The sequence below is a fragment of the uncultured Methanobrevibacter sp. genome (assembly GCF_902784195.1).
Lineage (GTDB): Archaea > Methanobacteriota > Methanobacteria > Methanobacteriales > Methanobacteriaceae > Methanobrevibacter.
Map to the genome: position 1 here is coordinate 1 of NZ_CACZTX010000004.1, position 57671 is coordinate 57671.

Below are 57671 nucleotides of genomic sequence, written 5' to 3' on the forward strand. Positions count from 1 at the left end.
TGTCAGACCTCCTAGTGTGACTGTTATCTTGTATGCTGATGGCACTGAGATCAACCGTACTGTTTTGTCTGAGGAGAACAATTGGAAATGGACTTTCCCTGAATTGGACAAATACAGCAACGGAGCATTAATCGTTTATACTGTTAATGAGACTGCTGTAGCTAACTATACTGTCAACATTACTCAAGTGGGCAATGATTTCATCTTGAACAACACTCATATTCCTGTTGTTACTGAATTGAATGTGACCAAGGTTTGGAATGACTCAGATAATCGTGATGGTCTTAGGCCTAACAATGTAACTGTTTACTTGTTTGCTAATGGTGTAAAGATTAATGAAACCAACTTGACTGAAGCTAATGGTTGGAAGTTTACTTTCCCTGACTTAGACGTTTATGAAAATGGTGAACTAATCAACTATACTATTCGTGAAGTTTCCGTTGATAATTATACTGTAGTTATCACTAACGGCACTGCTTATAATTGGACAGTTACCAATACTCATATAAGTATTCCTAATATGACTGTTCAAAAAATTGCTAACGATGAAATCGTTTACGTTGGTAATGTGACTAGCTTCACTATTGTAGTTACTAATGAAGGTCTTTGTAATTTAAGTGGCGTTTATGTAGTTGATACTGACTATAGCGCTGGCTTAGAGTATATCAGGTATGAAAATGGTTCTCGTGATTGGACTTATGATGGTACTAAATGGACTTTAGTAGGTGATCTTAATACAGATAATCCTACTGCTGACTTCACTGTTTACTTTAATGTACTCTCTAACGGTACTTTAGTGAACAATGTTACCGCTAAGTCTAATTTAACCAACGAAACCAACGGAACTAATAAAACTAAAGCGTATAATCCTAACATGACAGTCATTAAGGTAACTCTTGACAAGGAAGTTTATGTCGGAAATACTACTAGATTTACTATCGTAGTTGAAAACACAGGGGACTGTGTATTAGATAAAGTTTATGTTGTTGATACTGATTATGATCACACAGCATTAGCTTATATCAAATATGAAAATGGTAGTCGTAACTGGAATTATGATGATGAGGGTAAGTGGACCTTAATCGGTACTCTTGCTGTAGGTGAAAAAGCTAACTTTACAGTATGGTTTGAAGTATTAACCAATGGTACTTTTGTAAACAATGTTACCGCTGGTTCCAATTTAACCAACGAAACAAACAATACCAACAATACCACTGGTAAACCTATTTGTGATTTAGCTATAACCAAAATTGTTAACACTACACATTGTTATGTAGATGACTTGGTAGAATGGAATATCACTGTTGTCAATCACGGCCCAAGCACTGCTTTAGACGTTATTGTAAAAGATGTTTTACCTGAAGGTCTTAAATTAGTGGATGTAAGAGGCGGAACTTATAATAATGATACCCATGAATGGATTATAGGTACTTTAGATAAGGATCAATCTGTATCCATTGTCTTAGTTACCCAAGTTCTCATTAATGGAACTATCAGAAACAATGCTTCCGTAAATACAACTATTAATGAAACTAACTATACAAATAATAATGCAACCAATGTAACTGAAGCTGAATACATTTGTGATTTAGTCATTACAAAAGCAGTCAATTGCACAAGCTGTTATGTTTCAGATGTTGTGGAATGGAACATTACAGTTGTAAATGTCGGTCCGCATAACGCAACTAATGTCATTGTAAAAGATATCCTTCCAGAAGGAATGGAATTAATTAGTTATAGAGTTAGTGTTGGTAATTTTAATGAGGTTATTAGTGAGTGGTCTATTGGTACTTTAGAAAAGGATACTCCAGTATCTCTTGTCTTAGTTACTAAAGTCCTTATTAATGGTACTTTTATTAATATTGCTACTGTTAATACTACTACTCCAGAATCAGATTATACAAATAATGAAGCAAATAACACTACAAGAGTTGATCCGATTTGTGATTTAGTCATAATAAAGGTTGTTGATTCTAAGAAAGTTTATTTAGGTGAAATAGTCTCATGGACTATAAAAATAACTAATAACGGCCCAAGTGAAGCTTTAGATGTTAAAGTTGAAGATATTTTACCTGATGGCCTTGTATTACTCAATTACAAAGCATCCAAAGGTAAATATGTAGATGGTGTATGGACTGTTGGCACATTAGCTAACGGTGCTAGTGAAACCATTACTTTAAAAACTAATACTTCAGGTGTAGGAAACATTACAAACCCTGCTTCTGTAAATACTACTACTCATGAGTCTAATTATACTAATAATAACGACAATGATACTACAGAAGTTCTTCCTTACGTCGATTTAGTATTAATTAAATCATCTGATAAACCTAAGTATAATGTGAATGATACAATGCATTGGATTATAAAAGTCGTTAATAGAGGACCTTGTGATGCGATTGATGCTTACGTACTTGATGTATTGCCTTCAAGTACTAAATTTGTAAGTTACACTTCATCTAAAGGATCTTTCGATGCGGCTGCTGGTGTTTGGTCAATCGGTGACTTAGCGAATGGTGAAGAAGCTGTTTTAGACATAATTTGTAAAGCACTTTCCGCTGGAAACTTTACAAACAATGCGACTGTAAACAATTCTGTTTACGATGTTAACACTTCAAATAACTATGATAACGCTACTATTGAGGTCGTCCAAGAGGATGAACCTGTCCCTGAACCGCCTGAACCTACTCCAGATGAGCCTGTCCCACCTGTTCAAATTTTAAAAACAGGTAACCCATTAGTGGTTCTTTTAATAGCTTTAATGGCTATTTGTGGAAGTGCTCTAAGATGCAGGAAAGAATAATCAAAATACAATATAATAACTAGATTCTTTCTAGTTATTTTTTTATTTTTTTTATTTTTTTTTATTTTATTAAAATCTCAAAGTATTAATCTCAAAGTATTAAAATTGCTGATTAGCTTTTATTGATGATGTCGTCGTATTTTAATAAGTTTTATTTCAAATTTAATAAATTGAATTTTTAAAACATTTCTTATGTTTTTTATTTAAATTATTTTAATTCTTATAAATTTTTTAAAAAATTTTTATTTCCAATCGAATATTTTTAAATATTTTTAATTTTCATTCGAACTAAGGATTTTTTAAAAAATTTATATAATATAAATAATATAACTAATATCATAATGATATATTATTGACAAGTTTGTAACATGCTGCAAGTTTTGTCAATGAATTTTTGTTAATAGGTTACATTCTAGAGGGAATATTATGGATTTCGTAAAAGGTATTGTTAAAAAATATTTTAGGTCTTACAATAGGACATTGAAGGATGGTACTAAAAAGACCTATAAGACAGAACAGGTTCAGGTCACCGTATCTAAATCTGACAATATCTTTGAGGATAAGGAAGAAGTCTTTATCATTTCTGCAGATCAAGCAGAAGAATTCAACGAGTTTGATGAATTGAAATCAGCTTTAGAATTGTTTAACATCATGCTATTGGAAGAAAACAAGAAATTAACCAAAAATTTCACTATTGCTGATGAAGATTTACAGACAACTTCCTCTAAATTGAAAGCACTTTCTGAAAAATTAGATCAAAGAGAAATGGAATTAGCGAAATCCAACGAAAAATTACTTGTTTTAAAAGAAGATTGCTCTGGCTTGAAAGAGCAGCTTGAAGAAAATCAAAACACCATTGCCAGTTTAAGAAAACAATTGGAAGATAAGAACTTCATCATTGCAGATTTAAACGATGATTTGAATTTATTGAACGAAAAATCAAATTCACAAAGTATTGATTCTCTCATAGATTCTGAATTCATAAGCAATGAACAGTTCACATCCAGTTCAAGTTCATATTCCTTTGACGATTATGTGGAATTGCAAAAGGAATACATTGCATTACTCAAAAAATACGAAAGATCTCAAGAAGATTTATATAACGAGAAAGTTAAAGTCATTCACTATAAAAATCTCTTGGATAAATTCAAAAACTTTATTTTAAGAATACAATAAATATCTATTTTTCATATCAATATTCTTAAAAACTCTAAAATTCAATATTTTCAAAATTAGTATTTAATGGTTTATTTTTTCTACTTTTTTTAAAGTTTTTAATAAAAATAGCATCTTTTTATTTTTTAATCAGTTTTAAAGTTTTTAATAAAAATAGTTAAATTATAGAAGTCAAAACTTCAAAAAACTTCTATAAATTTATAAAAATCTTTTTTAATTAGAACATGTCTCTTGCATTTCCTCTGTAACCCATGACAGGTTCCTCATCCTCATCAATCTCATCATCAGGATTAGGATTCCATCTTTTCAAGTTTGGAAGGAAATTGCAGAGTAATCCAGTTGCTTCCTCTTCACGCAAATCCGGATTCCTTTTCATCATTCTTTTTGCATGTCTAATGATCATTTCATTTACGGTAATGTCAGGTTCAGTGAACTCTCCATTTTGGAAACAGTCTTTACAGTAATCCATATTCGGACTTCCGTCTTCATTGCTTCCATAGTCATTTCTTCCCATTGGTCTACCGCAAGAATTGCAAAATGCCATTGTTTCACCTTAATTAATTTCACTTAAAATGATTTAAATCAGTTGAACATTAAAAAATTATTTAAAAAAAATAGCTAATTAGAATTATCTAATTAGCTAATGCATAATAATTTTAATCAATCGATGACTACTTAAATTTGCTCATCGTCTTCCATAACCACTCTCATGTGGTTTGGATCTACAGGCATGTGAGCTAAGAAGTCTTCTGCAGCTCTTCTTGGGTCACCAGAACCAATGATGTATCTTCCTGCGATGATGATATCTGCACCTTTTTCAAATGCTTCTTCTGCTTTTTCTGGGGTGATTCCTCCAGCTACTGCAGCAAGACCGCCAGTGAGTTCTTTAATCTCTTTAATGTTACCCCATGCACTTACGTCATCAAGGTTTTTACCTTCAGCTCTAAGTTTACTTTCAAGGTCAACATTTCTGTGTAAAAGAACAATGTCTGGCATGAACTCTGGGTTGAGTTGTTTGATTTTATCAGTGAAGTTATCTACATTCATCATATCGAGGATAGAGTAAATACCTTGCTTTTGAGTTTCGTGGATTGCTTTTTCAATTGATTCAATGGTACCGAGACCGGAAATAGCAACTGCATCAGCAGTTTCATCCGCTGCCATTTTAACTTCCACTCTTCCCACGTCTAAAGTTTTCAAATCAGCAATGATGAATGCACTTGGTGCCAATTCTCTGATTTTTCCAACAATTCCAACTCCGAATTTTTTAACGAGAGGAGTTCCTGCTTCAAGGAGGATTCTTTCTCTGTTAGGGAGTTGTTTAATGATTCTTGCCATTGCCTCTTCATTGTCAAGGTCAAGAGCAACTTGCAAGTAAGGTGGTTCGTAAAGCTTGATTGCTTTGAATCCCATAATTGCGTGGGTTCCACGATCTTTTTCGTATAATACTTTGTCAATGTCTGGGTAACCTTTCAATGCTCTTTTGATTGCAAGTTTGGTTGCTGCATAGTTGTATTGGTAGATTTTTCTGTAATCTTGAGCAGCTGGGCTGATGAATACGCTTGCATTAATTACCCAATCTTCAGCCTTGTCTTTAGGAATGATTCCTTCTTCTACACAATCAGCTACAGCTCTACCTACAGCAGTTTGAGCTGGTCCAAAGATTTTGCTTGCATCATCTAAGTCACCAACAGTTACTTTAGGAATAATGATTGTAGCTGGTTTGGTAATTAAGTTAGGTCTGATTACACTGAGTAATGGGGTGTGTCCAACAGATAATTGGCTTAATCCATTAGCAAAAGCGTTTCCTACAGGACCGTCTTTTTCACCAATAAGTAAATCAACGTGTGCTAATTCGTCTCCGTCTCCGATAAGAGCTTCTCCTATAAACATTTCATATCCTCCAATTTCAAGAATAATTTTATAATCATGATTTTTAATTTAAATCATTTTTAAGTCATTTTTGTATTATTTAGTTAAATATTACCATTATTACTTTCATAATATAGTAAGTATTTATACAATATAATTTATGATTTTAATACAATATATAGTTAAGTAATTATATTTTGAAAAAGAGTAAGAAAAATTAAAAAATAATTTTAAAAATCAATTCTAAAAAATTTATCTAAGCCTATCTAAAAAAATTTAAAATTAATCTAAAAATAAATTAAAAAATTAGTTAAAAATTAGTTAAAAATAATACGAACAAATGAAAAACTGTTAAAAAAAAAGAAATTATAAGTTGATTTAATCAACTTATTTGAAATTAATTCTTTCAGCAACGTTTCTTGGTAAAGGAAGTCTTCTGAATGGCATTCCTTCAGTTTCTTCCTTAACTGATGCGATAAGTTCATCTGCAGTCATGTCAACTTTCTCACCAGTTTTTCTTACAGTCACATTGTAATTGTTGGTTTCAATTTCCTTGTCACCAATTACAACAATGTAAGGGATCCATTCTTTAGAAGCGTTTCTGATTTTCTTACCTACTCTGTCATCGCTGTTGTCAACATCTACACGAATGTTTTCTGCTGCAATCTTGTCAGCCAATTCATTAGCATAGTCTAAGTGTTTTTCACCTATTGGCAAGATTCTTACTTGAGATGGGCTTAACCAAATTGGTAACATTGGAGCTTTTCCATCTTCTTTTGCAGTGTTTTCAAGTAAGCTGCAGATAACTCTTTCCACACTACCGGTAGGGGAACAGTGTAAGATGATTGGGTTTTGAGCATCTTCATTTTCATCAACATACTCGATGTTGAATCTTCTACCACTTTCAACATCTATTTGTACAGTAGGGTTTTCAATAGGTCTTCCTAAGTAGTCAATAGCTGCAAAGTCAATTTTACAGGACCAGTAATGTTTTCTTTCAGGCAAGATTTCGAGTAATAATGGTTTGCCTATTCTTTTAGCGGTTGCTTCCATCCAGTCCTTGTGTTCATCGTAGAAGTCTTTGGTTGCTCTGAAGATTGCTTCGTAGTTAACGTCAAGGTCTACACCGGTTTGAACACACATGTCCACTTGAGCATCAAACTCTTCAAGTGCTTGTGGCATGTCAGCACAGAAACTGTGCATATCAGGCATGGTAAATGCTCTGAGTCTCTTAAGACCTACAACTTCTCCTCTTTTCTCGAATCTGAAACTGTAAGTGGATAATTCATAAACCTTAGCAGGCAAGTTTTTCCAAGTTAAGAAAGATTCACCAAGAACTCTGAATGCACCGAAACAGCATGCAAATCTAAGCATTAAGTCTTTTTTAGTTGCGGTTTTATATTGTCTTTCACCGAATTTAGCTGCATGTTCCCTGATAGCATCATTTGCAAGGTCATAGAAGATTGGAGTTTCGATAGGCATTGCACCTAAGTCAACTACAAAATTGTAAACGTAATCTGCAAGCAAGTCACGCACTAATCTACCTTTAGGATACCATTTGAGGTTTCCAATGTCGGATGCAAGTTCATAGTCACACAATTCCTTTTCTCGCATGATCTTTACATGTGGTGGCTCTCCTTCATCACTTGCACCTTCACCTAATTCATATGCAACTAATTTTTCCAAATCTTTGCTTTCATAGTTGTATTCCTTAGGGTCAAAGGTTTCACCATCCTTGAATATTAACCAGGTGGATGGTTTTTTCTCTTCCTTTTCTTCCTCTTCTTCGACATCTGCAGTAATGGTTCTTGAAAGTTCGGATAATGGGTGTCCTTTACAAGAAATTTCGAATGCCTTATACCAACCGAATGGTACTCTAAACACATCCAATCCTTCTTCTTTAAGTGCTTCCTCAGCATCTTTCAATATTTGCACAGCTACTTTAGGAGCACCAAGGGATGAAGAAAGGTGAGCATATGGGTATAAGACGATTTTTTCTGCATTAACTTCTTCATTGGTTTTTATAACTTCAGCAACTAAGTTCTTGACGATAGCGCTTGGGTTTTCTTCGTCCTCTTTTTCAATGGATGAGAAAACAACCAAAGCTTCATCAAAAGCTCCATTTTTTTGAGCTTCCTCTATTTCTTCAGCCACTGGAGTTTTGTTTTTTACTTGATATTTTATATAATCAGAGTGAATAAGTAAAACTCTCATATTTTCACCAGTTTTTGTTTTAAAAATAATTTATTGATAAATATTATATACACAATAATATTATAACTTTATTTTTTATATTATTTAATTATTAGTAATAATCGGATAATAATCATGATAATAATTGTGATTTCAAATAAAGTAATTATGAATCTAAAATTTAATCTTGAATTAACGATATTTAATTAAAAATAAAAAAAGAATTTAGATTAATAAGCATTAATCTAAAATTAATTTCAAATCAGGATTTTCTACTGATGCATCCTTAAAAGTAGCTATTAGGTCTTTATCAAGAATTGAACTGTCCTTGATAATGATGATTTTATCAGGCAATTCACAAAGACAATCGTATAATGCATCAAGATTTTCACCGTAATAATCTGGGAAATCCAGTTTTTCCTTAATGTATTCATGAGGATTCTCTTTCATTTCTTCCCCATACAAGACTATTTCATTCATGTTATCTATTATCTTTTTTAGTTTTCTTCTCAGTCTTCTATTTTCCAATAGTTTATTTGTCATAGTATCATTTCTAAGTAATTTGCATATGCAGATTACAAGCAATTCAAGTTAAATGCTCAAAGCTTGCATAATGGTCTCCAGTATAGTAAACTTCAAAGTCATCAGTTGAATAAACTATTCTTTTAGGACCTCTGCTTGATGCACCTAATGTATCAATATCACATTCCCTATACTCATGGGTTATAGGCAAGATTGATTGGCGGTTTGTAAATATGTCCCCTCCAATGCATTTTCCAGGAGCATATTTTTCAACACTTCCACCATGCCATCCAAGAGCCTTTGCCTCTCCTTTGGTAATGTAATTGGAAGGAAGCTTGTGATATGTGCTTATATAGGCTGCAACTTCTTCCTTAGAGTCATAAGTCCCATCTTCTGTAATATTAATGTCATTTAAAGCAAGTGTAGAAGAGCCAGAGTCTGAATCATCTCCAATGCAACCGCTCACTGCAACAACAGCAAGCAAGACGATTAATACCAATCCAATAATTTTCCAATTTTTCATTTTCAATCCCTTTTCATTTTATAAAAATATTGGTTAATCTTAATTTATTTCTTATTTTTAATAAAATTTTTTAAGTTTTTTTAAGGGATATTCTGTTTTTAAATAATTTTTCTAAAAAACTTTCTTAATCCGATTAATTTTTCTTAAAGTATATAAAATATTATGAATATAAATTTAATAGTACAATTATTGGTTTATTAAAATCAAAAATTTCTATTATTTATTTTTATTTGCATATGAGAGGAATCTTTGTGGATAAGAAAAGGATATTGATCATTGTAACAGGAAGAGGTATAGGCGGAGATGCTGGTACAGCATTGAATGTTTACAATGCGCTTGAAAAAAGAGGATATGATTGTGAAATCGCTTTGGATGAGTCCGCTCCAGGATTATTATTCAAAAAGAATAATATAGGATGGAATAAGGTTATTATTCCACAGGCTGGAGGTCACTCTGCAACAATCATGACCACCATTAAAGCAGGTATTCGTGCTATTAGAGGTGTTCTTCAAACAAGAAAGCTTTTGAAATCCAAGAAATTCGATTTGGAATTAGGCATTCTTGGGGGAGGGGCTATTGTTGGCGCTCTTGGTGCAAAATTAGCTGGAATTCCTACTGTAAGTCTTTTGATTACTCCACTAGACACTAAAGTATGCAGTCATATTGGAACTCCAATCATACTTCCTGAAAACAATTTATTTTTAGTTGAAGATGTTCCAGACAATATGGTAAAGTCTTTCTCTCCAGTAAGTGATAACCTTACCCACGGGGATAAGAACAAGGCATTGGAAAAGTTAAAGGAATACTCTAAAGAAGCTAAAGAGAAAAACCCTGATGCAATTGAGTTCGATGAAAACAAGCCAACCATAGTATTTTCATCCGGTTCCTCATTATTTGAAAAGACCGCTCAAGCAATCAATCAATTCTCTAAATACGCTGATAAGTACAATCTTGTTTTATGTGGTGATCCTTTGAATGAATCAGTTCTTGATTATATTGATGAAAGCAAAATGATCAATGTTGGTTTTATTGATTGGGTAAATGACCTATTGTGCCTTGCAGACCTTGCAGTACTCACAAATGACGGATTGATGCTTCACGAAGCCATGGTATGCAATTTGCCTGTTGTAATATTAAAAAGAGTAAAGTGGGGCAGATACCATGACATGGTTTCAATATTCAAAGGTGCAACTGTAGAGTGTGACCTTGAAGACTTGGATGAAAAGATTTTTGAAGTCATGGACAATTATGATGAGTTTGCAAAAAGAACAGATGAGTATAGAACAGCTATTTTAAATGTAGGAGACAACATTTGCGATATAGTTGATGGTTATTTAAAATAAGTTTAATAGCTATTCTATCATTTAACTAATCGTCAACCAACTCATTAATTAACTTTAATTATTCTATTTCTATTTTTTCTCAAATATCTATTTCAATATTAATTATTATTTTCTTATGGTTCCGCCAATTCCTTCAATGAATTCTTCAACATAATCTTTTTCTTGTCTATCGAAGACTGAATAATGGAATGTATAGCTTGTTTGAGAATCATCAATCTGTTCACCATTATAAACATCCACTATTTTCACATCAATGACAGGTTCAATGTTTTTAAACATTTCAATTAAGTATTTCTCATTACAATTTGAAGGAAACAGCACTGATAAATTGAAATACTCCAGTTTAAGGTTATTCTTCTTCCATTCAAAGATTTCATTTTCAGACATTATGTCTACATTGGAAAGCTTGAAGCAAATTTCATCATTGCCCCCAGTATCCAGTATAACATTTTTTGCGCCGACTTCCTTCACGATTCCCATATGCACATTTTCAGAGTGCTGGTGCTTTAAGCCGACTTCCTTGCCTATTGATTTTGACAAGACATTTGATTTCTGGGTTAGCATGCTTATTGCTTTATCTGAACGAGCCAAAGCATCCTCATATCCGTCCAAATGCTTTGCTGATTCAACTACAGATTTGACAAAGTCATCCTCTTTTCCTTCCTCAATCAGATTTGATAGGTATATGCTTTCATTTATCAATGTTTCCCTTGCATTTGATGTTTCCCTGTTATTCTTTTGAATGGAATAGTAAAGATAAGGGTTCTGATAAACTACACGGCTGACCATATCCAGCATTATGGTGTATACAGGGCTTGAAAAGTTTCTGGATTCCTTAACACTGATATTCAGTTTCCTTATGGTTGAAGCTAGGCTAATGTATGAAAAATGAGTCAATCCTTGGACGATGCTCATATACTTGTCATGTTCCTTTGGGGTTGTGATTACAACTTCACAATCGGTTTTATCTAAATAGTCGTTTACACGAGGCAACCACTTAGAGGACCTGTTTTCGATAGGAGTCAATATGATGATTTGCCTTTTTAGTGTAGGGACTCTTGGACCGAACATAGGGTGGCATGGCAATATCTCTGCATTTTCTGGAGCATATTTTTCTAAGGCTTCTGACGGTTCTGTCTTTACGCTTGCAACATCCATCAAGAGTGATCCTTCAGGCGCATGTGGAGCCACTTCCCTTATGGTTTCCACCATATGTTCTATAGGAACGCTGAAGAGGATAATGTCTGCATCTTTTATCGCTTCAATGTTGTTGTTGCTGTATTCAACACCTATTTCCTCTGCAACTGGTTTGCCAGAGCTTTCGTCACGACTTGTGATTCGTATGTTGAAGTCATTGTTCAAGTGTTCCGCAAGCCACCTGCCTAAGCCATGTGTACCTCCAATGATTGTCATATTGCTATTATCATCCTGTGCCATTTTCATTCCCCATATCCTTATGCCATTATTTTTATCAAATAGTTTTATGGCTTGCCAATCATTATTTTTCTTACATTATATATTAATCTAACTTTTTTATAACTTTTTTAACTTTTTTATAATTTTTCATAAGTTAATCCATTTCCTTAATTGCCTTTATTTTTTTACTTTTTTAGATTTCAACTTTTTGAACTGATTCAGGAATCGTTCATCGAAGTTTTGACAAATCTCGTCATATCTGTTATGCACTCCTACACAACTATCCGGAACTATGGATTTCTCATCGCCCGCAGATTTAACAATTGTACGGAACAGCTCTTTCCCATCCCTCATGATTATTTTCACAAATCTAATATCCGCTTCCTCTATCTCGAGATTGTCTAAATTCGCATCTTCAAACAACTTTATGATTTCTATTTTTTTGCCATCAATATAACATTCAGGTGTAGCCATTATTTTTATCGGAATCCCTCTTGGAAGTTCCTTAAACGCTTTGATAAGCTCTTCACCTTCCCCCGCAAGCAAGTATCCTATTCTCATGTTGATTGATTTTCTGGCCCTCTTAACGATTTCTATCTCTTTATTAATGATATTTTCGCTAGTTTTGACTAGCCAAACTGGAGCCTGTATCTCAGATATTTGGTCATTATAGATTTCATCAAGTTTCTCTTGGGAGGATTCAAGTTCCTTAATCAGTTCATCTTTTTTCATTTTGATTATTTCACTTGGAGGGACTACCTTATATTCAAGAGGTCTGGTATGGGTTATTTCAATAAATCCTTTTTTATCCAATGCTTTTAGAGTATTATATATTTTTGATCGGGGGATCTCTGAAGATTTAGCAATCTCTTCAGCCTTGCCTGTAATTAAATTGCACATTCCTATATATGCCTTAGCTTCGTATCGTGTTAATCCGAATTTTTCTAAAGATTCTATAATTTTTTCCATTTTAATCCCTCTTGAAAATGATTTTAAAGATTTAGATTAAGTTTTTTCTTCATATTCTAGTATAAGTGTTGTTTTATAAAAATATTTTGTTACTTTTTACCCTATGCTAGTTACAAAATATTTATAAGTGCTATAAAAAATATGTTTAGTTAATTAAGGATAAAATGGAAAAAAGCGTTTTCATATTAGGATTTGAGAAAAACCAATAAAACGATATTTCTATTTTATATTTAATAAATGACAGAAGAAATTTTTAAAGAAGGATGTGTGTTATATGAGTGATTTCAACATGTTTTGTTATCAATGTTCCCAAACTGCAAGAGGCAGTGCATGTACAAATGTAGGGGTATGCGGTAAAAATGGTACTGTTGCAAGACTTCAAGACAACTTGATCTTTGCAATGAAAGGTATTTCTGCCTACAACTACCACTGCAACGAATTAGGAGTAACTGATGATAGTGTAGACGAATTCTTGACTAAAGGATTATACTCCACTTTAACCAACGTAAACTTTGATGTAGGAGATTTAGTTCAATTAGGACTTGACTCTGGAGAAGCAAACTTTAAGGTCATGAAAATGCTTAAGGAAGCTCATATCAAAAACTTTGGTGAACCAGTGCCAACTGAAGTGAAAGTAGGAGCTCAAGAAGGTCCGGCTATTATAGTAACCGGTCATGACTTAAAGGCTTTAGAAGAATTATTAAAGCAAACTGAAGGAACTGGTGTAAAGGTTTACACACACAGTGAAATGTTGCCTGCACATGGTTACCCAGAGTTAAACAAATATGAATCTTTAGCAGGTCAAATCGGTGGAGCTTGGATTGATCAAAAGAAAATATTCTCCAAGTACAATGCAGCAATCTTAGGTACTACCAACTGTGTATTGTTACCAAAACCTGAGTATGCTGAAAGATTGTTCACTATGGATATCGTAAAAATCCCTGGTGCACAGGTAATTGAGGATTATGACTTCAAGCCATTGATTGATAAAGCTATTGAATTAGGCGGTCTTGAAGCTGAAGAGCTTTCTACTGTAACTACTGGTTTCGGTTTAAGCACTATTTTATCCTTAGCACCTCAAATCAAGGAACTAGTGCTTGCTGGTAAAATAAAAAGATTCTTCCTTGTAGCTGGTTGTGACACTCCAAACCCAAGAATGAGCTATTACAGAGAATTCGTAAAGGAATTGCCAGAAGATACAATTGTATTAACCCTCGCTTGTAATAAGTTCAGATTCAATGACCTTGACTTAGGAGACATTGAAGGAATTCCAAGACTATTGGACTTAGGTCAATGTAACGATGCTATTGTAGCTATTGATCTTGCTGTTGCATTATGTGAATTGTTTGAAATGGAATTGAATGAATTGCCTCTTACCATTGTATTAAGTTGGATGGAACAAAAGGCAGCTGCAATCCTCTGGACCTTGTTATACCTTGGAAAAACAGATATGTTCATTGGACCTGTTCTTCCTGCTTGGGCTAATGAGGACATATTGAATGTTTTAGTTGAAAACTTCAACTTGACTCCAATATCAACTCCAAAAGAAGATATCAAAAAGATTATGGGATAAATCCCATAATTTGTTTTATTTACAAATTCAAAACATTAAAATCATATATAAAACTTAAACTATTAATTAAAAGGAGAAATTACTATGGATTTAAAAGGAAAACCAATCGAATTGGAAAGCTTGATTGAATATCAGGAAGGCTCAGTTGTGAGCATGGAAGTAATCAAAAAGGAACTTGGTACTGTAACTGTATTTGCATTTGACAAGGGACAAGGATTAAGTGAACATAGTGCTCCTTTTGATGCTATGGTTCAAATAATCGATGGTGAAGCGGAAATCACATTGGCTGGTGAACCTCACACAGTCAAGAAAGGGGAATTCCTCATCATGCCTGCAAATGTTCCACATGCTTTGCAAGCAGTTAACGGACCATATAAAATGGTTTTAACAATGATTAAATCAGATTAGATTTAATCAACTTTTTTTCTTTTTTTCCAAAACCTATTTTTATTTTTCAATCTCAACTCTTTTTAATTACTATTTTTAAACTATTTTAAATTAAATTTAATAAAGATTAATTACTAATAAATAATTAGTAAATCATTAAATTCTTGATTTAAATTAAAAAAATTATTTTAATTAATTTACAATTTATTCGGATGATAATTATGAACAGTGATAAAGTAAAAGCAGGAGTCCAAAGAGCACCACACAGATCTCTTTTACGTGCTTGTGGATTGAAGGATGATGATTTTGAAAAACCATTCATTGGTATTGCAAACAGTTACACTGACATTGTACCTGGCCATATTCACCTTAGGGAATTAGTGGAATATGTAAAGGAAGGTATTAGGGTAGCTGGAGGAATTCCATTTGAATTTGATACCATGGCTATCTGTGATGGTATTGCAATGAACCACGAGGGTATGAAATATTCACTTGCTTCACGTGAAATCGTAGTAAGCACTGTAGAGAGCATGACAATGGGGCATTGCTTTGACGGTCTTGTAATGATTCCAAGTTGTGATAAGGTTGTTCCAGGTATGCTTATGGCTGCTGCAAGACTTGATGTTCCATCCATCTTTGTAACCGGTGGACCAATGGAACCTGGAAAATACAATGACAAGAATGCAGACTTGATCACTGTATTTGAAGCAGTCGGTGAATTGTCCTCTGGAAAGATTACTGAAGAGGAACTATATGAATTGGAATGCTGTGCTTGTCCTGGAGCTGGAAGCTGTTCTGGATTATTTACTGCAAACACCATGGCATGTGTCACTGAAACTCTTGGTATGAGCTTGCCTACCTGTGCTACAGCTCTTGCATTAAGTGATAAGAAAAAGGAATTGGCTGTAGCTAGCGGTAAAAGAATTGTAGAAATGGTAAAAGAGGACTTAAAGCCATCTGACATCATGACTCAAGCAGCATTTGAAAACGCTATTGCAATGGATATGGCTCTTGGTGGATCAAGTAACACAGCATTGCATATTCCAGCTATTGCATATGAACTAGAAGAAAAGCAAGTTCATGCAGACTTGGATTTATTTGATGAAATCAGTGATAAGGTAGCTCATATTGCACTTTTATCTCCTGCAGGAGAAGACACCATGGCAGACTTGCATGCTGACGGAGGTATTCCTGCAGTATTGAAAACTATAGAGTCAAAATTAGACACTTCAGTCATGACCTGTACTGGAAAAACATTGGAAGAAAATTTGAAAGATGCAAAAGTCACTGGAAATGGTGTCATTCATACACTTGATGATCCTATTCACGAAGCTGGAGGACTTACTGTACTTAAAGGTAACCTTGCTCCAAACGGTTCAATTGTAAAGTCTGCAGCTGTACCTGAAGACATGATGCAACTAAAAGGCCCTGCTAAAGTCTATAATAGTGAAGAGGATGCTGTTGAAGCTATTTTCAATCATGAGCTTAAGGAAGGGGACATTCTTGTAATCAGATGTGAAGGTCCAAAAGGAGGTCCTGGAATGAGAGAGATGCTAAACCCAACTTCCGCTATTATGGGAATGGGTATCAAGAATGTTGGACTCATTACAGATGGACGTTTCTCTGGAGGAACAAGAGGTCCTTGCATAGGTCACGTATCTCCTGAAGCGATGAGTGGCGGACCAATTGCAGCACTCAAAGATGGAGACATAATTGAAATCGACATCACAAACGGTAACTTGAATGTTGAATTGTCTGATGAGGAAATCAAGGAAAGAATTGCAAATGCAGATCTTCCTGAGAAAAAGGTCAAAGGATGGCTAAACATCTACAGACGTTCAGTATCCTCTGCAGACGAAGGGGCTATCTTAAGATAGCTTCATTATTTTTCTTTTTTTTAATTTTCAAAAGTTATTCTATCATTTCTAGTAGAACTTTTTATCCTTTTAACTTTTTATCCTTTTTTTAAATAAATTTAAATATTTTAGAGTATATAATATTCATATTATAATAGTATTAAAAATTTTTTCTTTGGAAAAAAGAATTTTTAATTTTTATAATTATCTTAATAATTAAAAAAAATATGAAAAGGTGTTATTTTGGATATAGATTTAAAAGAAATAGCAGTTTATATTGTCCTTATCATCCTTGTTCTTATTGCTGCACAACACTTGAATGTAGTTGTATCCGGCAGTATGGAACCTGTTATGTATAGGGGAGATATTGTAGTGCTTGAAAAAGCAAACTTACTTGGATTGCAGGAGTTCAATCCAGATGAAGTTGAAGTTGGAGACATTGTAGTCTACAATGCAGCTTGGCATGATGGGCCGGTTATCCATAGAGTGATTGAAAAAGGTCAAATAAATAGCACTACAGTCTTTAAGATAAAAGGGGATAATAATGATGTTGCAGACCCTTATTGGGTAACTGAAAGTCAGATTACCTCTAGAGTCTTAACTTTTAATGGCCAACCTGTAATTATTCCTAAAATAGGATACATCTCCATATGGATAAGAGGACTTTAATATTTTAAGGTTAATTATATTGATTATATGGTAATTTTAAATAATAGTTTCATATATTAAATCAATTTTAATTAATCGTTATTTTTATTATTTTTATAATAATTTTTTTATAGAAAATGGCTTTGGTTTTTGCCTATGGTGGAAGCTATTTTTAATGTTTTAATGAAATCCATTTTCAATCAATTAAAAATTTATATTTATCGGTGTTTATATGTACTTTAAAATAAAATCTGAAGCTCAAGAAGCTTTAAAAAAAGCAGTTGATCAATTCGACTGTGATTTTGAAGATGAAATTAAATTGGAGTTTCCACCTAATCCAGAGTTAGGTGATTTGGCCAGCACTGTTTCTTTCCAATTGGCTAAACATTTAAGAAAGGCTCCAAATTTAATTGCTCCTGAAGTTGTAGAAAAAATAGAACTTCCTGAAATTTTTGAAAAGGTTGAAGCTACTGGCCCTTATGTAAATTTCTTCATCAATCATGATATCTTTGCAAAGCAATTGTTGGATTCTGTAGATGAGGATTATGGTGAACTTCCAAAAGTTGATGAAAAAATCATTTTGGAACACACTTCAGCTAACCCTAACGGTCCATTGCATATTGGTCACATCAGAAACTCTGTTTTAGGGGATTCCTTAAGAAGACTTTTAACCACAGCAGGTAGAGAAGTGGATACCCAATACTATGTAAACGATATGGGAAGACAATTGGCTATGATTGTTTTCGGTATGGAAGAGCTTGGATTGAAACTTGAAGACCAACCAGCTGAAAAGATTGACCACAAAGTTGGAGAATTATACTTTAAAGTCAATCAAATGCTAAAAGAGGATGAGTCCTTAGGTGAAGGAGTAGATGCAACCATCAGAAAATATGAAGGTGGCCCATCAGACCTTGATGAAAAGTTCGAATATGCTGTTAACAGTTGTCTTGAAGGTGTAAAGGAAACCTTGAAAAGAATGAATGTAAAGCATGATGCATTTGTTTGGGAAGGACAATTCGTAAGGACAGGCATTGTTGACAAGATCACCAATGAATTGTATGAAATCGGTTATGCAAGAAAAGAGGATGTATTATACCTTGACTTGACTGAATATGGCATTGACAAGCATCTTGTCTTAAGAAGAGCAGATGGAACAAGCTTATATTCTACAAGAGACATTGCATATCACATTTACAAATGCAAGAAATGCGATAAGGTATTGGACATCTTCGGTTCTGACCATAAATTGGCTGCAAGACAAGTGGAACTCGCTCTTGAAATACTCGAAGAGATTGAACCTAACAGTGACAAGATGGAAGTTATCTTCTATGAATTCATTACATTACCTGAAGGTTCCATGTCTACAAGAAGAGGAGTGTTCATATCTGTAGACGAATTGATGGATGAAGCTGTAAAGAGAGCTAAGGAAGAAATTGTCTCAAGAAGACCTGATCTCGATGAGGAAACCATTGATGAGATTGCTGAAGAGATTGGTATCGGTGCAATCAGATATTACATTGCAAGGTTATCCCCTGAAAAACACATCACTTTCAAATGGGATGAAGCCTTAAGCTTTGAAAGAGGTTGCGCTTCAATTCAATACGCTCATGCAAGAGCTTGCAAATTACTTAGAAAAGCTCAAGATGAAAAAGATATTGATTTAGCAAGTCTCAAAGCTGAAGAAAACTGGTCATTGGATGACAATGAGAAAGAATTGGTAAAATTGATTGCTAAGTTCCCAAGCTTGATTGAAGATTCAGCAAACATAAAAAGAGTTCATCCAATTGCTCAATACTGTCAAGACTTAGCTGGTGCATTCAACAGATTCTACAAATCAGAACAGGTAATCGGTTCTGATGTGGAAAGTGCAAGATTGATTTTAGTTGAAAAGGCTAGAATCACCTTAAGAAATGCATTGGACATTTTAGGAGTTAGTGCTCCTGAGTTAATGTAGCCAAGCTTTTCCACCAAGCTTTTCCAGGCCTTCGGCCTGCAAAACCTTGACCAAAATTCTTTCTTATAGTGGAGAGTGATATGCTCTTCAACTACTTTTTTTATTATTTTTAAAATTAGATATTTTTTATTTTTTTTGATGATGTTGGATTTATTTTAAGCTATTTTTGCAAATGGTGTATCATCAAGTGACTTTATCCAATTGATTACAGTTCTGGTTATTGGATAAACAATGATTTCATAAATTATCTTGAATGCGCCTTGACAGATTATCATTGTAATCAAAACCTCATTAGGCATTAATCCTGCAAATGCAATTGTAATGAAGATTATTGCATCCAATCCTTCACCAAACAATGTGCTTATTGAACATCTTGCAAATAGGTAATCTGTGTATCTTTCCTTTAGTATTTTCATAAAATAAGCGTTTACATAAGATCCTACAAGGTATGATATTAAACTTGCAATCAATATTCTTGGAGTGCTTCCTAAAATAATGCTGAATGCATTTGAAGTTGCAAGATCTGTTCCAGGTAAGAATATGGCTATCTGATATGCTATGACAGCTATTAAATTTATTATAAAACCTAAATAGATGGTTCTTTTTGCAAGTGTAAATCCATAGATTTCAGTTAGCACATCTCCTACAATATATACAAGTGGGAATATGACAACGCCGCATGGCAATATTATATCGTATAATGAAAATGTTTTTGAAGCAAGAATGTTTGAAATTATAAGGCATCCGCAAAACAATGCAGTAATTATTGGATATAATTCCATTTGGCTTGGCTTATTTTTCAAAAAACTCACATTACCACCCATATTTAAAATATAATTTTGCCAAAAATTTGATAATATTATATCAATTTCTCTACTCTTTCTTTCGCTTCCACTACTTCAGAGTCAGTGTTGTCGAATTCAAGGAATTTTTCATAGTTTTTCAAAGCGCTTTCATATTTCTCCCTGTCCTCTTGGATTATTCCAATCTCATAATAGGAGTAGTGATAGTTTGGATTGATTCCAAGTGCAAGAGAGAATGCTTCAAGAGCTTCGTCATCTTCCTCTAAGGCATGCAATGCAACACCTTTGTTGTGGTATGCATTCTCCAATTCGAAAATTGTTTCGTATGGGTTGTCGCTGTATCTTTCAATGCATTCATCTAAGGTTTGAACAGCTTCATTATGCTTTTGAAGCTTGATTAAACAGCTTCCTTTTAAAAATAGAATGTTTGAATTGTTTTTGTCAGATTTGAGAGCCTTATTATAGGTTTTTAAGGCATCTTCAAATCTTTGATGATTTTCAAGGACATATCCTTTACTCATTAAATCGTAAATTCCACTTACTTCCACATCCATAACAATGTCATAGACCTTGGAAGCCTCTTCGTAATTTTCCATAAGTTCGTAAGTGTTTCCTTTTGAAATTAATGCGGAAAGGTTATTCGGATCTAATTCCAATGCATTATTGAAGCAGTCTAAAGCATCTTCAAATTGCTCTGTAATTGTCAAGACAGTACCTTTTTGAATGAATTCCTGAGCAGTTGTAGGCTCAATATCCAACATTGCGTTCATGTCATCAATGACTCTTTGCTCATCGATTTCCATGCTGTTTCCAGGCTTGATGATATCTTCATCACTTAATGCATGAGATTCATTTTCAACTATTTCCTCATTTTCAGCCATCAATGTTTGGAATTCTATAGAATTCATTAAGATATTCGCCACTTCCGGATACTCTTCAATGATGATATCCATGTATCTTGCTGCCTCTTCCCTATTGTTTTCTTGGAGTGCAATTGTAATTTTATTTACTAAGTGTTCTAATGCAGGGTCATTAAAGTCCATGTTTCCACCCTTTCCCTAAATACTATAATTAAATTGTTTTTTGAAAATTTTTTAAATGATATTGGAATCTTTAAATTCTCTAAATCAGATATTTTTTAAATGATTATGGAGTCGTCAAATTGTCTAATCAGCATAGATTATATCATTTTAAATCAGATTGATTATTGGTTTTGCAATTCTTTCAAGAAGTAGTACAATACTCCTTTTTGTGCATGCATTCTGTTTTCAGCTTGGTCATACACTACAGAGTGAGGGCCGTCAATAACTTCAGCGCTTACCTCTTCTCCTCTTATTGCAGGCAAGCAGTGCATGAAGATCACGTCATCATCTGCCAAATCAATAAGTTCTTGATTTACTTGATATTCCTTAAAGTCAGCTCTTCTTTTCTCTGCTTCAGCTTCATCACCCATACTTACCCAAACATCAGTATAGATAACATCTGCACCGCTAACAGCAGCTTTTACATCACTTGTAATTGTGATAGTGGAATTGTTTTTTGCAGCATATTCTTTAGCTTTAGCTACAATTTCTGCATTTGGCTTGTATTCGTCTGGACAAGCAACAGCCATGTCCATTCCTAAACATCCGCAGATTAATAAAAGTGAGTTGCATACGTTGTTTCCATCACCTACATAAACGAATTTTCCATCAAATCCTCCTTTATGTTCCTTGACAGTCAACATGTCTGCCAAAGCTTGGCAAGGGTGTTCTAGATTGGTTAAACCGTTTATGATTGGCACATCTGCCTCATCCCTAAGCTCTATTACATCATCGTGTTCAATAGCTCTAATCATGATTGCATCAACGAATCTGGATAGGACTTTTGCAGTATCCTTAATAGGTTCCCCTCTTCCCAATTGGATATCGTTAGTGGATAGGAACAATGCAGTTCCGCCTAATTCATACATTCCAACTTCAAAGGAAACTCTTGTTCTTGTAGATGATTTTTGGAAAATCATTGCTAACTTTTGATCTTTTAGAGGTTTTTCCTCCATTTTTCCTGCTTTGAAGTCACTTGCAATATCTAAGATTCTAGTGACTTCATCTTCAATATCACTTACTGATAATAGACTTCTCATTTAGACTCCTTCATAAAAATTATTTAAATCTTAAAAATTCACTAAAAATTAAAAATAGCGTATTGCTTTATATTAATTTTTAGTATAATAAAATTAAATATTTATTTTTAATAATATTAAAACTTATCACTTTAAAAGCGTATGCTTTTTATAAAATGCTAAAAAAAATAGTTAAAAAAAATATCTAAAAATAATTGTAAAAAATTAATGATTACATTACATTAAAAATATATTAAAGCATTTTTTCTGACAATCACATTAAAAGTCAGAAAGTGTTCTTTGCTTCAAATCAGCTTCACGTTGTGGTTTTATGTTTTCCTCTCTTGCCAATTTAACAAGTCTTCTTTGATATACCAATGCTTTCTTGAACTGATTCTTGTCATTCAAATATGAAATGATTTCTTTAAGGCCTTGGATTTCTTCTTCAATGCTGTATTCTTTAGCAAATTCAGTCTTATCCTCTGTTTCTAGAATGTCCTCATCATCATTCTCTATAGGGTTGATTATTTCTCCTAAAGTAACTACACTTTTCTCTTCAAGCTCAGATATTTCATCTGCTTTTTCACAAGCAGTATCTTCTTCATCTTTTCCAATTTCAGGCAATAAATCATCAATTTTATCTTCACTTGAATCCAATTTAGCATCTTCTTTTTTAGGTTCAAGGAATTGTCTCAATTTAGATTTGATTGCATCGAGATTGAAATTGGAACTTGCTATTTGCTCTTTGGGATTTTCTAAAATGAGTTCTAAGTATTGATAGGATGTTTTTGAAACATTTTCCACAAAGTTCTTAAGCTCTTGAGGAACCTTGTTTTCAATGAATTCCTCATCATTTTTTATGCTTTCATAATTGTCCTTGACCATTTCATTCAATACAAGAATGGTTTCCAGATTATCAATCAACAATCCCCCAGCAAGGTATGACTTGACGATGCCCTCATTTGCCAAGTTTTGGGTTTTGAGTTCAAGATAATTGTCAAGGGTATTGTAGATTTTTAAAAGCTCTATTTCTTGGCCTTCTTCTAAAAAATGAGTTAATTTGATTTTATATTCATTTATCAATCCTATAAAATAATCGTTATTGTAATATTCAACAAGGAGATCTATTTTTAATAAAATTAGGGTTTCAGCGATAGCATTGTCTAAATATTCGTCACAAAGCTTTAATGCCTTTTGGTATTTCCCTTGTCTTTCTAATTTCTTCACCTTTTTCAAGGTAGCATTTATAGACTTTGTTGATTTAGACATAAAATCACCGAATTAATTGTTTAATCTAAATTTTAAGTGTTCCAATAGTTTTATTGTTATAAAGTATTAGTTGTTAATTAGTTAATGAATAACTAATTAACCTTTAGCTATCAATCTAAAACAGATTAAAAGCTTATTCGTTTCTGATTGCTTCCATATGATCGATACGTTTTTGGATTAAAGCTGCAGTTCCAACGTCTCTTCTATGGTAAACATTTCCTTCAACTATGTTACAAGCTTCTTCAGCTATTTTTTCAGCTTCAGCAATGCTTTCTCCTTGAGCAACAATTCCTAAAGCTCTTGAACCTGAAAGATGGATTCCATCTTCCTCTTGGCTTACAGCTGCATAGAACACTTTTGCACCAAGCGCTTCAATAGCTTCCTCATCCACTTCAATGAGCTCTCCTGCATGAGGAGTGTCTGGGTATCCGTCAGGCACTATGTATTTGCATACTGAAGCCAAGTCTTCAAATTCAACTTCACCAAGATTTCCTGCAACGATATCCTTACAGATATCAAGCATTGAGGTTTTTAAAAGTGGAAGCACGTTCATTGCTTCAGGGTCACCGAATCTTGCATTGTATTCAATTAATTTAGGGCCCTCATTGGATAACATGAATTGGCCGTAAAGAATTCCTTTGTAAGGAGTTGTTTCCTTAGCTATTGCCTTTAAGGTTTCTTTCATGATGTCAACAGCTTCATCGTAATCCTTTTGAGTCATGAATGGCAATAATCCACCAACATCAGAGTAGGAACCCATTCCACCAGTGATCAATCCTTGGTCATTTTCAAAAGCATGAGGGTGGTCTTGAGCTGCAGGCATCGGAGCTAAGTTTTCCCCATCACAGAATGCTTGGATGGTGAATTCCTCTCCAACGACTTTCTCTTCAATGATTACTTGTGCAAATCCGCCCATCGCATTATCCATAACTTCCTTTGCATAAGCTTTTGCATCTTGGTTGTCTTTAAGGTGGTCACCTACGATTTTTACCCCTTTACCGCCAGTCAATCCTACAGGTTTCACTACAACGTCCTTTTCATATTCATCAAGGAAAGCGCTGATGTCTTCATAATTATCAAATACCTTGTAGGTCAATGATCCTTTGATTTGGTATTTTTGAAAGAGGTTTCTCATAAAGGATTTGTCAGTTTCAATTCTTGCGGATTCTTGTGCTGGTCCAACACAAGGGACTCCAACCGCTTCAAGAGCATTTACAATTCCTTTTCCAAGAGGAGCTTCAGGTCCGATTACAGCCAATTCGATTTCATTTTCCTTTGCGAATTTAGCCACTTCATCAACTTCCCCTTCATCTCCCTTCTTAAAAGTGGATATTTTACTGATTCCAGGATTGTTCTTGCTCATGTAAGCATATAATTCTACATCATCTTTTATCAATGCATCACAGATTGCATGTTCTCTTGCACCGGTTCCAACAACTAATACTTTCATTTTTAATCTCCATTCAAGAGTTTTGAGTTTAATATTTCAGATTAATTTTTCATGTCAATAAAAAATTAAAATCCTTATTATTATGATTTATGTTTTTATTAGTATATATTTTTTAAAAAACATATGTTAATATTTATATCTATCTTAAGATATATATTATTATATTACAAATAATTGAATAAAATTTGATGAAAATTTTTTGTTTTTCAAAACAGGATTTTCTAAAATTAAAATCATGATTATTAAATTTATTAAAATGAAAAGGATGGTTGAAAATGAGAGGCGGAGACGCTATTATTAAAGCTTTAATGGATAAGGGTGTTGACACCATTTTCGGTTACCCTGGAGGTACCGTAATTCCATTTTATGACATGCTATATGATTCAGATTTAAGGCATATACTTGTTAGACATGAACAATGTGCAGCACATGCTGCAGAAGGTTATGCAAGAGCTTCTGGTAAAGTTGGTGTCTGTTTAGCTACTTCCGGACCTGGTGCAACAAACTTGGTCACTGGTATTGCAAATGCATATATGGATTCATCTCCACTTATTGCAATTACCGGACAGGTTGTAAGTAATTTAATCGGTAATGATGCATTTCAGGAAGTAGACATCATGGGTATTACAATGCCTATCACTAAACATTCCTATCAGCCAAAAGACGCAAACGATATTCCAAGCATCATAAATACCAGTTTTGAAATCGCTTCAACTGGCAGATGCGGACCTGTATTAATCGATGTTCCTAAAGAAGTGCAAGAGCAAGAATTGGATGATTATGTATTGGGAACAATTCCAACTCCTGGTTATAAGCCTACTGTGAAAGGTAATTCTAAACAAATTGCAAAAGCTGCTAAAATGCTTCTTGAAGCAGAAAGGCCATTTATTTTAGCAGGTGGAGGTACCATTTTATCCGGTGCTAATGAGGAAGTCAAGAAACTTGCAGAATTGATCAATGCTCCTATAGCTACTACATTGATGGGTAAAGGTATTGTTGATGAGAAGGATGACTTGTCCATGGGAATGCTTGGTATGCATGGAAAGCAAGTAGCTAATCAAAATATCAATAAAACAGATTGCCTTCTTGCAATTGGTTGCAGATTCTCTGACAGAACTACCGGTAAACTGGAAGAGTTCATACCTAACGCTAAGGTTATCCACATTGACATAGATCCTGCAGAGATTGGTAAGAATGTTGCTGTAGACTTGCCTATTGTAGGTGATGCTAAGATTGTATTGAATCAATTGATTAAAGAGCTTGAAGCAAAACCAAGCGATAAGAATGCTTGGTTAAAATCTATTGTAGAATTTAAGAAATCTACAATACCAAGAGTAAGTTATGATGATATTCCATTAAAACCTCAACAGGTAATCAAGGAAATTGCAAACTCAATTACTGAAGATACCATTGTAACCACTGATGTAGGTCTTCACCAAATGTGGGCGGCACATTTCTTGGACATTTCAAAACCTCGCAAGTTCATATCTTCAGGAGGTCTTGGAACTATGGGATTCGGTTTCCCAGCAGCTATTGGTGCAAAAGTTGCATGTCCAGATGATGCAGTGCTTGCAATTGTAGGTGATGGAGGATTCCTAATGGTTTCTCAAGAATTGGCTACAATCAAGGAGTATGATATTCCTGTAGTTATCGCTATGTTAAACAACAGAAAATTAGGAATGGTTTACCAATGGCAAAACAAGATGTACAACCAAAGATACTCCCAAACTGATATGGGAAGCACTCCTGATTTTGTTAAATTAGCTGAAAGTTACGGCATCAATGCAGTAAGGGTCGAAGAAGTAGGCAAGACTCAAGAGGTCTTATCCAAAGCATTGAAAGATAATGAAGCTATTTTAGTAGACATTACTGTTGAGAAGAATGAGTTCATTCCAATGTTCCCACCAGGTGGAGGAATAAATGACCTTCTTGGTGAGTATAAATATGAAAGTGATGTTGAAGTTGATTATTTAGATGACAAGGAGCTTTCTAAAGATTCCCAATATGCAGAAGGAGGAAAATAGAATGAGCGAAAAATCTCATGTTATCAGTACTTTAGTTGAACACAAGCCAGGTGTACTTCAAAATGTTGCAGGATTATTGAATAGACGTGGATTTAACATTGACAGCATTACCGTAGGGACATCTGAAGTTGAAGGTTTGGCTAGAATGGTTTTCGTTGTAAAAGGCGATGAAAAGGTCTTGGAACAAGTCATCAAGCAATTGCACAAGCTTGTTGATGTTGTAAAAATCAAGGATCTTGACCCTGATTATGTTTTAAAAAGAGAGCTTTGCTTAGTTAAAGTTAAGACCACACGAGAAAAATCAAGGTCTGAGATTATAGAATATGCAGATATTTTCAAGGCAAAAATCATTGATGTATGTGATGATTTCATTACAATGGAAGTTACAGGCAATCCTGAAAAGATCGATTCATTCTTAAGATTGCTTAAGCCATTTGGAATCAAAAAAATAGCTCGTACTGGACCTACTGCTATTGCAAGAGGTCATCACTAGTTAAGGGATTTCTCTTAACTACTTTTTTTATTTTTTAAAATAAAACCAATTTTTAATTATTTTATTTATCTATTTTTAATAATTTTTTAAAAAAAATTTTTTATTTAGTTTTATTTTTCTTTTTTTATGACTCTACGCCATCGTACCTGTCTTTGGATATCTTTTCGAACTTTCTAATGAAGAATTTAGCCCATACATATCCAACTGTTCCTCCAAGGAAACAACCAAGCACTACTCCAGCATATATTCCAATTACTCCCCATCCAAAGATAAAGCAGAATAGGTATGCTAAAACAGATTCCAAGATAAGTGATCTAAGAAGGGTAATGATAAGTGAGTATGTTCCCTTTCCAACTCCTTGGAACATCATTGAAGACATAATACCATGAGGAATTGCAAGCACAAAAAAGCTTAATATGCTGATTGCAGTTGCGATTTGTGATGAAAGTCCTGCACTTGCGTTTGTATAACTGAATGCTGTAGCAATTTGGCTTGAGAAAATAACCATGATTGCTCCAAGCAAGATTGATACTGCAAATCCTAATTTAATAGAGTAACTATGTCCAATCTTAAGGTTTTTATAATTATGTGCACCGTATGCCACTCCTGCTACTGTAAGAACAGCTGTTCCAATACCTATCAATGGTATCATACATAATTGAACAATCCTCATGGAAGCGGTATATACAGCCACTGCATCAGTTCCAGCTGTAATAACAAGCATGGAATTGATTATGATTGCAAGTGCTGAGAAGATTACGTTTTCAAGGGTTGAAGGGATAGCCACTTGAAGGGTGTCAATTAGAATTCCACTATTGTATTTAAAGTTTTTAGGGTTTAAATCAAGAAAAAGGTCTTTTTTACCCCAAATCCAATAGCTCATTACAAGAATTGACATTGTACATGAGATGATTGTTGCCCAAGCAGCTCCTACGATTCCTAAATCCAATACATAAATGAAAATAGGGTCTAAGATAATGTTGAGTATAGCTGTAACTGCAATAGCTATTGTTGCTCTTCTCATATCTCCTTCAGATCTGAATATTGCAGACAATACTCCTGAGAAAACAAAGATGAATAGGAATCCAAAGATAATGTAACCGTAATCGAGTGCATATCCTATTGTATCGCCTGCTCCCATAAGTTGTAGAATAGGAACCATTAATACAGTCATTATAACTGTAAATATGAGAGATACAACTATTGAAAGTACGATTGCATGCAAACCTGCATTGTTTGCCTGTCCGAAATTATTTGCACCGATATATCTTGCTATAAGTGAGTTTGCACCTGAACCGATACCGTTTCCTAGTCCTACAAGAACCATGAATAGTGGTGTGATGAATCCAATTGCAGCCAATGCATCTGAACCGATACCAGCTACCCATATGCTGTCTGCAAGGTTATACATCATAATCAATAGCATGGAAACCATCATAGGCACACTAAGCTTTCTTATAGCCCTTTTCGGATCTCCAGTAATTACCTCAATATTTTTATTCTTTTCTTTATTTTCGCTCATTAATCCTTTTCCCCTTAATCATAACATTTTCTAAAAATAATTCTTACAGTATTTCATTATATATCTTTATCAATATATAATTGTTGTATAAAATATTTAAAAGATATCATCTGAGCTATCAATTATTCTATTGATAAGTTTTATAAACTATTAAATTAAATATATAAACATTATATTTAATACTAAAATTAGTAAACGTTTCAATAAACTAATTTCTCTATTGAATATATTGGTTTATTGTTTAAAAATTAAAACGATAAAACCTTACTATTAAATTTATAAAATTATTAAAAAACAAAAAAGGAGTCTTTAATATGAAAATGTATTATGATGACGATGTTGACGCAGAAGTCGTTGCAGACAAAACCATTGCTGTAATCGGATATGGAAGTCAAGGACGTGGTCAATCTAGAAACATGGCTGACAGTGGATTAAATGTAATTGTTGGTCTTAGAGAAGGAGGTTCATCCTGGCAAAAAGCTGTTGATGATGGAATGAATGTAAAAACTATTGAAGAAGCTGCTGAAGCTGCAGACATTATCCACATCTTATTACCTGATGAAACCCAAGAAAAAGTTTACAAAGAACAAATCGCTCCTTATGTTGAAGCTGGAAACACAATTTCATTCTCTCACGGTTACAACATTCACTTTGGATTAATCCAACCTGGAGAAGATGTAAACATTGTAATGTTTGCACCTAAAGGACCTGGTTCTCGTGTCAGAACCACTTACTTAGACGGTTTCGGTATTCCTGGTCTCGTAGCTATTGAACAAGATGCTACCGGTGACGCATTGCAAATTGCATTAGGTATGGCAAAAGCTGTTGGCCTTACCAGAGCAGGTGTAATTGAAACCACCTTCCAAGAAGAAACTGAAACTGACTTATTCGGTGAACAAGCAGTATTATGTGGTGGACTCAGTGCACTTATCAAAGCAGGATTTGAAACTTTAGTAGAAGCAGGTTACCAACCTGAAATCGCTTACTTTGAAACCTGTCACGAAGTAAAACTCATTGTAGATGATATCTACGAAAACGGTATGGCTGGAATGTGGCATGATGTAAGTAACACTGCTGAATACGGTGGATTAACCAGAGGTAACAGAATTATCACTGATGCTACTAAAGCTGAAATGAAAGCAATCTTAACCGAAATCCAAGATGGAACCTTCAAAAAACAATTTGCAGATGAAAACGCAACTGATGCAGCAAACTTAAAAGAAATGAGAGCTGCTGAAGAAAAAGAAGACATCGAAATTGTCGGTAAAAGATTAAGAATTGCTTGTGGATTACAAAAAGAAGATGAATAACCAAGCTTTTTAGCCTTCGGCTAAAAACCTTGACCAAAATTTTTTACTAGTTACTATACTAGTTTCTTCTTTCTTTTTTATTTTTTCTTTTTTTAGTTATTTTTACAATATTATCTATTTTTATCAAATTTTTCTTTCAAACTTTTTAAATACTTCTTGTTTTTAAATATTATATAAAAGTTTTTAAACTATGCCAAATATATCTAAATTAACTAATGAAAACTCTAATTAATTTCAAATTTTAAATTATTATTCTTTAAAATTTTAAAAAATTTATTGTGATTAAAATGGTATTTGTAGGTATGGATCATGGAACTACCGGCATTTCATTTGCAATAATGAATGAGAGGCAAGTTCTTGATGTTTTTAAGATATCTCGTGAAGATAGTAAGGCTGGAAAAGTGTCAGCTATTGAAGAGTTGTCTAAACGTATAGATTTGGATGATATTGAATTAATGATTATCACTTATGCAATGGGGGATGGAATCAGCACCATTCTTCCAATGGAAAGGGTTGAAAACAGAGGAATTCTTTCAATTGGCGGTGCAGGTAAGGTAACTGGTGGAGGAACATCAGTTTATTCAGAAATTGAAAATGCTGACTTGCCGGTATTGATGATTCCAGGAATTCATAAGAATTGCGAGTGGCTAGACCCATTATTCAGAGCAGCTTATTCCCATCATGCAAGCCCTGAAAAAATAAGCATTGTCTATAACGCTTATCTTGAAACCAATTGGGAAAACATGATTGTTGCAGACATCAGTTCCAACAGCGTTGACTTGCTTGTTGAAGATGGCATTATAAAAGGAGCTATTGATGCTTGTTGCGGTGCAATGGGTGTTGTTCATGGTCCTCTTGACTTGGAAATGATTCGGGACATCGATGATGGAAAACGCACAGCAAATGAATGCTTCTCACATGCAGGAGCTATAAAGATTGCTGGAATTGACAATAAGGTTGCATTCATGAAGGATGAGCTTTTAAACAATTACAGAAATGGTGATGAGAAAGCAAAGCTTGCTATCGACACTATGATAATGACTGTAGCTATGGAAATAGCAGGATTGATAGCAGTCAGTAAAAATGAGATTGAAGGAATTGTTCTTACAGGGTCTATGGGTTCTATGAAAGATCCTGTTGATTTTGAGAAAGAGTTGAACAAGTACTTCAAGAACAAGTACCCAACCAAGATCATTTCAAGCGAATCTGGAGCTATTGGTGCAGCACAGATTGCAAGGGATATTGCTCATGGAAAAAGAGAAATCATGGGTATAAAAGTTGAGCTTTAATTGTATACAAGTTGTATACAATATATTTTTTTTAAACTATTTTTCTATTTTTTTCTGTATTCTTTGATTTTAAATTTTTTAAAAAAAGACTTTAAAATTCATGCTTTAAAAAAATACACATTATTTTTTCTTTTTTATAAAAATTTTTTCTACAATAGAAAATTAAAAATAGCTATTTTAAAATAGGGATAAATAATTTTTTAAAATGATTATATAATAAATTTCATGAAATAAATAAAAAAATAAAAATAGTAAAATTTAGAGAAATATTCTCTAAACTTTTTTTTTAAGTTGATTAGAGTATTAAACTTCCAATCAAGACGATTAATCCTACAATCCAACAGTAGTATGCGAATATGTCCAAGCTTTTTTCTCTAACGATTTTAAGCAATACGCTAATAGCTAAGTATCCTGAAATAACTGCAACGACAAATCCTGCAATGCAAGCACCTATTTCAATATTTCCTCCGCTTAAATCCTTGAGTTGGAAAACCGCCGCACCTAAAATTGCTGGAATTGATAAGATGAAACTGAATTTTGCTGCAAATTCCTTATCCAATCCTGCAAACAATCCAGCAGCTATTGTGGTACCTGAACGAGAAAGTCCTGGCAATACAGCTAATGCTTGTCCGCATCCCATGATAAGAGCTTCTTTAATGGTCACGTTTCTAACATCTATTCTGCCGCTGTTCATTCTTTGGGATGCATATAAAAGACAACCGGTTACTAAAAGTAGGAATGCAGGTATGGTCAATCCCTGAAACATTGATTCAATCATATCGTTGAACAATACTCCCACAACACCTACAGGAATGGTAGCCAATATTGTAAGCCAAGCCAATTTCTTGTAAGGGTCTTTCTTGATTTCTCCCATGAAATTCCCGTTCTTTAAGTCAACAAGACTTAAAAGGAATCCTTTAATCATATTTACAATATCATTAAAGAAATACACTATTACAGCCACAAGGGTTCCTACGTGCATCAACACATCAAAGGCAAGTCCTACATCGCTTACGCCTAATGCCTGTTGAGCAAAAATCAAATGAGCAGAACTGCTTACAGGCAGAAATTCAGTTAATCCTTGGACAAGTCCAATGATTATTGCTTGAAAAATATCCATTATTTCAACTCGTTTATTTTTTTATAAGAATTTTAATTCAGTTAAGTCTTAAAAAGTTTTAAAAAAAATTTAATTAACTCATGTCTATTCGACATAAGTTAACCAATTATGAATGTCTTCAGATCTTCCATATACTGCATCGAAGTATTTTTCTTGCAATTCTTTAGTTACAGGTCCTCTTGATCCAATACCAATTTGTCTGTTGTCAATTGCACGGATTGGAGTAACTTCTGCTGCACTTCCAGTAAAGAATACTTCATCAGCTAAGTATAATCTTTCTCTTGAGATGGTTTCTTCAGAAACTTCATAACCTAAGTCTTTTGCAATGGTCATGATACTGTCCCTGGTAATTCCTCTAAGAATGGAAGAACCTAAATCTGGAGTGATGATTTTTCCATTTTCTACGATGAAAATGTTTTCTCCACTACCTTCTGCAACATGTCCATGATAATCTAATTGTATAGCTTCATCGTATCCATGTTCTCCTGCTTCCAAGTTAGCAAGTTGGGAGTTCATGTAGTTAGCTGCAGCTTTTGCAAGAACAGGTAATGTTCCTGGTGCAGGTTTTCTCCAGGTGGAAATACCGATGTTTGCACCTTGTTCCATTTCCTCTTCTCCAATGTATGCTCCCCATTCCCACACAGCAATGGTAGTGTTTACAGGACAGTTTAATGGGTTTACACCTAATTCACCAAAGCCTCTGAAAGTGATTGGTCTGATGTAACATCCTTTTAAGTTGTTTTCCTTAATGGTTTCTATGATTGCATCACAGATTTCCTCTTGAGTAAATGGAATTTCCATTTTGTAAATTTTAGCGGAATCAAATAATCTTTGTACGTGTTCTTTTAAACGGAATACAGCAGGTCCATTTTCAGTTTCATAACATCTTATACCTTCGAATACTGCAGTTCCATAGTGGACTACGTGAGAGAGAACGCTGATTTTAGCATCTTTTAATGCTACAAATTCTCCATCCATCCAAACTTTTAAATTTTCATCAAATGCCATATTTTCACCTTTTGTTTTTTTAAAAGTATTTATTTAATGTCAAATTTTAATGTCAATGTAGTTAGTTAAGAATTGTTTTATTTAATCAGCACTTTGGGTTGATTAAAAGTTTTTAAAAAATAATTCCTTTATTAACTATTTATTTTTTATATTTTAAATATATTGCTTATTTTAAGGATTTTTCATTAGATATTTTTGTATTTTATTCATTTATAGCTTATTTTTTTAAGATAACCTCTAAGATTTTTATTTTAAATCTTTTCCATCGAAAGTTTTAAATAAGATGTTAACAATATTTATTATGTAGTATGGTTCCGTGGTCTAGGGGTATGATATCTCGCTTACAACGAGAGGATCACGAGTTCGAATCTCGTCGGAACCACTCCCAAGCTTTTTGACCTTCGGTCAAAAACCTTGACCAAAATTTTTTCTCATTTTTTGAGAAAATTTTTTTTTACTTTATTTTTTGAATTAATTTTTTTATAAACTTTAATTCTATTTTTTTGCAATGGTTCCGTGGTCTAGGGGTATGATATCTCGCTTACAACGAGAGGATCACGAGTTCGAATCTCGTCGGAACCACTTCTCAACTTTTTTTTTGAAATTTTTTTATCATTCATTTCTTTTCAATTAGCTATTTTTAGTTCCCATTCATCTGTTCGTTAATGATAGAATAATTATTTTTTTTAAAAACTAATTTTTAAAATCAGATAAAAAAGATGAAATAAGTAATTTTTTTTAAATAAGAATAATGAAAAAAATAAAAATAAAAATAGTGGTTTAAAAAATTTAAATTAAGATTTGGTTGAAACGCTTTGTGTAAAAGCACTGATTTAGAAAGCAACAATCAATATCATAATTATTACTAATGAAATAAAGAACACGATTGATCCTTTTACTAAAACATCCGCTTCTTTGTCTGAGTATAATACGATACCATAAGACAAAATCAATGCTATTACTAGTTCAGCAATACCTAAGTATCCTGTAGGCACTTTTACTATTTTTCCAAGGATAAATCCAATTAAATATGAAATGATGACTACCACAGCAACAGATGCTATAGGATTGCTTAATATAGGTTTTATAATTTCTCCCCAAGGTTTTCTTGGCTTTTGAGGAACATGTCCACTAAAATTGCTTAAAGCATTGTCAGAAGATGAGAAGAAACTATGGTTGTTTGTAGGCCTATTGCTTCTTTGGCTAAGTGAGCCAACTCTTCTATTTCCTGAAAGGGACGGAGCCCTTCTTCTTTTTGGAGCTTGTTGCTGACGGTTTGCAAATAATGTGCTAGCTGGGCCTGAATAGTTGTCTCTTGGAGTTTTATTTAAAAATTCAGCACGGTATAGGTCATCATCATACTCACTGTAATGACTTAATTCCAATCCGCCCACTTCATCCTCATAATATTCCATGTCTTCAGAGAATTCCTCATAACCTTCATAAGCACCTTGAAGCCTATTATATGACCTGTCATCATCATAATCCCTATTATAATTTGATGTATTGTCAATATAATCTCTATTAACATCTCTATTATAGAATGAATCGCTATCAATATCTGTTAGTCTGCTTGCTCCACGGTCTAATCTTGACTTAGTTTCCTTGTTTTTATTTGAATATTTTTTAGCTAAAGTGACAAGGTTGTTTCTATCGATCAATTTGATCTTTCTCTCTTCAGCATATCTTTTCGCTTGAGAGGAAAAACCGGAACTGGTTACAACAGCTACTTTGGAGGCTCTAAGTTTTTTACCAATGACTTCCATTTCCTTTAAAACATCGATTCCAACTTCCCAGTCCTTATCGTAGTTTTTACATGCAACCACTAAACCAAAATCCCCCATGGATGTTTGAAGGATTGCATATATGTCTACAACCTGTTGTGATGTCTTAAAATTTTTATAAACTTTAAAGCCAGAATCTTCAAGAACTTTAGCTATAAAATTCACTAATTGTGGCTTTTCCACGGTTTCACCTTATCTTAATTTTAATATAATATATTTATATTTTCTCAATATATAATTTTTATTAAATTTTTCTAAAAAATTAATCAATTTCACTAATATCATCATTCAATTTCCATAGTTTTTCTCATTTTAATCAATTTCATTGATATCTTCATTTAATTTTCATAATTTTTTTCATTTTTTCAAATTTTTTCATAATATTTATAATCATGAAAAAATATATTATTATTAATTATATAATCTGATTAAACATTAAATTTAAACATTAATTTTTAAAAGTTAAACATTAATTTTTAAAAGATTTAGATTATTTTTTAATTATAATTTTAAGGAACGTTTATTATGTTATCTATTGGTCAATGTTACTTAGATTTTGTTGATAAAATCTTAAAAGAAGGAAAGGAAACCTATAAGGACAGTGATCATCATTTAAAAGAAAGTCTTGGTAATTATTATTATATTGATGATCCGTTGGATTTAAAATTCAGAGCAAAATATCAGCACATGACTCCTGAATTGATGTTGGAAGAGATCAAAAGCGGAAAATTTGATATTCCTTCATGCCCTATAAAAGGAGACGCATTGTATGAATATGTTAAATCCTTTGAAATCAGAGATGATCAAGGTTTTGTTTACACTTATCCTAATCGTATCTTGGAGCATTTTGGTGTAGACCAATTTGAAACCATGAAACAAAGAATCCTAACTGCTACTGGAAGTAATCGTGCAGTTGCTGTTACAATTGACCCGGCATTGGATGGAGATAGGGAAGACATTCCTTGCTTGCAGGTTATACAGATTCTTGTCAGGGATGGGGAATTAACCATTCACTGTTTCTTCCGTTCCAATGACATTTTCGGAGCATTTTATTCCAACATGTTTTTCATAACATACATTGGAATCAAAATGAAAGAGGAAGTGAATAAGGAAATCATGGGAGATAAACTAAACTTCGGTGGTCTTCATTACCATTCCACTTCTGGCCACATATACAGCAATGATATGAGGGCAGCTAGAAAATTGATTTCTGCAAATAAATAATTTTAGAGCTAATGTTTTAAATTAGCTTCTTTTTTTATTCTTTATTCATTTTATTGAGAATAAATTTATTTTATCATTTTAATTCGAGAGGAAATAATTTTATCATATTTTTCTAATTTTTATTGTTTGTTGATTCGTATGAAAATTTTATTATCTAATGATGATGGTGTAGATGCATCAGGAATTTTAGCAGCTAAGCAAGTTGCTGATGAATTTGGAAAAACCTTTGTGGTTGCACCATCTAAACAGCAAAGCGGAATCGGTCATGCATTGACTCTTGTTGAACCTATTAGGGTGAATGAAGTCAATTTGAGAGATGGTGACATTGGATATGGGGTGACTGGAACTCCTACAGATGCAGTGACTATAGGCATTTATGAAATAATGGATGATTGGCCTGACTTGGTGATTTCTGGAATAAACACTGGAAGAAACACAGGTAAAGGAGAACTATCCACCTCTGGTACAATTGGTGCTGCAACAGAGGCTGCTTCTCTTGGAATTCCTGCAATTGCTGTGAGCCAGCACACTCCTGATGACAATATCAAGTTTGATGAAGGCCATATTGAAATTGACTTTTCATCAAGCCAAAAGGTCTTAAGGGAACTTATCCAAAAAGTCATTGATAATGGATTTCCAGAAGGGGTTGACATATTGAACTTGAATGTTCCAGCTGATCCTGATTCCTATGAACCTAAAATATGTCCATTGGCTACAAGAATGTATGAGCCTGTTGTTGAAATGCGTATAGACCCAAGGGGAAGACCTTATTATTGGATTGATGGCGCTTTTTACGAAGGAAATCCTAAAGACAGTGATGACTATGTCCTTTTAGAGGAGAATGTGCCTACATTGACTCCTTTGATCTTGGATATGGCTCATGATTTGGATGCCTTAAATGCATGGTATGACAAATGATTAAATTTTATTTCATAATACACAAACAATATATAATATAAGATACATAGTAAAATTAATTATAATTAAAATAATTGGGATAATTAAGATAATTAAATTCAATTTATAAAAAATTTTAGGAGATAAAACATGTCTGTAAACCAACTTGAAGCTACATTACAAGCTGTTACACACACTTTAGCAAAATTGGAAAAAGAAGGGTGCAATGATGAAAAGCTTTTAAAAGAGCTTAGAAAAGAAAGAGATAAACTTTTAAATGAGTTAAATTTAAACTAATTTAGTCATTATTGTTTCTTAATCTATTCTTATTTCAATTTATTCTATTCTTATTTCAATTAATTCAATTCTTATTTCAATTGATTAATTTGATAAATTAATTAAATAAGTTTATAATAGATTAAATATAAATAATATTTTACGAATATTATTCAATTAAATTAAGATTTTATTTTTATAATTTAAAGAGGCTATATAATGAGTGACAATTTCCAAGTAAACAAACAATTTGCTAGATTCAAAGGCAAAGATGTTCTTATTGGTTTAAAAAACTGGGAAGAAGTAGAAGGAAAAATAATTACCATTGATAACTTTTTAAACTTAGTTTTAGATGATGGTGAAGGTTTAAAAGTTATTAAAGGCGGAAAAATAGCATTTATTTCTATTCAAGAATAAATCTATTTCTCTTTTTCTATTTTTCTTAAATCTATTTTTTCTATTTTTATGACCAAATTCTCTTTTTAAATTCACTTTTAGATTTTAAACATCTGTTTTAATAGTTACGAATAATTACTTTTTTTAAAAAAATATAGTTAAATTAATTATAATTTAACTACAAGCATCTTCAATGGATTCTCTGATTTCATCGATGCTGTTTCCAAGCATAAGAGCCAAGAACATAGCTCCTCCAGCACCAGCACCCTCCTTGATGAATCCTTGTGTATAGTTCTTAAGCCCTTCTACTCTGGAAATTTCAAAGTTAGGGTTTACAGCATTTACAGTGATATCTCCTATTTGCTCTACAATATTAAGCATGTCTGCAGTGTTATCTTTCACTACAAATGCAGTAGTTGCAAGGCAACTGTTTGAGAAATCAAAGGCCGGATCCAATGCCTTTGCAATTGCACATGCAGCAGTGAGTTGAGTTCCTCCAGCCAATACAACAGGCACTTTCGCACCCATAAGCACTCCTGCAACAGCTGGAAGCATAGGGTCTCCAACAGCCCTAACCACATCAAAAGGATCATTTTCTTTGGATTCTTCCAATCCTGCGTTTTTCAATCCCTCTTCAACAATTGCATTTTTCATTTCATGAGGATTTGTGTCCATGCAACCGCTGACTTTTCCTTTTGCATCATAGCCAAGTCCAACCAATACTCCAAGAGCAGTGGTTGTACCTGCAGGTAGGCTTTCTCCAATTACAATGTAATCATGCTTTTCAGATAGGATTTCTGCAAGTTCAAATCCTTTTTCAAAAAGCTCTTCAGGGTCTTCAACAGCATTACCTGTTCTAATGTCTTTTCCATGCTTTCCATCGCTTATGTCAAATACATCAGAGTTTGCCTTGATTTCACTTCCTGCATCCAAAACCATAACAGGACAGTCACAAAGTGCGAGGGAACCTTTTGTAATCATTGATGGGGTAGGAGTTACAACTTCCCCAATGATTGTTTGAGGGATGTCTGTCATACATTTGACCTCTCCATCCAAAATAAGTTCCGCATCTCCAGCAGGGGTGTATTTGGTAAGTTCTGGAGTAGCTCCAGCACCAGTAAGTCCTGGAATCTTTGAGGTTTCAGTTGTAGCTATTGTACAAATAAAAATCGGGTTTTTCAAGTCTGGCAATTCTTTTACAAGTTTGTCTGATCCGTAAGTTTTCAATCCTTCTATCATTTTATCATCTTGAATTTCATAAATTTTTTAACGTATTTTGATAAATTAATTAAAATTATTGTCAATTCTTATTTCAATTCGCATTGTCAATTCTTGATTAAATTAATTAACTTAGTTCTATAAATATATTATTGGTAAAAATTATATAAATGTATGTTAATATACTTTATATGAACTGATTTTATTCATTTTTAAAATTTTTTAAATGGTGCATTGAAATTGATATCTTTAGGAATTGAAGGGACTGCAGAAAAGACTGGAATAGGCATTGTTGACAGTGAAGGCAATGTATTGGCTATGGCTGGAAAGCAATTGTATCCAGAAGAGGGAGGCATACATCCAAGAGAGGCAGCTGAACATCATGCCAAATGGATTCCTCAACTCATCCCACAAGCTATGGAAGAGGCAGGCCTTAGCTATAAGGATATTGATTTCATATCCTTTTCACAAGGTCCAGGTCTTGGCCCTGCGCTTAGAACTGTAGCCACTTCTGCAAGAACACTTGCATTGAGCCTTAATGTTCCAATCGTTGGTGTAAACCATTGCATTGGTCACGTTGAAATAGGAAAATTGGACACTGGTGCCCGTAATCCAGTAACCCTTTATGTAAGTGGTGGAAACAGTCAGGTGATTGCTTATGAATCCGGCAGATACAGGATCTTTGGTGAAACCTTGGATATAGCCATTGGTAACTGCCTTGATCATTTCGGTCGTGAAACCGGTCTTGGACATCCTGGAGGGCCAGTTGTTGAAAAACTCGCTAAGGAAGGTTCATACATTGACTTGCCTTATGTTGTAAAAGGTATGGATTTCTCATTTTCAGGTTTGCTCAGTGCAGCACTTAGAGCACATAAAAATGGAGAAAGGATTGAGGACATTTGCTACAGTCTTCAGGAAACTGCATTTGCAATGCTTGTTGAAGTGACAGAAAGGGCACTTGCACATACAGAGAAGGACGAGGTTCTATTGTGCGGAGGAGTTTCTGCAAACAGCAGACTTAGGGAAATGATGCAGATAATGGCAGAAGAGCACTATGCAAAATTCTATATGCCTGAAATGAAATACTCTGGAGACAATGGTGTAATGATTGCATGGCTTGGCCAATTGATGTATAAGGCCTATGGTCCACTAAGAATAGAGGATACAAGTATCATTCAAAGATTCAGAACAGACGAAGTGGATGCTCCATGGGTTGACAATACAAAATATAAGTTGAACTTGCCTGAAGAGCTTAGAGCTAAAGGAGCGGAATCTGATATTTACGAAGCAACTTGGCTTGGAAGGGAAGCCATTGTAAAAAATAGGGTTTCCAAATCCTATAGGATTCCTGAAATTGACAATAAAATCAGGAAGCTCAGAACCAAAAGTGAAGCAAAAATATTGTCTGATGTTAAAAAGACTGGTGTCAGAGCTCCTGTTTTATATGATGTTGACTTTGAAGACAAATCAATTGTCATGGAAAAGATCAATGGATCTTTAGTGAAGGATATCATGCATAATATTGGAGAGGATAAAAGAAGGGAATTGGCTATCGCAATTGGTGAAAACATCAAGGCATTCCATGATGGTGATATTATCCATGGTGACTTGACAGGTTCAAACATGATTTTGATTGATGATGATTTAGATAATATCACAGAAAATCTAGCTATTTTTGACTTTGGCCTTGGAAAATACTCTGACCTTTTGGAAGATAAGGCAGCAGATCTACTGGTTTTAAAGAAATCATTCCAAAGCATTGATTATGATATAGCCATTCAAACATTTGATTGGATTTTAGAAGCTTATGATTCCAATAATCAGTCTAAAATGGCAAATAAGATAGCAGAAATTGAAGGCAGAGGAAGGTATACCCACTAACACAAGCTTTTCCACCCTTTAGGGGTGCAAAACCTTGACCAAAATTTTTTCCTTGATGACAGTGTTTAACTTCACTGATTTTTTTTATTTTTCATTTTGTTCTAATTTTTCAGATAAATATATTAAAACTTTTTTATATAATAAAAACTATGATAACATTTATAACTGGGAACGAACATAAAGTAATAGAAGCAGAGAATATTTTCAAACTTTTTGGTGTTGAACTTGAGCATATTGATTTAGGTTACATGGAACCTCAAGGAACTCTTGAGGATGTAGCAAAATTCGGTGCTAAATATGCTTGCCAAGAGTTGAATCGCTCTGTGATTGTTGAAGATGCTGGTTTATTCATAAGAGCTTTAAATGGTTTTCCAGGAACTTACTCAAAATTTGTACAGAATTCACTTGGAAACCAAAACATATTAAAACTTATGGATGGAGTTGATGATCGATACGCTGAATTCAGGTCAGTTATTGGCTATTGCACACCCAATTCTGAGCCCAAGGTCTTTTTAGGGCGTGTCGAAGGTCAAATAGCTTTTGAAGAAAGAGGAAATCTTGGTTTTGCATTCGATCCACTATTTTTAGTGCCTGAAGAAGGTAAAACCTTTGGAGAACTTACTACAGAAGAGAAAAACCAGTTTTCACATAGAAGAAATTCTTTAGAAAAATTTATCAATTGGTATGTAGACCAAGATGATGAATAATAAATTTTTAAATATTTTTTAATTGACAAAATTATAATAGGCAATTTTATCTAAGATTGGCTGTTTTATTCTAGTTTAATTGATGAAATTTGAAACTTATTATTTTTATTTTGTTTGGCTATTGGTAATTTTTTAAAGGTTTTTTCAAAAATGAATTTAAAATAATTTTTTAATGATTATTGCTTAAAGAATGATTTTTAAAATACTTTTATAGCATGATATTTTCATTAATAATTATTTTACAAAGGACCTTACTATAAATAATCAAAAAACTTATTGGAGAGGATATTTATGGCAAGACCAGAATGGATCGCATATAGTAACGAAGAAATCGAAGAATTTATTGTAAAATTCAAAAGAGAAGGTAAATCTGCAAGTCAAATCGGAGTAATTTTAAGAGACCAATACGGTATTCCTAGTGTAAAAGAAGTCACTGGTGAAAAAATTACCCAAATCTTAAAAAGAAACGGTCAAGCTGAAGAGTACCCTGAAGATTTAATGAATTTAATCAGAAGAGCAGTAAATATCAGAGATCACTTAGAAGAAAACCCAAAAGACCTTCATGGTAAAAGAGGATTAACTATCATTGAATCTAGAATCCGTAGATTAGGTAGATACTATGCAAAGAATGGTCAATTACCAGAAGGATGGAGATACGATCCAACAAAAGCAGCACTTCTCGTTAAATAGAGATAATGAAAAATTTGATTCTCTATTAAGTAGAGGATGTGATGCTTCTGATATGCTAAAGAAGCATATCGAAAATGATAACATTATTAGATTAATTTCTCATAATGATGCTGATGGATTGTCATCAGCAGGTATTATAGCTAATGCCATTAAGGAAGAGGGAGGACAATTCCACATAACAATTGTTCCTCGCCTTAAGGCTGATGTAATTAGGGATGTTGCAAAGGAAAAATATGAATTGTATGTTTTTTCAGATATGGGCAGTGCCTGTATCAAGCAACTTAATTCTCTAAAGGCTGATGTTATTGTTGCAGACCATCACCAGCCAAGCGCTCATGAACCTAAAGACAATCTTGTTCATGTAAACCCACACTTATTTGGTGTTGACGGAAGTCGTGAAATAAGTGGTGCAGGGTCTAGCTATTTGTCAGTTAGAGACATGGACAAAAAGCATTTGGCATATATGGCGCTTATTGGAGCATTTGGCGATATGCAGTGCCAGAACAGATTTGTTGGTGTAAACCAATTAATCTTGAAGGATGGTATGGAAGCAGGCAATTTAGAAATCCATGAAGACTTAAAGATAGTCTCTAAAGCACAAGAGCCTTTATTCAAATCAATTGCTTATACATTAAATCCCCCACTTCCAGGCTTAACTGGTAGTTTGGAGAAATCACAGGAACTCCTTGAAAAAATGGGTGTTTCCTATGGTATTAAGTTCATTGAATTGGAAGATGAGGAAAAGGATGTTGTTAAAGATGAACTTGTAAAGGTTAATCCTCAAATATTTGGGGATGTTTACAGTGTTCCTCGTGAACATCCAGTCTTACGTAATTTAGAGGAGTATTCTGCAATCTTGGATGCTTGTGGTAAAAACAAGGAATATGGATTAGCACTTAGTATTGTTCTTGGTGAGAGAGAGGAAGCTTTAGATAAGGCTCTTAATCTCCAAAAGACTTATAGGAACGACCTTACCAAAGGCTTTGATTGGATTAGCCGTGAAGGCGCCCAACAATTGAATTACATTCAATACCTTTACAGTGAGGATAAGGTTCTTAAAAGCATTATGGGGACAATTGCAGGTGTTGGCATGTCTGCTAAAATCTTAAATGATGATAAGCCTATTTTAGGATTATCAAGACTTCATAAGGACATTAAGGTTTCCGGCAGGGCAACACGACCAATGGTTGCACGTGGAGTTAATTTAGGCAAAGCTTTAAGCGAAGTCGCAGTTAACTTTGGCGGGCAAGGTGGTGGACACGATATCGCAGCTGGTGCTATGATACCCTATGAAGCTAAGGATCAATTCTTACATTTAGTTGACCAAGCTATTGAAGCTCAATTAAATAGTTAAGATAATTCTTAGCTATTATTTTTTTAATCAATTTCTTTTTTTAATCAAATTTTTAAAAAGTTTTCATGAGTTTTCTATTTTTAACTTTTTCATAATCAACTATTTTACAAATTTTTCTTTAATATACAATTTTTTAGCCTATTTTTTTAAAAAGTATTTTATAATTAAAATACAAAAATAATAGTGTTATATTAATTTCTATTAATTAAAAAATTTAATTAATCACGAATTTTATTAATTTACTAATGATTATTATCATTGCTAATATTATTTTATTATTGATTGGTGGAATCTTATGAATGTTGATAAATTAGTTGGCAATACCCCAATGATTAAGATTGATTATGAATATGAAGGCAAAAAAGGAAGCATTTATTCTAAAGTTGAATATTACAACTATTCTGGAAGCATTAAAGACAGAATAGCATTGTACATTATCCAAAAGGAAAAGGAAAGAGGAAACTTAAAGGATGGCCAACCTATCATAGAGGTTACAAGCGGAAACACTGGAATTGCTTTCAGTGCAATTGGAGCGCTATTAGGTCATGATGTGCATATATTCATGCCTGATTGGGTATCTCTTGAAAGAAGGAAACTTATTCAGATGTATGGTGCAGAGGTTCATCTTGTATCCAGAGAAGATGGTGGTTTTAAAGGAGCTCTTGAACTTGTAGATGATTTTGCAGATGAAATTGGCGCTTATAAGCCTCTTCAGTTTGACAATGAATTGAATGTGGAAGCCCAATATATGAAAACAGGTCAAGAAATCATTGATGCCCTTCCAGATGTCAATGCATTTGTTTCAGGAATCGGAACCGGTGGAACACTTATGGGAATCGGTAAAAGACTAAAGGATCATAATCCTGATGCTAAAGTCTTTGCATTGGAACCAAGCACATTATCCATTCTTAAGATGGGAATGGATGAAGGAAGCCATTTGATTGAAGGTATTGGTGATGACTTTATTCCAGGAATCGTTGATGAGGAATTGATTGATGATATTGTTTTGATTCATGATTGTGATGCAATAAACATGTCTAAAAGAATTGCTCAGGAATTAGGATTAGGAATAGGTATTTCCAGTGGTGCAAACTTCTTGGCAAGTGTTATTATGGACAATGATGACTTGAAGATTGCAACAGTCTTCCCAGATGACAACAAGAAGTACATAACAACCAAATTGTCTGAACCTATTGATGAAGATTCTAAATTGATTTCCAATCATATCAAGCTTATAGGTTTTGAAGTTATTTAACTAAAACTGCATATTAATTTCACAAAATTTCATAGAAAAGGGGAATTTCATGTTTTTAACTAAAGAAGAAGAAAAGATGGCTAGTGGTGAATATGGAGAAACCATTAGAAAGAGTATGGATATCTTAATTGCATTAGGAGACATTTACGGTGCAGAGAAATTCGTAGACATCAAGTCTGCTCAAGTGTCTGGAGTATCCTATAAGACCATAGGCCAAGCAGGTCTTGAATATCTTGAAGACTTGGCTAGAACTGCTGAAATCATTTATAATGAAAATGGTACAATAAGCGATAAAAGTGGAATTGCAACAATATCTGCAACTCTTAACCCTGCAGGAACTGATCTTGACAATTGGGAAGATTTCGGTTTTCCTCCAGAGTTCGCTAAAAAGCAAGTTGATATCTGCAATGCTTATGGAGCGCTTGGAATAAGCACTACCTGTACATGCACTCCTTATTTGATTGGAAACGTTCCAAGATTCGGCGACCATGTTTCATGGTCTGAATCCTCTGCAGTTGCTTATGTAAACTCTGTAATAGGTGCAAGAACCAATCGTGAAGGAGGTCCTGGAGCATTGGCTGCAGCTATTGTAGGTAAGACCCCATTATATGGATTCCATTTGGATGAAAACAGAACCGCTAGCTTGCTTGTTGATGTTGAATGTGAACTTGAAAGGGCCGATTTTGGCGCTTTAGGATATGCAGTGGGCCAAGTGGTTAAGGATGGAGTTCCTTATTTCAAGATGCAAAACAAGCCTTACAAGATAGAAAACGGTAATCTGAAAGCACTTGGTGCAGCGCTTGCATCTTCTGGTGCAGTGGCTTTATACCATGTTGAAGACATCACTCCAGAGTACAAGTTTGCTGACATTGGAAATGTAGAAGACAAAATAACTATCACTAAAGATAATATTATCGAAACAAGAGAAAAACTTAGCAGTGCAGAAGGATATGCAGACCTTGTATGCTTAGGCTGTCCACATGCTTCCCTAGAGGAAGTTAAGGAAGTTGCAGAAATAGTCAAAGGCAAAAAGATTAAAAATGAGCTTTGGGTTTGCACTTCAATAAACATTAAGGAAGCTGCTAAACGTTTAGGTTATCTTGATGCCATTGAGAATGCAGGAGGTAAGATCTGCTGTGACACTTGCATGGTAGTTGCTCCAATAGAGCAAATGGGCTATGAAGTGATTGGAGTAAACTCTGCAAAGGCAGCTAATTATGTCCCTTCAATGTGTGGATTGAAAGTTATCTACAATGACATTGAAAACCTATTAGATTTTGAATAAATCTATTTTTTCTTCTCTTTTTTTCTTATTTTTCAATTAATTTTTATTTTTATTATTAATTTCAATCATAACTATTTTTTATTAATTTTATCCTATTTTGCTTAATTTTTTTAATAAATTTTAGTGTACAGGAATTTATTTTCCCATCTTTTTTTAATAAACTTTAAGTTATATAAAAATTATAAATAATATCATATAAATTTATGAATCATTTATGAATCATTCACTAGCTTATATTTTTGACAAAATGATTTGTAAATTGAAAAAAATTATTTAAAATTCTAATAAAATTACATAAACCTTCAAGGAGTGTTAATTAATGAATGTTATTGTTGTAGGAGCAGGAAATGCAGGTCGTCCTGTTGCAAGATTATTAAACTATGCTGGCCACACGGTAAAGATAACCGACCCAAAGAAAATTGAAGACTTCCACATGGATGTTCAAAAGACTTTAAGACTTATGGAAAGCGAAGGAGTTGAATTAGATTTAGGGGTATTTGAACCAAATCTTGATGGAATCGATACAGTTTACTTATCTCCAACTGTACCTGAAAATGCTCCAGCTTATAAAATCATAAAAGAAGCTAATCTCAATGTCTTTTCCAACGATGATTTTGGAAGATTGGCAGATAGCTTCATCGATATTGACATTATTGGAATCACAGGTAGTGTAGGTAAAACCAGTACCACCCATATGGTAACTGAAATATTTAGAACCGCTGGCTATCAAGTTTGGATCTGTTCCTCAATGACCCAAAACCTTGTTAGTGAAGTCATTGTTGATGGAATCATTAAAGGAATTCCAGAAAAATCAGACATTGCTGTTTTGGAACTTCCTCATGGTACTGCAGGATTAATGGCTGAACTTCAGCTTAAGGTGGGTGCACTCTTGAATATTTATGAAGAGCATTTGTCTGAGTTTGGAGGTTCAATGGAGCTTTACACTCAAAGAAAAATGTTCATTGCTAAAAATAGTGAAAACTTCATTACAAGCATTCATTGTAAAGACACTGTAAAAGAAGCAAGACCTGATGCAATCTTTTACGCAATGGTTAAAGATTTACCTGGATACGACCCATCCAAAAAATCCGAATACTTTGATAAGGTAGCAAACTTTGAGGAAGTTGCTATTGGTGAAGGGCAAGTATGTAATTTTATTGGTGATAGTGCAAAAGGCGCTATTGATATCGCTTATAAATTTAGAAACAAATCCAATGAACTTAAAAAAGGTAATTTTACCTCTGATTTCCATATGATGAGCTATTACTATGAAAATGCAGTTGCTGCAACAGCTATTGCAATGGCTTATGGATTGCCTGTAGAAATCATCAAGGAAGGCCTTGCAAACTTCAAAGGACTTTCAGTTCATATGGAATACATTGGAGACTACAACGGCAGGGAAGTTTACATTGATGCTTCCTACTTAATTGAAGGTATTACTGCTGCGCTTGACTTCTTAGGTGATAGAAGTCTTGTTCTATTGCTTGATAACTTTGATACTTCAACTTATAGGGATAAGAAGGAAACCGGTAAGCTTATGGGTAAGTATGCTGATGTAATGGTGGCAACTGGATTCAATGAGGTTTACCAAAGAGTTGACTTGGAACCTGCTCAGGAATTGCTTGATGCTGCAGTAGACTCTGATGCAGTCAAGGTAATTGCAGGAACCATGGAAGAAGGTGCAGAACTAGCCATTAAATATTCTAAACCTGGAGACACTATCCTTCACTTAGGACCACAACTCATGCAGGATCCTGAAGGAATCATGGAAAAAATAGTGACTGGTTTGGAAGAAGGCTGTAAAAAATACGATTAAGCTTTTCCGTTGCCTCCGGCAACGCAAAACCTTAACCAAAAATTTTTCCTCTATTATGGAGTAATGATATTTTTCTTTTTTTAATTAATTTTTATCTTTTCATGAAGGTGTTAAATTGAATAGTTTAGAGCTCTCTTCCATGTCTGATGAAGAATTGGCTTCATTGGATTTGGAAAATAAAACCTTTGGTGTAATTGGTGTTTGTGGAGTTGTAGGAAACTTGGTTGCAAGAATCCTTATGGATAGAGGCTATTCTGTTGTTGGAACAGATATTTCATCTAAAGAGGATTGCAGATTCCACTCTTCATTTGAAGGCTATGACATAGAAATATTCTTCGGAGGTCATCCTGAAGAATTCTTTAGGAAAATAGATTTCATCGTTCCCCCTCCAAGCATGCCTAAGAATGCAAAGGTTTTAGATATGGCCTCTAATCAAGGCATTAAAATCATTGAGCTTGGAGACATTTTTAAGCTATTCACACCAGAAAAGCCTGTAATGTGCATAGGTGGAACCAATGGAAAGACCACTACAACAACTCTTTTAAAGCATATTGCATATTCTGCAGGCATCAATCCTTGTGAACATAATTTGAAAGGCATGCAAGGTAACAATGAATTCATCCCATCACTCCAAACAAGATTGAATGGTGATTTGGCTATTTTAGAGACAGGTACTGACGGCACACCAGGTGGCTTAAAGTCTATCATTGACTTGACCCATGCCAATTTTGGAATCTTGACAAACATTACAGTTGACCACTTGCAAGACCCTCACGAAAATGACGAAACAGACTTCATTACAAGAAGCTTTTTAGAGTATGCTAAAGTCAAAGGAGAGCTTGTAAAAGGTATTGAAGAGAATGATGGTACCTTGATTTACAACAGTGATGATCCAACAATTGTAGGATTATTCAAGGAAATTGACTTTAAAGGTGATGCAATCAGCTTTGGTCTTGAAGATGAGCCATGCAGAGTTTCAACCAAGCCATGTTGGTGTGGCAGAGAAATTGAAATAAATGAGCTTATTTCCGGATGCGGAACATTTGAATGTGAATGTGGCATAAAGTATGAAAAGCCAATGTATTTGGCTAAAAACATTTCTCTAAATGACAGAACATTCACTCTTGAATCTCCTGAAGGAGAAACTGATTTCACCATTTCCCTTGATGGATTGCATAATGTTTACAATGCAGTTGGAGCAATCATTGCAGCTAGAAGATTCTTGAAGCTCTCCGATGAAGAGATTCAAAAAGGGCTTTTAAGCTTTAAGGGAACCGCTGGAAGAATGGAGATAATGGGTAAAGTTGGAGATAAAACCATTATGGTTGATTATGCTCATAATCCCGCAGGTGTGGAAACAGTATTAAAGGAAATCACTAAAATCTATGGTGATACAACTGTTGTCATTACAGTAACTTCTGAGTCTGGTCATGAAGGAGACATTGAGATTTTAGAAAAGGCTTTGGATAATGTCAAATATATCGTTCCAGCATCTCACGATTCAAGACTTGTTGTAGATGAATTATTGGCATCTGCAAAGGAAGGAAATGCTGATTTTGATTATGAAACTTTAGAGAAAACCTTTGTTTTCACTGAAGATGCACCTGAGCAAGCTTCTAATTTTACTTTAGGAGCTAACCAAGAGCAAGTGGTTGAAGGTGTCAAGGCAGCTTTAAAAACTGATGCAAACATTGTTATAGCTATTGGTGAAGCTGCATTTAAATTCAATTCAGCTATTAGTGAATTATGCGATAAGGATTAAATGCTTTTAATCCATTCTTTTTTTATTTTACTTTTAGTTTATTTTTATTCTTTGATTTTCTTTTATTATTTTTATTTTAATTCTTTTTTGATTTTACTTTTATTTTTGTTTTAAATCAAGATTATATTCAGTTGATTAATTTTCAACTGCTCTCTATAAATATTTAAATAATATCTAAATACATATATTATTTCATGGTTACTTATATTGAACATCCTTTAATTAGGCCGAATTCAGCAGAAGCCAGGATTTATCAACAGGTTTTAGCAGCAGATGTACTTAAGAATGGAAATACAATGATTGTAGCTCCAACAGCTTTAGGTAAGACAATCATTGCAATACTCGTAGCTGCAGATAGGCTTCAGAAATTCAAAGGATCAAAAATTCTTATTTTAGCTCCAAGTAAACCATTAACCATACAGCACGAGGAAAATTTCAAGCACTTTTTAAACGTTCCTTGCACTTCAATTACTGGTGCTGTAAAGATAGATGAGAGGGAAAAACGATGGAAGGAATCCCAAGTTATTTGTGCAACACCACAAACCGTTGAATCAGACTTATTGAATGAAAGGTACAGTTTAGATGATGTTTCCCTAGTTGTTTTTGATGAATGTCACCATGCAGTAGGTTCCTACTCCTATGTTTACCTCGCTTCCAGATATGTCAAGGAATGTCAAAACCATCTTATTTTAGGGCTTACCGCTTCTCCAGGGCATGACAAGAACAAGATTAAGGAAGTTTGTGAAAACCTTTTCATTCAGGATATCACTATCAAGACTGAAGAAGACCCAGATGTAAAGCCATATTTCAATCCAATCAATATTGACTGGATTAAGGTGGAAATGGGGCCTCGTCTTGAAAAGATTAGGGATTTGGTAAACAAGGCATTGAAGGTTCGTCTGAAAGGACTGAAGGATTTAGGAATCATCAACACAGTGTCTGTAAATAAAAGGGATATATTGAAGGCAAGGTCTAAGGTTCAAAGGAGAATAGGCCAATCTGTAAATCCTCCTAAGGAATGTTTCCAGGCAATATCCATTTTATCTGCTGTCATCAACTTGCAGCATGCATTAGGATTATTGGAAAGTCAGGGAGTAGCCCCATTCAATGATTATGTTGGAAGGCTCAGAAAGAAAACTACAAGAGCTGCGAAGAATATCCTGCTTGATCCAAACTTTTCAAAAGCGGTTTATCTTGCAAAAGAGGCAGAGGAATATGGACTCGAGCATCCTAAAATGAAAAAACTCATAGAGCTTCTTAAATTGGAATTAGGTTTGGATGGTCAAACAAGATTGAAATCTCTAAGGGAAGATGGCCAAAATGAGGACAGCCCTAAAATCATAGTGTTTACACAATTCAGAGATACTTTAGACATGATTCATGAAAGATGTGAGAAAGAAGGAATCAAAAGTGTCAGATTCTATGGTCAGGGAACCAGTGACGGAAAGAAAGGATTGACTCAAAAGGAACAGAAAAACATTATCAAATCATTTAAGACAGGAAATTATGATGTTTTGATTTCTACAAGTGTTGCAGAAGAGGGTATAGATATCCCTGCAGTTGATTTGGTTATTTTATATGAACCGGTTCCCTCTGAAATCCGTATGATTCAAAGAAGAGGAAGAACCGGACGTAAATCCTCTGGTAGGATGAAGGTATTGATAACCAAAAAGACAATTGATGAAGGTTATTACTGGACCAGCGTTAGAAGGGAGTCTAGAATGAAGACACAGCTTGCAACACAGGAAGCTATTGAAGAGTTAAAGCTCAATGCTGCTGAAAAGATTGAAGCTGAACGTACCGCTAAGGTCTTAGGCAAAAAGGAAAAATCAATTGTAGAGGAACCAGTCACTTCTGATATTGATGATTCATTGGAAGAGGAAGTCAGTGATGAGGACATCGAAGAAATCGATTTGGAAAATGAGAATGAAAGCAAGTTGAAAGAGATCAAGGAAAAGGAAGCTAAAGAGGAACAGGCTTTAGAGGATGCTATTTATGAAGAACTTACCAAAAGTCCTCAAAATCAGGAATTAGTTGTTTATGTTGATACAAGAGAAGGAAACTCAAAAGTCATAAGGGCATTGGATACCATTGGCGTTAAGGTTAAAGTAAATACAATGGCTGTTGCAGATTATCAAGTAAGTGAAGAGGTTGCGATAGAGAGAAAAACCGCTAAGGACTTTGTAGATTCCATTGTTGATAAGAGATTGTTCAAGCAGGCAAGAATGATGATGGAAGAGTTTAAAAAGCCAATCATGATTCTTGAAGGAGATGATTTTTACTCAGGATTCATCAATCCGAATGCAATTAGAGGAGCCATGACATCAATTGCACTCGATTATGGCATCAGCATCATTCCAACAAGAACTGCAGAAGACACAGCTGCAATGCTTAAGAGAATTGCAATCAGAGAGCAAAAAGGTGAAAAGCGTAGCATTCAAATCAGAACAGAAAGAAAACCTCAAAACCTTTGGGAACAGCAATTGTTCATCATTGAATCATTGCCAAACATTGGGCCTGTTCATGCAAAAAGGTTATTGGAACATTTCGGTTCAGTCAAAGCGGTTTTGGAAGCTGATGAGAAAAAATTGCAGGAAGTTGAAGGAATCGGTAAGAAAACAGCCAAGAACATTAGAGAAGTTGTTGAAGGCAAGTATCTCTACTTCAAAAAAGATGACAATCAAAAGAAACTTAAATAACTCTTAGGTTTCTTTATTTTTTCTATTTTTTTTAAATTTTTCTCATTTTAATTTTTTGCATGCTAGTTTAATTGATAAAAAAATTATTCTTATTTTAAATAATTATTAAATATAATAAATGCTAAAAATAACTATTAGTTTAAAATACTATTATTTAAAAATTTAATAAAATAATTTTCATAACAATTTTTACATAATTTTTATTTTCAATTACTTTTACAAATTTCATTTAGATGGTGATTATTTGAAGATTTTAATGGATGAAAGAGGAAAAAAATACTTAATCAAGGAAGATAGAGAGTTCCAAACTGATTTAGGTATTATTAAAAAAGAGCAAATGGAAAGAGCTACTATTGGTGATACAATAATCACTCATTTAAATAAGGAGTTTAAAGTCATTAAGCCAACTGTAAATGATTTCATTGACTTAATGGACAGAAGATGTTCCATTCTTATCCAAAAGGATATTGGAACCGTTCTTGCTCGCACTGGACTTGGTTCCGGAGACAGAGTTATAGATGCAGGTACAGGTGCAGGAGCAATTGCATTGAACTTCGGAAATGTTGTTGGAGAAAAAGGTAAAGTCTTCACCTATGAGATAAGGGAGGACTTTGCGGAAGTCGCCAAAAAGAACATTGATGATTTTGGAATAAAGAACATTGAAGTCAAAAACCAAAACATCAAGGATGGAATCGATGAAGAGGAAATAGATTTGGTTTTCCTAGACCTTCCAAAGCCATTTGAGATTTTTGAAGATGTTAAAAAGGCATTGCGGCTTGGAGGATGGTTAGCGGTTTATGCTCCATATATAGACCAAGCTGAAACAGCTTATAGAATTGCAAAGAAATTAGGATTCAGAGATCTTACAATCCTTGAAACTCTTGAGAGAGAAATGGAAATAAGACCTCAAGGAACCAGACCAAAAACAAGAATGGTTGGTCATAGCGGTTATTTGGTTTTTGCTAGAAAGCTTTAGGCAATTTTTTTCTAAATAAAATATTTTTTAATTTTAAGATTTATATTCTTATTAATTATAACAGTTAATTTTTATAACAATTGTAATGTTTATGTGGTATCATGTTTGATGTGAATGAGTTAAAAGACAAGGTGTTGAATGATTACAAAATCACTAAGGAAGATGCAATGAATCTCATTGATGTTCCATTGGAAGATTTGACAAGCGCAGCAAATGAAATAAGAAAGTCATTCTGTGGAAACAAATTCGATGCTTGTATGTTAATCAATGTAAAAAGCGGCAGATGCAGTGAAAACTGCAAGTTCTGTGCGCAATCAAATCATTATGATACGGATATAGAAACCTATCCGCTTCTATCCAAAGATGAATTGAAGGAAAGGTCATTGGCTATTTACAATTCTGGATTCAAAAGGATATCCTATGTTGCTTCAGGCAGAAAAGTGACTCAAAAGGACTTTGAAATAATGTCTGAACTCATTGAAGAGTTGAAAGAGGAAAACAGTGATATTAAAATCTGCGTTTCATTAGGACTTTTAACAAAAGACCAGATTTCAACATTAAATGAAGTGGGTGTGGATAGAATCCATAATAATTTGGAAAGCTCAAGAAATTATTTCAAGGAAATCTGCACAACTCACTCATATGATGAAAAGCTTGACACTATAGAAATGATTCATGATGAAAACGTCATGATCTGCAGTGGAGGAATTTTTGGAATGGGTGAAAACTTTGAAGATAGGATTGACTTGGCACTTCAATTGAGAGAGTTTGGCGTCAAATCAATTCCAATAAATGTCTTGAACCCTATAAAGGGAACCCCTGTTGAAAACAATGAGATATTGTCCAATGATGAAACCTGCAGGATAATTGCTATTTTCAGATTCATCAATCCAGATGCTTTTATTCGTATGGCTGGTGGAAGAGCGCTTTTAGGAGACAATGGTAGAAAGGCATTTGAGTCAGGTGCAAATGCTGGAATTTTAGGAAATATGCTAACCACTCAAGGTGTGGAATTGGATAATGACTTGAAACTTTTAGAAGAATTGGGTTTTGAAATAACCTACTCAATAGATGGATTGTGATACTTTGTCTAAAGGACTGTTTGTAATTGGAACTGGAACAGATATTGGGAAAACTTATGTCACCGGATTATTGCTCAAGTATATTCGTGACAATGGATATGATGCCACTTACTTTAAGGCAGCTCTAAGTGGTGCCATGAGGGATGAAAACGATAATCTAATTCCAGGAGATGCTGTAGAAGTATTGACAATGGCTGGTTTAGAGGAAGATACCGATTTCCTGGTTCCATACATTTATGAAACTGCGGTTTCACCACATCTTGCAAGTCAGATTGAAGGAAATCCTGTTGACTTAAGTGTAGTGAAAGATGCTTATGAAAAGGTATCCCAAAAATATGACTACATCGTGATGGAAGGAAGTGGAGGAATAGTTTGTCCTATACGTTACGAAGGAAAAGGTCATGAGAATAACATCATGCTTGAGGACATAATAAAGTATCTTGGCCTTGATGTTATACTCATTGCCGATGCTGGACTTGGAACCATCAACTCAATTGTCACCACAGTTGAATATCTCAAAAACAGGAATGTTCATGTATGTGGAATCATCATGAATAATTACAAGGATGAACTTATGGAAAATGACAATATCAAAATGGTTGAAGATCTTTGCAATGTTCCAGTTATAGCAAAAGTTTATCAAAATGATAAAAATTTACTGCCTAATGTAGATACTAAAGAACTAATTTCATATTTCAAATAATACTATTAATTATATTGAAGATAGCTATAATTATTTTATAGTTTATCTTAATTTCTTTTTTTATTTTATATTCTCTTTTAATTAAAATTGTACTTGTTTCTTATGCAAAAATTTTAATTAAATTTCCTATTAAATTTCAGTTCTTTTCATATCTTTCTAAATTTTTAAACTTGCTTAGTTTCTTTTTACCTTTATAATTTTTTTCACATGCTCTCAAACTTCATTTACATATACCTACTTATATCACAGATAATTGATTTCCTAACTATTCCAACTAAAATAATGTTAAAGTCAAAATCTCATAATCTTATATAATTCTAAAAGTTTAATGCATGCTATTATAAAAAAAATGATTAAAACGGGTTTTTCTTAGAAAAGGTTAAATATGAAATGGGAGCTATTATTATTACTTATGGTGGTATTATGAAAAAATTACATAAACTTCTTGTAATTGCCATAATTATTCTACTAGTGATTGTAGGGGCTTTTTTCCTGATGGGCAGTTCAACGCCTATAGGTGATGGGCCTTCATATAATGCAAGTGTTTTAGCAAAATGACCTTTCAATAGACATGAATAATTGGCAATATGATGAAACAAATAATATTTATTATCAAATTGGACTTGTATACTGTATGAATCCGGAAGATACTGCTTATGAATCATGTGGTATCTATGTTCCGGGAGAATACTTTGATGGAACAAAAAATTCAAATGGAACTTATACATGTAGTGTAAATGAAAATGCACAGGTGGGAAATTATACTGCGGGCTCTGCACCTATAGTTATGCCAGTAAACACGCCTGGCTATTCATCATGTGCAGCACCTACAAGCTACAATGCAGGTGAAGTTAAAGACTACACTGATGAGGGGTTCATCTATTTGGATGCTGGTTGCAGAGGAAGAGACAATGCAGAAGCGCCGGATGGTGTAGTTGACCTGAAAGCAGCTGTAAGCTATTACAGATTCAATGGTGATGTATTACCTGGAGATGATGAGAAAATATTCACATTTGGCCATAGTGGAGGAGGAGCTCAATCTGCAATAATGGGGGCTTCCGGAAACAGTGAATTATATAATCCGTATTTGGAGGATATTGGGGCTGCTATGGTTGATAAGGATGGAAATGCATTGTCAAATGCAATCTACGGTTCAATGTGCTGGTGTCCGATAACCAATTTGGATACTGCTGATGGAGCATATGAATGGAACATGGGACAATATGCAAGAAGTTCAGATTCCTTTACTGCTGCATTAAGCTCTGATTTGGCAACAGAATATGCCAAATACATTAACGATTTGGGCTTAAAAGATCCGAATGGAAACACATTGACACTAGATGAAAGCGATAGTGGAATTTATGCCTCAGGCAGTTACTATGACTATATGTTAAGTGTTACTGAAGAGTCATTGAACAATTTCTTGAATGATACAACATTCCCTTACACTCCAAGTTCCAATGGCATGGGAGACATGCAATCTGGTGGGGCTCCTTCTGGTGAGGGTCCTTCTGGAAATGTGAGTGGTGGGGCTCTTTCTGGTGAGGGTCCTTCTGGAAATGTGAGTGGTGAAATTTCAAGTGAAAGCACTGATGCAGACTCTTCAACAAGTTATGAAACTGCACAGGACTATATAGATTCACTTAATGGAAACGAAACATGGATTGAATATGATGCAAGTACAAACACAGCAAAGATCACTAGTTTGGAAGCTTTTGTAAAACATTGCAAAAACCCATCTAAATCTGTAGCTGCTTTTGATGATTTGGAACGTTCTCAAGCTGAAAATGCATTGTTTGGTATTGATGCAAACAGTTCATCACATTTCGATAAAACATTATGTGATTTGCTTAACAATAATGGCGAATCTTACTCCAAATACAGTGATTACTCATCTGATTATGCTAGCCAATATAAAAATGATTTGGCAGCAACAGATAGTTTAAACAATTCTATGGAAACCCGTGTAAACATGTACAATCCAATGTATTACTTATGCGACTACTATGATGGGGCGGGAAGCTCTGATGTGGCTAACTATT

At 34.0% G+C, this 57671-nt stretch carries 47 protein-coding genes and 2 tRNA genes (1 of these 49 running past the window's edge); 32 read left to right on the plus strand and 17 right to left on the minus strand.

Going from position 1 to position 57671, the window contains the following annotated elements; all coding sequences use genetic code 11:
* Both QZU90_RS04140 and QZU90_RS04145 read left to right on the plus strand, forming a co-directional pair.
* Positions 1-2803: Cna B-type domain-containing protein (locus tag QZU90_RS04140; protein ID WP_296855703.1), on the plus strand; the 2803-nt coding region annotated here is incomplete at its 5' end.
* A gap of 426 nt (positions 2804-3229) precedes the next feature.
* Positions 3230-3979 (plus strand): hypothetical protein, encoded by a 750-nt coding sequence (locus QZU90_RS04145; RefSeq protein ID WP_296855705.1) that lies wholly within the window; start codon positions 3230-3232, stop codon positions 3977-3979.
* Between the two features lie 217 nt (positions 3980-4196).
* Here the strand turns inward: QZU90_RS04145 and QZU90_RS04150 are convergent, their stop codons facing one another.
* The 5 genes from QZU90_RS04150 to QZU90_RS04170 all read right to left on the minus strand — a co-directional run bounded on the left by QZU90_RS04150 (position 4197) and on the right by QZU90_RS04170 (position 9089).
* Positions 4197-4523 carry a zinc ribbon domain-containing protein gene (locus QZU90_RS04150; RefSeq protein WP_295606715.1) on the minus strand — a complete coding sequence of 109 codons (327 nt, stop codon included), beginning with the start codon at positions 4521-4523 and terminating at the stop codon, positions 4197-4199.
* A 131-nt stretch (positions 4524-4654) separates the two neighbouring features.
* Positions 4655-5872 (minus strand): bifunctional 5,6,7,8-tetrahydromethanopterin hydro-lyase/3-hexulose-6-phosphate synthase, encoded by a 1218-nt coding sequence (locus tag QZU90_RS04155; protein WP_295606718.1) that lies wholly within the window; start codon positions 5870-5872, stop codon positions 4655-4657.
* A gap of 366 nt (positions 5873-6238) precedes the next feature.
* Positions 6239-8065, minus strand: a complete 1827-nt coding sequence (locus QZU90_RS04160; RefSeq protein ID WP_296855707.1) for a threonine--tRNA ligase — start codon at positions 8063-8065, stop codon at positions 6239-6241.
* Between the two features lie 219 nt (positions 8066-8284).
* On the minus strand, positions 8285-8587 hold the full coding sequence (locus QZU90_RS04165) for a barstar family protein (protein WP_296855709.1): 303 nt from the start codon (positions 8585-8587) through the stop codon (positions 8285-8287).
* Positions 8588-8630: 43 nt separating this feature from the next.
* Entirely contained in the window at positions 8631-9089 is a 459-nt protein-coding gene (locus tag QZU90_RS04170) for a ribonuclease domain-containing protein (protein ID WP_296855711.1), read from the minus strand.
* Positions 9090-9340: 251 nt separating this feature from the next.
* Here QZU90_RS04170 and QZU90_RS04175 point away from each other — a divergent pair, with 251 nt between their 5' ends.
* Positions 9341-10432: a glycosyltransferase family 1 protein gene (locus QZU90_RS04175; RefSeq protein ID WP_296855713.1), complete on the plus strand. Its 1092-nt coding sequence runs from the start codon at positions 9341-9343 to the stop codon at positions 10430-10432.
* A gap of 105 nt (positions 10433-10537) precedes the next feature.
* On the opposite strand, the gene QZU90_RS04180 is transcribed toward QZU90_RS04175, so the two are convergent.
* Positions 10538-11869: a prephenate dehydrogenase gene (locus tag QZU90_RS04180; RefSeq protein ID WP_296855715.1), complete on the minus strand. Its 1332-nt coding sequence runs from the start codon at positions 11867-11869 to the stop codon at positions 10538-10540.
* A gap of 156 nt (positions 11870-12025) precedes the next feature.
* On the minus strand, positions 12026-12817 hold the full coding sequence (locus QZU90_RS04185) for a TrmB family transcriptional regulator (RefSeq protein ID WP_295608098.1): 792 nt from the start codon (positions 12815-12817) through the stop codon (positions 12026-12028).
* A 274-nt stretch (positions 12818-13091) separates the two neighbouring features.
* Here QZU90_RS04185 and hcp point away from each other — a divergent pair, with 274 nt between their 5' ends.
* The 5 genes from hcp (at position 13092) to argS (ending at position 19235) form a co-directional block, all read left to right on the plus strand.
* Positions 13092-14390 (plus strand): hydroxylamine reductase, encoded by a 1299-nt coding sequence (gene hcp, locus QZU90_RS04190; protein WP_295608096.1) that lies wholly within the window; start codon positions 13092-13094, stop codon positions 14388-14390.
* Between the two features lie 84 nt (positions 14391-14474).
* Entirely contained in the window at positions 14475-14798 is a 324-nt protein-coding gene (locus QZU90_RS04195; RefSeq protein WP_394350202.1) for a cupin domain-containing protein, read from the plus strand.
* Positions 14799-14998: 200 nt separating this feature from the next.
* Positions 14999-16654 (plus strand): dihydroxy-acid dehydratase, encoded by a 1656-nt coding sequence (gene ilvD / locus QZU90_RS04200; RefSeq protein ID WP_295608094.1) that lies wholly within the window; start codon positions 14999-15001, stop codon positions 16652-16654.
* A 222-nt stretch (positions 16655-16876) separates the two neighbouring features.
* Positions 16877-17302, plus strand: coding sequence for a signal peptidase I (locus QZU90_RS04205; protein WP_295608092.1), 426 nt, complete (start codon positions 16877-16879; stop codon positions 17300-17302).
* Between the two features lie 211 nt (positions 17303-17513).
* Positions 17514-19235, plus strand: coding sequence for an arginine--tRNA ligase (argS, locus tag QZU90_RS04210; protein ID WP_295608090.1), 1722 nt, complete (start codon positions 17514-17516; stop codon positions 19233-19235).
* A gap of 155 nt (positions 19236-19390) precedes the next feature.
* Here the strand turns inward: argS and QZU90_RS04215 are convergent, their stop codons facing one another.
* From QZU90_RS04215 to purD, 5 genes are all read right to left on the minus strand, one after another.
* Positions 19391-20047 (minus strand): queuosine precursor transporter, encoded by a 657-nt coding sequence (locus QZU90_RS04215; RefSeq protein ID WP_295608088.1) that lies wholly within the window; start codon positions 20045-20047, stop codon positions 19391-19393.
* Positions 20048-20094: 47 nt separating this feature from the next.
* The gene (locus QZU90_RS04220; RefSeq protein WP_295608086.1) at positions 20095-21081 is read right to left on the minus strand and encodes a tetratricopeptide repeat protein; all 987 of its coding nucleotides are present in this window, start codon (positions 21079-21081) and stop codon (positions 20095-20097) included.
* 161 nt (positions 21082-21242) lie between these two features.
* The gene (argF, locus tag QZU90_RS04225) at positions 21243-22160 is read right to left on the minus strand and encodes an ornithine carbamoyltransferase (RefSeq protein ID WP_295608084.1); all 918 of its coding nucleotides are present in this window, start codon (positions 22158-22160) and stop codon (positions 21243-21245) included.
* A gap of 258 nt (positions 22161-22418) precedes the next feature.
* The gene (locus QZU90_RS04230) at positions 22419-23408 is read right to left on the minus strand and encodes a hypothetical protein (protein ID WP_296855720.1); all 990 of its coding nucleotides are present in this window, start codon (positions 23406-23408) and stop codon (positions 22419-22421) included.
* A gap of 133 nt (positions 23409-23541) precedes the next feature.
* On the minus strand, positions 23542-24858 hold the full coding sequence (purD, locus tag QZU90_RS04235) for a phosphoribosylamine--glycine ligase (protein WP_296855722.1): 1317 nt from the start codon (positions 24856-24858) through the stop codon (positions 23542-23544).
* 275 nt (positions 24859-25133) lie between these two features.
* Here purD and QZU90_RS04240 point away from each other — a divergent pair, with 275 nt between their 5' ends.
* A complete protein-coding gene (locus QZU90_RS04240; RefSeq protein WP_296855724.1) occupies positions 25134-26882 on the plus strand; it encodes an acetolactate synthase large subunit in 1749 nt (582 codons plus the stop codon).
* A 1-nt stretch (position 26883) separates the two neighbouring features.
* Complete coding sequence (gene ilvN / locus QZU90_RS04245; protein ID WP_296855726.1) at positions 26884-27375, plus strand: acetolactate synthase small subunit; 492 nt, start codon at positions 26884-26886, stop codon at positions 27373-27375.
* Positions 27376-27499: 124 nt separating this feature from the next.
* Here ilvN and QZU90_RS04250 read toward each other — a convergent pair whose 3' ends face one another.
* Positions 27500-28897 carry an MATE family efflux transporter gene (locus tag QZU90_RS04250; RefSeq protein ID WP_296855728.1) on the minus strand — a complete coding sequence of 466 codons (1398 nt, stop codon included), beginning with the start codon at positions 28895-28897 and terminating at the stop codon, positions 27500-27502.
* 314 nt (positions 28898-29211) lie between these two features.
* Between QZU90_RS04250 and ilvC the strand changes: the two genes are divergently transcribed.
* Together ilvC and QZU90_RS04260 are read left to right on the plus strand one after the other, a co-directional pair.
* Positions 29212-30207: a ketol-acid reductoisomerase gene (ilvC, locus tag QZU90_RS04255; RefSeq protein ID WP_296855730.1), complete on the plus strand. Its 996-nt coding sequence runs from the start codon at positions 29212-29214 to the stop codon at positions 30205-30207.
* A gap of 287 nt (positions 30208-30494) precedes the next feature.
* On the plus strand, positions 30495-31496 hold the full coding sequence (locus QZU90_RS04260) for a methanogenesis marker 12 protein (protein WP_296855732.1): 1002 nt from the start codon (positions 30495-30497) through the stop codon (positions 31494-31496).
* A gap of 295 nt (positions 31497-31791) precedes the next feature.
* On the opposite strand, the gene QZU90_RS04265 is transcribed toward QZU90_RS04260, so the two are convergent.
* Positions 31792-32616 carry an undecaprenyl-diphosphate phosphatase gene (locus QZU90_RS04265; RefSeq protein ID WP_296855734.1) on the minus strand — a complete coding sequence of 275 codons (825 nt, stop codon included), beginning with the start codon at positions 32614-32616 and terminating at the stop codon, positions 31792-31794.
* An 84-nt stretch (positions 32617-32700) separates the two neighbouring features.
* Complete coding sequence (locus tag QZU90_RS04270) at positions 32701-33624, minus strand: branched-chain amino acid transaminase (RefSeq protein ID WP_295608073.1); 924 nt, start codon at positions 33622-33624, stop codon at positions 32701-32703.
* A 310-nt stretch (positions 33625-33934) separates the two neighbouring features.
* On the opposite strand from QZU90_RS04270, the gene QZU90_RS04275 reads away from it, so the two are divergent.
* Positions 33935-34006: transfer RNA gene (locus QZU90_RS04275), tRNA-Val, on the plus strand.
* 128 nt (positions 34007-34134) lie between these two features.
* A tRNA-Val gene (locus tag QZU90_RS04280) sits at positions 34135-34206 on the plus strand.
* A 251-nt stretch (positions 34207-34457) separates the two neighbouring features.
* Here QZU90_RS04280 and QZU90_RS09675 read toward each other — a convergent pair.
* Positions 34458-35591, minus strand: a complete 1134-nt coding sequence (locus QZU90_RS09675; RefSeq protein ID WP_295608071.1) for a restriction endonuclease — start codon at positions 35589-35591, stop codon at positions 34458-34460.
* 342 nt (positions 35592-35933) lie between these two features.
* On the opposite strand from QZU90_RS09675, the gene QZU90_RS04290 reads away from it, so the two are divergent.
* From QZU90_RS04290 to QZU90_RS04305, 4 genes are all read left to right on the plus strand, one after another.
* Positions 35934-36632 carry a thymidylate synthase gene (locus tag QZU90_RS04290; RefSeq protein ID WP_295608069.1) on the plus strand — a complete coding sequence of 233 codons (699 nt, stop codon included), beginning with the start codon at positions 35934-35936 and terminating at the stop codon, positions 36630-36632.
* A gap of 138 nt (positions 36633-36770) precedes the next feature.
* Positions 36771-37550 (plus strand): 5'/3'-nucleotidase SurE, encoded by a 780-nt coding sequence (gene surE / locus QZU90_RS04295; protein ID WP_295608067.1) that lies wholly within the window; start codon positions 36771-36773, stop codon positions 37548-37550.
* 129 nt (positions 37551-37679) lie between these two features.
* Positions 37680-37826 carry a hypothetical protein gene (locus tag QZU90_RS04300; protein ID WP_295608065.1) on the plus strand — a complete coding sequence of 49 codons (147 nt, stop codon included), beginning with the start codon at positions 37680-37682 and terminating at the stop codon, positions 37824-37826.
* A 198-nt stretch (positions 37827-38024) separates the two neighbouring features.
* Positions 38025-38222 (plus strand): LSM domain-containing protein, encoded by a 198-nt coding sequence (locus QZU90_RS04305; protein WP_292779312.1) that lies wholly within the window; start codon positions 38025-38027, stop codon positions 38220-38222.
* 153 nt (positions 38223-38375) lie between these two features.
* Here QZU90_RS04305 and cobT read toward each other — a convergent pair whose 3' ends face one another.
* Entirely contained in the window at positions 38376-39440 is a 1065-nt protein-coding gene (cobT, locus tag QZU90_RS04310) for a nicotinate mononucleotide-dependent phosphoribosyltransferase CobT (protein WP_296855737.1), read from the minus strand.
* Between the two features lie 219 nt (positions 39441-39659).
* On the opposite strand from cobT, the gene QZU90_RS04315 reads away from it, so the two are divergent.
* From QZU90_RS04315 to QZU90_RS04380, 14 genes are all read left to right on the plus strand, one after another.
* Complete coding sequence (locus QZU90_RS04315) at positions 39660-41300, plus strand: bifunctional N(6)-L-threonylcarbamoyladenine synthase/serine/threonine protein kinase (RefSeq protein WP_296855739.1); 1641 nt, start codon at positions 39660-39662, stop codon at positions 41298-41300.
* Positions 41301-41449: 149 nt separating this feature from the next.
* Complete coding sequence (locus QZU90_RS04320) at positions 41450-42007, plus strand: XTP/dITP diphosphatase (RefSeq protein WP_296855740.1); 558 nt, start codon at positions 41450-41452, stop codon at positions 42005-42007.
* 291 nt (positions 42008-42298) lie between these two features.
* Positions 42299-42697, plus strand: a complete 399-nt coding sequence (locus QZU90_RS04325; protein WP_292788541.1) for a 30S ribosomal protein S15 — start codon at positions 42299-42301, stop codon at positions 42695-42697.
* A 52-nt stretch (positions 42698-42749) separates the two neighbouring features.
* Positions 42750-44051, plus strand: coding sequence for a DHH family phosphoesterase (locus QZU90_RS04330; protein ID WP_296855769.1), 1302 nt, complete (start codon positions 42750-42752; stop codon positions 44049-44051).
* A 295-nt stretch (positions 44052-44346) separates the two neighbouring features.
* Positions 44347-45306: a PLP-dependent cysteine synthase family protein gene (locus QZU90_RS04335; RefSeq protein ID WP_295608504.1), complete on the plus strand. Its 960-nt coding sequence runs from the start codon at positions 44347-44349 to the stop codon at positions 45304-45306.
* Positions 45307-45355: 49 nt separating this feature from the next.
* Positions 45356-46591 carry an aconitase X catalytic domain-containing protein gene (locus tag QZU90_RS04340; RefSeq protein WP_295608506.1) on the plus strand — a complete coding sequence of 412 codons (1236 nt, stop codon included), beginning with the start codon at positions 45356-45358 and terminating at the stop codon, positions 46589-46591.
* Positions 46592-46910: 319 nt separating this feature from the next.
* A complete protein-coding gene (locus tag QZU90_RS04345; protein ID WP_295608508.1) occupies positions 46911-48407 on the plus strand; it encodes a Mur ligase family protein in 1497 nt (498 codons plus the stop codon).
* A gap of 115 nt (positions 48408-48522) precedes the next feature.
* Positions 48523-50169 carry a Mur ligase family protein gene (locus QZU90_RS04350; protein WP_295608510.1) on the plus strand — a complete coding sequence of 549 codons (1647 nt, stop codon included), beginning with the start codon at positions 48523-48525 and terminating at the stop codon, positions 50167-50169.
* Positions 50170-50363: 194 nt separating this feature from the next.
* Positions 50364-52868: a DEAD/DEAH box helicase gene (locus tag QZU90_RS04355; protein ID WP_296855744.1), complete on the plus strand. Its 2505-nt coding sequence runs from the start codon at positions 50364-50366 to the stop codon at positions 52866-52868.
* Positions 52869-53112: 244 nt separating this feature from the next.
* Positions 53113-53844, plus strand: coding sequence for a tRNA (adenine-N1)-methyltransferase (locus tag QZU90_RS04360; RefSeq protein ID WP_295608134.1), 732 nt, complete (start codon positions 53113-53115; stop codon positions 53842-53844).
* A gap of 101 nt (positions 53845-53945) precedes the next feature.
* On the plus strand, positions 53946-54926 hold the full coding sequence (gene bioB / locus QZU90_RS04365; protein ID WP_295608132.1) for a biotin synthase BioB: 981 nt from the start codon (positions 53946-53948) through the stop codon (positions 54924-54926).
* On the plus strand, positions 54916-55629 hold the full coding sequence (bioD, locus tag QZU90_RS04370; RefSeq protein WP_295608130.1) for a dethiobiotin synthase: 714 nt from the start codon (positions 54916-54918) through the stop codon (positions 55627-55629). Before bioB ends, bioD begins: the two co-directional genes overlap by 11 nt.
* Before the next feature lie 423 nt (positions 55630-56052).
* Entirely contained in the window at positions 56053-56187 is a 135-nt protein-coding gene (locus QZU90_RS04375; protein ID WP_295608128.1) for a hypothetical protein, read from the plus strand.
* A 13-nt stretch (positions 56188-56200) separates the two neighbouring features.
* Positions 56201-57671, plus strand: partial view of a subtype A tannase gene (locus QZU90_RS04380; RefSeq protein ID WP_296855747.1) — the 5' portion only. It continues 197 nt past the right edge of the window; only the first 1471 of its 1668 coding nucleotides appear in the window; it begins with the start codon at positions 56201-56203; its stop codon lies beyond the right edge, outside the window.

What these genes read in the sequence shown, in the direction of transcription:
- QZU90_RS04145 (WP_296855705.1), top strand. Translation starts at nt 3,230, where the DNA reads ATGGATTTCGTAAAAGGTATTGTTAAAAAATATTTTAGGTCTTACAAT.
- QZU90_RS04150 (WP_295606715.1), bottom strand. Translation starts at nt 4,523, where the DNA reads ATGGCATTTTGCAATTCTTGCGGTAGACCAATGGGAAGAAATGACTAT.
- QZU90_RS04155 (WP_295606718.1), bottom strand. Translation starts at nt 5,872, where the DNA reads ATGTTTATAGGAGAAGCTCTTATCGGAGACGGAGACGAATTAGCACAC.
- QZU90_RS04160 (WP_296855707.1), bottom strand. Translation starts at nt 8,065, where the DNA reads ATGAGAGTTTTACTTATTCACTCTGATTATATAAAATATCAAGTAAAA.
- QZU90_RS04165 (WP_296855709.1), bottom strand. Translation starts at nt 8,587, where the DNA reads ATGACAAATAAACTATTGGAAAATAGAAGACTGAGAAGAAAACTAAAA.
- QZU90_RS04170 (WP_296855711.1), bottom strand. Translation starts at nt 9,089, where the DNA reads ATGAAAAATTGGAAAATTATTGGATTGGTATTAATCGTCTTGCTTGCT.
- QZU90_RS04180 (WP_296855715.1), bottom strand. Translation starts at nt 11,869, where the DNA reads ATGGCACAGGATGATAATAGCAATATGACAATCATTGGAGGTACACAT.
- QZU90_RS04185 (WP_295608098.1), bottom strand. Translation starts at nt 12,817, where the DNA reads ATGGAAAAAATTATAGAATCTTTAGAAAAATTCGGATTAACACGATAC.
- hcp (WP_295608096.1), top strand. Translation starts at nt 13,092, where the DNA reads ATGAGTGATTTCAACATGTTTTGTTATCAATGTTCCCAAACTGCAAGA.
- QZU90_RS04195 (WP_394350202.1), top strand. Translation starts at nt 14,475, where the DNA reads ATGGATTTAAAAGGAAAACCAATCGAATTGGAAAGCTTGATTGAATAT.
- ilvD (WP_295608094.1), top strand. Translation starts at nt 14,999, where the DNA reads ATGAACAGTGATAAAGTAAAAGCAGGAGTCCAAAGAGCACCACACAGA.
- argS (WP_295608090.1), top strand. Translation starts at nt 17,514, where the DNA reads ATGTACTTTAAAATAAAATCTGAAGCTCAAGAAGCTTTAAAAAAAGCA.
- QZU90_RS04220 (WP_295608086.1), bottom strand. Translation starts at nt 21,081, where the DNA reads ATGGACTTTAATGACCCTGCATTAGAACACTTAGTAAATAAAATTACA.
- argF (WP_295608084.1), bottom strand. Translation starts at nt 22,160, where the DNA reads ATGAGAAGTCTATTATCAGTAAGTGATATTGAAGATGAAGTCACTAGA.
- QZU90_RS04230 (WP_296855720.1), bottom strand. Translation starts at nt 23,408, where the DNA reads ATGTCTAAATCAACAAAGTCTATAAATGCTACCTTGAAAAAGGTGAAG.
- purD (WP_296855722.1), bottom strand. Translation starts at nt 24,858, where the DNA reads ATGAAAGTATTAGTTGTTGGAACCGGTGCAAGAGAACATGCAATCTGT.
- QZU90_RS04240 (WP_296855724.1), top strand. Translation starts at nt 25,134, where the DNA reads ATGAGAGGCGGAGACGCTATTATTAAAGCTTTAATGGATAAGGGTGTT.
- ilvN (WP_296855726.1), top strand. Translation starts at nt 26,884, where the DNA reads ATGAGCGAAAAATCTCATGTTATCAGTACTTTAGTTGAACACAAGCCA.
- QZU90_RS04250 (WP_296855728.1), bottom strand. Translation starts at nt 28,897, where the DNA reads ATGAGCGAAAATAAAGAAAAGAATAAAAATATTGAGGTAATTACTGGA.
- ilvC (WP_296855730.1), top strand. Translation starts at nt 29,212, where the DNA reads ATGAAAATGTATTATGATGACGATGTTGACGCAGAAGTCGTTGCAGAC.
- QZU90_RS04260 (WP_296855732.1), top strand. Translation starts at nt 30,495, where the DNA reads ATGGTATTTGTAGGTATGGATCATGGAACTACCGGCATTTCATTTGCA.
- QZU90_RS04265 (WP_296855734.1), bottom strand. Translation starts at nt 32,616, where the DNA reads ATGGATATTTTTCAAGCAATAATCATTGGACTTGTCCAAGGATTAACT.
- QZU90_RS04270 (WP_295608073.1), bottom strand. Translation starts at nt 33,624, where the DNA reads ATGGCATTTGATGAAAATTTAAAAGTTTGGATGGATGGAGAATTTGTA.
- QZU90_RS04290 (WP_295608069.1), top strand. Translation starts at nt 35,934, where the DNA reads ATGTTATCTATTGGTCAATGTTACTTAGATTTTGTTGATAAAATCTTA.
- surE (WP_295608067.1), top strand. Translation starts at nt 36,771, where the DNA reads ATGAAAATTTTATTATCTAATGATGATGGTGTAGATGCATCAGGAATT.
- QZU90_RS04300 (WP_295608065.1), top strand. Translation starts at nt 37,680, where the DNA reads ATGTCTGTAAACCAACTTGAAGCTACATTACAAGCTGTTACACACACT.
- QZU90_RS04305 (WP_292779312.1), top strand. Translation starts at nt 38,025, where the DNA reads ATGAGTGACAATTTCCAAGTAAACAAACAATTTGCTAGATTCAAAGGC.
- cobT (WP_296855737.1), bottom strand. Translation starts at nt 39,440, where the DNA reads ATGATAGAAGGATTGAAAACTTACGGATCAGACAAACTTGTAAAAGAA.
- QZU90_RS04320 (WP_296855740.1), top strand. Translation starts at nt 41,450, where the DNA reads ATGATAACATTTATAACTGGGAACGAACATAAAGTAATAGAAGCAGAG.
- QZU90_RS04325 (WP_292788541.1), top strand. Translation starts at nt 42,299, where the DNA reads ATGGCAAGACCAGAATGGATCGCATATAGTAACGAAGAAATCGAAGAA.
- QZU90_RS04330 (WP_296855769.1), top strand. Translation starts at nt 42,750, where the DNA reads ATGCTAAAGAAGCATATCGAAAATGATAACATTATTAGATTAATTTCT.
- QZU90_RS04335 (WP_295608504.1), top strand. Translation starts at nt 44,347, where the DNA reads ATGAATGTTGATAAATTAGTTGGCAATACCCCAATGATTAAGATTGAT.
- QZU90_RS04340 (WP_295608506.1), top strand. Translation starts at nt 45,356, where the DNA reads ATGTTTTTAACTAAAGAAGAAGAAAAGATGGCTAGTGGTGAATATGGA.
- QZU90_RS04345 (WP_295608508.1), top strand. Translation starts at nt 46,911, where the DNA reads ATGAATGTTATTGTTGTAGGAGCAGGAAATGCAGGTCGTCCTGTTGCA.
- QZU90_RS04355 (WP_296855744.1), top strand. Translation starts at nt 50,364, where the DNA reads ATGGTTACTTATATTGAACATCCTTTAATTAGGCCGAATTCAGCAGAA.
- bioB (WP_295608132.1), top strand. Translation starts at nt 53,946, where the DNA reads ATGTTTGATGTGAATGAGTTAAAAGACAAGGTGTTGAATGATTACAAA.
- bioD (WP_295608130.1), top strand. Translation starts at nt 54,916, where the DNA reads ATGGATTGTGATACTTTGTCTAAAGGACTGTTTGTAATTGGAACTGGA.
- QZU90_RS04375 (WP_295608128.1), top strand. Translation starts at nt 56,053, where the DNA reads ATGAAAAAATTACATAAACTTCTTGTAATTGCCATAATTATTCTACTA.